Source organism: Modicisalibacter coralii, assembly GCF_004117855.1.
GTDB lineage: Bacteria > Pseudomonadota > Gammaproteobacteria > Pseudomonadales > Halomonadaceae > Modicisalibacter > Modicisalibacter coralii.
The window spans coordinates 1-57,671 of the sequence record NZ_QWBW01000023.1 but is presented as its reverse complement, the minus strand read 5'-3'; the positions used below and the strand labels follow the sequence as shown (position 1 = coordinate 57,671).

Annotated in this window: 45 protein-coding genes and 3 tRNA genes (1 of these 48 running past the window's edge); 38 read left to right on the top strand and 10 right to left on the bottom strand. The window is 66.6% G+C overall.

What is annotated here, in order from left to right:
- Nucleotides 1–753, bottom strand: the 5' portion of a protein-coding gene (locus tag D0901_RS13545) for an aminotransferase (protein WP_129140836.1). Its footprint begins 645 nt before the window's first position; 753 of the gene's 1,398 nt are visible here — the first part of the coding sequence; the start codon lies at nt 751–753; the stop codon falls past the left edge of the window.
- Between the two features lie 165 nt (nt 754–918).
- On the opposite strand from D0901_RS13545, the gene D0901_RS13540 reads away from it, so the two are divergent.
- The 6 genes from D0901_RS13540 (at nt 919) to D0901_RS13515 (ending at nt 9,244) form a co-directional block, all read left to right on the top strand.
- Nucleotides 919–2,157: a M20 family metallo-hydrolase gene (locus D0901_RS13540; RefSeq protein WP_129140856.1), complete on the top strand. Its 1,239-nt coding sequence runs from the start codon at nt 919–921 to the stop codon at nt 2,155–2,157.
- Between the two features lie 178 nt (nt 2,158–2,335).
- The gene (locus D0901_RS13535; protein WP_129140835.1) at nt 2,336–3,832 is read left to right on the top strand and encodes an aldehyde dehydrogenase; all 1,497 of its coding nucleotides are present in this window, start codon (nt 2,336–2,338) and stop codon (nt 3,830–3,832) included.
- A gap of 348 nt (nt 3,833–4,180) precedes the next feature.
- Nucleotides 4,181–5,479: a DUF3100 domain-containing protein gene (locus tag D0901_RS13530; RefSeq protein WP_129140834.1), complete on the top strand. Its 1,299-nt coding sequence runs from the start codon at nt 4,181–4,183 to the stop codon at nt 5,477–5,479.
- Between the two features lie 30 nt (nt 5,480–5,509).
- Nucleotides 5,510–6,664, top strand: coding sequence for a M20 aminoacylase family protein (locus tag D0901_RS13525; RefSeq protein WP_129140833.1), 1,155 nt, complete (start codon nt 5,510–5,512; stop codon nt 6,662–6,664).
- Nucleotides 6,665–6,794: 130 nt separating this feature from the next.
- Nucleotides 6,795–7,697, top strand: coding sequence for an NAD(P)-dependent oxidoreductase (locus D0901_RS13520; protein ID WP_129140832.1), 903 nt, complete (start codon nt 6,795–6,797; stop codon nt 7,695–7,697).
- On the top strand, nt 7,694–9,244 hold the full coding sequence (locus D0901_RS13515) for an aldehyde dehydrogenase family protein (RefSeq protein WP_129140831.1): 1,551 nt from the start codon (nt 7,694–7,696) through the stop codon (nt 9,242–9,244). The genes D0901_RS13520 and D0901_RS13515 overlap by 4 nt, the downstream gene beginning before the upstream one ends.
- Nucleotides 9,245–9,291: 47 nt before the next feature.
- On the opposite strand, the gene D0901_RS13510 is transcribed toward D0901_RS13515, so the two are convergent.
- Nucleotides 9,292–10,236 (bottom strand): LysR family transcriptional regulator, encoded by a 945-nt coding sequence (locus D0901_RS13510; RefSeq protein ID WP_129140830.1) that lies wholly within the window; start codon nt 10,234–10,236, stop codon nt 9,292–9,294.
- A 129-nt stretch (nt 10,237–10,365) separates the two neighbouring features.
- On the bottom strand, nt 10,366–11,190 hold the full coding sequence (locus D0901_RS13505) for a helix-turn-helix transcriptional regulator (protein ID WP_129140829.1): 825 nt from the start codon (nt 11,188–11,190) through the stop codon (nt 10,366–10,368).
- A 125-nt stretch (nt 11,191–11,315) separates the two neighbouring features.
- Here D0901_RS13505 and D0901_RS13500 point away from each other — a divergent pair, with 125 nt between their 5' ends.
- The 6 genes from D0901_RS13500 (at nt 11,316) to D0901_RS13475 (ending at nt 19,936) form a co-directional block, all read left to right on the top strand.
- Nucleotides 11,316–11,942, top strand: a complete 627-nt coding sequence (locus D0901_RS13500; RefSeq protein WP_129140828.1) for a YbhB/YbcL family Raf kinase inhibitor-like protein — start codon at nt 11,316–11,318, stop codon at nt 11,940–11,942.
- A gap of 95 nt (nt 11,943–12,037) precedes the next feature.
- Nucleotides 12,038–13,693, top strand: a complete 1,656-nt coding sequence (locus D0901_RS13495) for a VRR-NUC domain-containing protein (protein ID WP_129140827.1) — start codon at nt 12,038–12,040, stop codon at nt 13,691–13,693.
- Complete coding sequence (locus D0901_RS13490; protein ID WP_129140826.1) at nt 13,690–15,996, top strand: ATP-dependent DNA helicase; 2,307 nt, start codon at nt 13,690–13,692, stop codon at nt 15,994–15,996. The genes D0901_RS13495 and D0901_RS13490 overlap by 4 nt, the downstream gene beginning before the upstream one ends.
- A gap of 82 nt (nt 15,997–16,078) precedes the next feature.
- Nucleotides 16,079–17,011: a cobyrinic acid a,c-diamide synthase gene (locus tag D0901_RS13485; protein ID WP_129140825.1), complete on the top strand. Its 933-nt coding sequence runs from the start codon at nt 16,079–16,081 to the stop codon at nt 17,009–17,011.
- Between the two features lie 197 nt (nt 17,012–17,208).
- The gene (locus D0901_RS13480) at nt 17,209–18,378 is read left to right on the top strand and encodes a toxic anion resistance protein (RefSeq protein ID WP_129140824.1); all 1,170 of its coding nucleotides are present in this window, start codon (nt 17,209–17,211) and stop codon (nt 18,376–18,378) included.
- A 286-nt stretch (nt 18,379–18,664) separates the two neighbouring features.
- Nucleotides 18,665–19,936: a malic enzyme-like NAD(P)-binding protein gene (locus tag D0901_RS13475; RefSeq protein WP_129140823.1), complete on the top strand. Its 1,272-nt coding sequence runs from the start codon at nt 18,665–18,667 to the stop codon at nt 19,934–19,936.
- 75 nt (nt 19,937–20,011) lie between these two features.
- Here D0901_RS13475 and D0901_RS13470 read toward each other — a convergent pair whose 3' ends face one another.
- Together D0901_RS13470 and D0901_RS13465 are read right to left on the bottom strand one after the other, a co-directional pair.
- Nucleotides 20,012–20,791: a DUF481 domain-containing protein gene (locus D0901_RS13470; RefSeq protein WP_129140822.1), complete on the bottom strand. Its 780-nt coding sequence runs from the start codon at nt 20,789–20,791 to the stop codon at nt 20,012–20,014.
- A gap of 109 nt (nt 20,792–20,900) precedes the next feature.
- A complete protein-coding gene (locus D0901_RS13465; RefSeq protein ID WP_129140821.1) occupies nt 20,901–23,429 on the bottom strand; it encodes a penicillin-binding protein 1A in 2,529 nt (842 codons plus the stop codon).
- Between the two features lie 239 nt (nt 23,430–23,668).
- On the opposite strand from D0901_RS13465, the gene pilM reads away from it, so the two are divergent.
- From pilM to eno, 13 genes are all read left to right on the top strand, one after another.
- Complete coding sequence (gene pilM / locus D0901_RS13460) at nt 23,669–24,742, top strand: type IV pilus assembly protein PilM (RefSeq protein WP_129140820.1); 1,074 nt, start codon at nt 23,669–23,671, stop codon at nt 24,740–24,742.
- Nucleotides 24,739–25,326 (top strand): PilN domain-containing protein, encoded by a 588-nt coding sequence (locus D0901_RS13455; protein ID WP_129140819.1) that lies wholly within the window; start codon nt 24,739–24,741, stop codon nt 25,324–25,326. The genes pilM and D0901_RS13455 overlap by 4 nt, the downstream gene beginning before the upstream one ends.
- Nucleotides 25,323–25,946 carry a type IV pilus inner membrane component PilO gene (locus tag D0901_RS13450; RefSeq protein ID WP_129140818.1) on the top strand — a complete coding sequence of 208 codons (624 nt, stop codon included), beginning with the start codon at nt 25,323–25,325 and terminating at the stop codon, nt 25,944–25,946. Before D0901_RS13455 ends, D0901_RS13450 begins: the two co-directional genes overlap by 4 nt.
- Entirely contained in the window at nt 25,943–26,500 is a 558-nt protein-coding gene (locus tag D0901_RS13445; protein ID WP_129140817.1) for a pilus assembly protein PilP, read from the top strand. Before D0901_RS13450 ends, D0901_RS13445 begins: the two co-directional genes overlap by 4 nt.
- 137 nt (nt 26,501–26,637) lie before the next feature.
- The gene (locus D0901_RS13440) at nt 26,638–28,704 is read left to right on the top strand and encodes a type IV pilus secretin PilQ (protein WP_129140816.1); all 2,067 of its coding nucleotides are present in this window, start codon (nt 26,638–26,640) and stop codon (nt 28,702–28,704) included.
- Nucleotides 28,704–29,246: a shikimate kinase AroK gene (gene aroK / locus D0901_RS13435; RefSeq protein WP_129140815.1), complete on the top strand. Its 543-nt coding sequence runs from the start codon at nt 28,704–28,706 to the stop codon at nt 29,244–29,246. Before D0901_RS13440 ends, aroK begins: the two co-directional genes overlap by 1 nt.
- A gap of 4 nt (nt 29,247–29,250) precedes the next feature.
- Complete coding sequence (gene aroB, locus D0901_RS13430) at nt 29,251–30,360, top strand: 3-dehydroquinate synthase (protein ID WP_129140814.1); 1,110 nt, start codon at nt 29,251–29,253, stop codon at nt 30,358–30,360.
- Nucleotides 30,361–30,769: 409 nt separating this feature from the next.
- A complete protein-coding gene (gene gltB / locus D0901_RS13425; protein ID WP_129140813.1) occupies nt 30,770–35,221 on the top strand; it encodes a glutamate synthase large subunit in 4,452 nt (1,483 codons plus the stop codon).
- A gap of 17 nt (nt 35,222–35,238) precedes the next feature.
- The gene (locus D0901_RS13420; RefSeq protein WP_129140812.1) at nt 35,239–36,657 is read left to right on the top strand and encodes an FAD-dependent oxidoreductase; all 1,419 of its coding nucleotides are present in this window, start codon (nt 35,239–35,241) and stop codon (nt 36,655–36,657) included.
- A 144-nt stretch (nt 36,658–36,801) separates the two neighbouring features.
- Complete coding sequence (locus D0901_RS13415) at nt 36,802–37,365, top strand: cupin domain-containing protein (protein WP_129140811.1); 564 nt, start codon at nt 36,802–36,804, stop codon at nt 37,363–37,365.
- Between the two features lie 136 nt (nt 37,366–37,501).
- Nucleotides 37,502–39,157 carry a CTP synthase gene (locus D0901_RS13410; RefSeq protein WP_129140810.1) on the top strand — a complete coding sequence of 552 codons (1,656 nt, stop codon included), beginning with the start codon at nt 37,502–37,504 and terminating at the stop codon, nt 39,155–39,157.
- 17 nt (nt 39,158–39,174) lie between these two features.
- Nucleotides 39,175–40,020 carry a 3-deoxy-8-phosphooctulonate synthase gene (kdsA, locus tag D0901_RS13405; protein WP_129140809.1) on the top strand — a complete coding sequence of 282 codons (846 nt, stop codon included), beginning with the start codon at nt 39,175–39,177 and terminating at the stop codon, nt 40,018–40,020.
- 145 nt (nt 40,021–40,165) lie between these two features.
- Nucleotides 40,166–41,461, top strand: a complete 1,296-nt coding sequence (eno, locus tag D0901_RS13400; protein ID WP_129140808.1) for a phosphopyruvate hydratase — start codon at nt 40,166–40,168, stop codon at nt 41,459–41,461.
- Nucleotides 41,462–42,032: 571 nt separating this feature from the next.
- Here the strand turns inward: eno and fdxA are convergent.
- Nucleotides 42,033–42,356, bottom strand: a complete 324-nt coding sequence (gene fdxA / locus D0901_RS13395) for a ferredoxin FdxA (protein ID WP_129140807.1) — start codon at nt 42,354–42,356, stop codon at nt 42,033–42,035.
- Between the two features lie 194 nt (nt 42,357–42,550).
- Complete coding sequence (mutS, locus tag D0901_RS13390; RefSeq protein WP_129140806.1) at nt 42,551–45,145, bottom strand: DNA mismatch repair protein MutS; 2,595 nt, start codon at nt 45,143–45,145, stop codon at nt 42,551–42,553.
- A gap of 161 nt (nt 45,146–45,306) precedes the next feature.
- Between mutS and D0901_RS13385 the strand changes: the two genes are divergently transcribed.
- The 9 genes from D0901_RS13385 to D0901_RS13345 all read left to right on the top strand — a co-directional run bounded on the left by D0901_RS13385 (nt 45,307) and on the right by D0901_RS13345 (nt 52,789).
- Entirely contained in the window at nt 45,307–45,840 is a 534-nt protein-coding gene (locus tag D0901_RS13385) for a CinA family protein (RefSeq protein ID WP_233440429.1), read from the top strand.
- 148 nt (nt 45,841–45,988) lie between these two features.
- The gene (gene recA, locus D0901_RS13380) at nt 45,989–47,056 is read left to right on the top strand and encodes a recombinase RecA (protein ID WP_129140804.1); all 1,068 of its coding nucleotides are present in this window, start codon (nt 45,989–45,991) and stop codon (nt 47,054–47,056) included.
- 9 nt (nt 47,057–47,065) lie between these two features.
- Nucleotides 47,066–47,530 (top strand): regulatory protein RecX, encoded by a 465-nt coding sequence (locus D0901_RS13375; protein WP_203234873.1) that lies wholly within the window; start codon nt 47,066–47,068, stop codon nt 47,528–47,530.
- Between the two features lie 261 nt (nt 47,531–47,791).
- Nucleotides 47,792–50,401, top strand: coding sequence for an alanine--tRNA ligase (gene alaS / locus D0901_RS13370; RefSeq protein ID WP_129140802.1), 2,610 nt, complete (start codon nt 47,792–47,794; stop codon nt 50,399–50,401).
- 119 nt (nt 50,402–50,520) lie between these two features.
- Nucleotides 50,521–51,771 carry an aspartate kinase gene (locus D0901_RS13365; protein WP_129140801.1) on the top strand — a complete coding sequence of 417 codons (1,251 nt, stop codon included), beginning with the start codon at nt 50,521–50,523 and terminating at the stop codon, nt 51,769–51,771.
- Nucleotides 51,772–51,984: 213 nt separating this feature from the next.
- A complete protein-coding gene (csrA, locus tag D0901_RS13360) occupies nt 51,985–52,179 on the top strand; it encodes a carbon storage regulator CsrA (protein ID WP_129140800.1) in 195 nt (64 codons plus the stop codon).
- Between the two features lie 180 nt (nt 52,180–52,359).
- Nucleotides 52,360–52,452, top strand: a tRNA-Ser gene (locus D0901_RS13355).
- A 56-nt stretch (nt 52,453–52,508) separates the two neighbouring features.
- Nucleotides 52,509–52,585: transfer RNA gene (locus D0901_RS13350), tRNA-Arg, on the top strand.
- Nucleotides 52,586–52,712: 127 nt separating this feature from the next.
- Nucleotides 52,713–52,789: transfer RNA gene (locus D0901_RS13345), tRNA-Arg, on the top strand.
- Between the two features lie 194 nt (nt 52,790–52,983).
- On the opposite strand, the gene D0901_RS13340 is transcribed toward D0901_RS13345, so the two are convergent.
- The 3 genes from D0901_RS13340 to lexA all read right to left on the bottom strand — a co-directional run bounded on the left by D0901_RS13340 (nt 52,984) and on the right by lexA (nt 55,157).
- Nucleotides 52,984–53,937, bottom strand: a complete 954-nt coding sequence (locus D0901_RS13340) for a tRNA dihydrouridine synthase (protein WP_129140855.1) — start codon at nt 53,935–53,937, stop codon at nt 52,984–52,986.
- A gap of 117 nt (nt 53,938–54,054) precedes the next feature.
- Nucleotides 54,055–54,684, bottom strand: a complete 630-nt coding sequence (locus D0901_RS13335) for an IMPACT family protein (RefSeq protein ID WP_129140799.1) — start codon at nt 54,682–54,684, stop codon at nt 54,055–54,057.
- The gene (lexA, locus tag D0901_RS13330) at nt 54,684–55,157 is read right to left on the bottom strand and encodes a transcriptional repressor LexA (protein ID WP_129140798.1); all 474 of its coding nucleotides are present in this window, start codon (nt 55,155–55,157) and stop codon (nt 54,684–54,686) included. The genes D0901_RS13335 and lexA overlap by 1 nt, the downstream gene beginning before the upstream one ends.
- A gap of 215 nt (nt 55,158–55,372) precedes the next feature.
- Between lexA and ccmA the strand changes: the two genes are divergently transcribed.
- From ccmA to ccmD, 4 genes are all read left to right on the top strand, one after another.
- Nucleotides 55,373–55,975 (top strand): cytochrome c biogenesis heme-transporting ATPase CcmA, encoded by a 603-nt coding sequence (ccmA, locus tag D0901_RS13325; protein ID WP_425256177.1) that lies wholly within the window; start codon nt 55,373–55,375, stop codon nt 55,973–55,975.
- Between the two features lies 1 nt (nt 55,976).
- Nucleotides 55,977–56,675 (top strand): heme exporter protein CcmB, encoded by a 699-nt coding sequence (gene ccmB, locus D0901_RS13320; protein ID WP_129140796.1) that lies wholly within the window; start codon nt 55,977–55,979, stop codon nt 56,673–56,675.
- 11 nt (nt 56,676–56,686) lie between these two features.
- Nucleotides 56,687–57,424, top strand: a complete 738-nt coding sequence (locus D0901_RS13315) for a heme ABC transporter permease (protein ID WP_129140795.1) — start codon at nt 56,687–56,689, stop codon at nt 57,422–57,424.
- Between the two features lie 131 nt (nt 57,425–57,555).
- A partial coding sequence (gene ccmD, locus D0901_RS13310; RefSeq protein WP_129140794.1) for a heme exporter protein CcmD occupies nt 57,556–57,671 on the top strand: 116 nt, incomplete at its 3' end.

The following is a 57,671-nucleotide window of genomic DNA, read 5'->3' as shown; positions in this document are numbered from 1 at the left end:
CACCGCCTGCATGCGCGCATGGTAACCGCGCGGTGCGACCAGGACGCCGCCGGCGCCCATGATCGGCTCGGCGATGAAGGCGGCGATGTTGTCGGCACCGATCTCGGCGACGGTATCCTCGAACTCCTGGACCAGATGATCGCAGTACTCGGCTTCGCTCATCCCCTCGGGGCGGCGGTAGCAGTTGGCCTCGCTGAGATGCGTGACCAGGTGGTCGAGGGTGTCGAAGTCCCAGTTGTTGCTGGCGATGCCGGTCAGGGTGGCGGCCATGTAGGTGGTGCCATGGTAGGCGTTGTTGCGCGACAGGATGCGCTTCTTGGTCGGCTTGCCGAGGCGGTTGAAGTAGTAGTGCACCAGGCGGATGGTGGCGTCGTTGGCCGCCGAGCCGCCGCAGCTGTAGAAGACGTGGTTGAGGTGCGCGGGCGCCAGCTCGGCGAGCTTGGCGGCCAGTTCCGCCGCCGGCGCGTTGGAAAGGTTGTTGAAGGTCGAGAAGTAGGCCATGCGGGTGGCTTGCTCGGCCATTGCTTCGCCGATCTCGGCCCGGCCGTGGCCGACGTTGACGCACCATAGCCCGGCGATACCGTCGATGAAGCGATTGCCGTGGGCGTCCTGGACGTGGATGCCCTCGCTTTCGGTGATCAGGTCACACCCCTGCTCCTTGAACACGCTGAAGTCGGTGAAGGGGTGAATGAAATGGTCCTTGTCCTTCTGCCACAGCTCGCGGGCGCTGGCGCTATCGAGGGTATTGCTCATGGCGGGGCCTCTTGTTGTCGGTGATGGGCTGATGTCACAGCCGGATCACCCGCGAGACTAGCGACTTCCATCAGGCCGGCGACATATCCCGATTGGGGTATATCGGGGATCCTCGCCCCCGCCTATCGTCGATGGACACGCCAACAACAACGCGAGGACGACATGATGCGAGTCGCCATCGATACCCAGCGACTCTGGGAGTCGCTGATGGCCATGGCCGAGATCGGCCCCACCGAGAACGGCGGCAATTGTCGGCTGGCGCTGACCGACGAAGACGCCGCCGGGCGCCGGAAACTGCTCGACTGGTGCGAGGCGCTGGGTTGCCGCTGGCGCGTCGACCGGGTCGGCAACCTGTTCATCCGCCGTGAGGGGCGCCGTGCCGATCTCGATCCCGTCGCCATCGGCAGCCATCTCGACACCCAGCCCAAGGGTGGGCGCTTCGACGGCATCCTCGGCGTGCTGGCCGGGCTCGAGGTGTTCCGCGCCCTCGACGAGCGCGGCATCGTCACCCAGCGGCCGCTGGAGCTGGTGGTGTGGACCAACGAGGAGGGCAGCCGCTTCGCGCCGGCGATGGTCGCCTCGGGGACCTACGCCGGCGAGTTCAGCGTCGAATCGACCCTGGCCCGTACCGACCGTGACGGCGTGACCTTCGGCGAGGCGCTGGAAGCGAGCGGCTTCGCCGGCGACATGCCGGTGGGCCAGCCGCGTCTCGATAGCTTCTTCGAGTTGCACATCGAGCAGGGCCCGGTGCTCGAGGCGGCGAACGAGAGCATCGGCGTGGTCGCCGGCGTGCAGGGCATGCGCTGGTACGATGTCACCTTCATGGGGCAGGCCGCTCACGCCGGGCCCACGCCGATGGCCCTGCGTCACGACGCCCTGGCCGCCGCCGCGCGGCTGATCGACCGCCTGCAGAGCCATGCCCTGAACGACGCCAGCGGCCACACCCGGGTGACCTGTGGCTGCCTCGAGATCCCCCAGAGTTCGCGCAACGTGATTCCCGGCGAGGTGCATCTGACCGTCGACCTGCGCCATGTCGACGAGACCGAACTCGACGCCCTCGAGCAGCGCTTCGTGCAGGAGCTGGCGGCCTGCGGCGAGAGCTTCGGGGTGGCCGTCGGCCATGAGCGCCTCTGGAAGTCGCCGGTGGTCCATTTCGATGCCGACTGCGTCGAGGCCGTCGAGACGGCGACCCGCGAGCGCGGCTTCGCGTACCGGCGCATGCTCAGCGGCGCCGGCCACGACTCGGTCTACGTCTCGCGTGTCGCGCCCACGGCGATGATCTTCGTGCCCTGCCGCGACGGCATCAGTCACAACGAGGCCGAGTACGCCACTCCCGAGCACTGCGGCCGGGGCTGTCAGGTACTGGCCGACGCCATTCTGCAACGCGCCGGTGTAGCGAGTTAAGGCGCCCTTTCACTAGGCCTGTCCGTCGGCAAGCCTTCGCGAGGGCGCTGTAAACCCGTCCCTGGGCGCTACTTTTGCCCTCCTTGGCAAAAGACCCTCGCTTCGGTTTGCCCCCGGCGCCCGTTATCGCTGGGTAACGGGTGAAAGCAGACAGATTCCCGAGCGGGAGAAACGACCGATGAGTAACGAACTGACCCACGCCGACTGGCAGCGCCTGGCCGGCGACCTGACCTTCGAGACCCGCGCCTTCGTCGACGACGCCTTCGTCGCGGCGGTGAGCGGCGAGACCTTCGCCACCGTCAACCCGGCCACCGGCGAGACCCTCGCCGAGGTGGCCAGTTGTGACGCCGCCGACGCCGAGGTGGCGGTGGCCCATGCGCGGCGTGCCTTCGCCGAGGGTGGCTGGTCGCGGCGCGCCCCGGGTGAGCGCAAGGCGGTGCTGCTGCGCCTGGCCGCGCTGATGGAGCAGCACAAGAACGAACTGGCGCTGCTCGACACCCTCGACATGGGCAAGCCGATCGCCAGCTCGCTGGGTGACATGGCCGGCGCCATCGGCTGCCTGCGCCACCACGCCGAGTCGATCGACAAGCTCTACGGCGAGGTCGCGCCCACCGGCGAGGACGCCCTCGGCCTGGTCCTGCGCGAGCCGCTCGGGGTGGTCGCCTCGATCGTGCCGTGGAACTTCCCGCTGATGATGACCGCCTGGAAGATCGCCCCGGCGCTGGCCGCCGGCAACAGCGTGATCCTCAAGCCCTCCGAGAAGTCGCCGCTCTCCGCGTTGCGCCTCGCCCAGCTGGCCAAGGAGGCCGGCCTGCCGCGGGGCGTCTTCCAGGTGCTGCCCGGCTTCGGCCACACCGTGGGCAAGGCCCTGGCGCTGTCCATGGACGTCGACTGCCTGGCCTTCACCGGCTCCACCGCGGTGGGCAAGCAACTGATGCAGTACGCCGGCCAGTCGAAYCTGAAGCGGGTGTATCTSGAGTGCGGCGGCAAGAGTCCCAATCTGGTCTTCGCCGACTGCAAGGACCTCGACGCCGTGGCCCGTCACGCCGCCGAGGCGATCTTCCACAACCAGGGCGAGGTGTGCATCGCCGGCTCCCGKCTGCTGGTCGAGAATTCGATCCGCGAGGCCGTCGTCGACAAGCTGCTCGCCGCCGCCGAGAGCATGCAGCCCGGCGACCCGCTCGACCCGGCGAGCTTCATGGGCGCCATGGTCGACCGCACCCAGTATGAGCGGGTGCGCGACTACATCCGCCGCGGCGTCGAGGAGGGCGCGACCCTGCGTACCGGCAGCGACCCGGCCGCCGAGGGGCCGGGGCTGTTCATCGCGCCGACGGTGTTCGACGGCGTCACTCCGCAGATGGCGATCGGCCGCGAGGAGATCTTCGGCCCGGTGCTGGCGGTGTTCGGCTTCGACAGCGAGGAAGAGGCCGTGCGGCTGGCCAACGACAGCGAGTACGGCCTGGCGGCCGGGGTCTGGAGCCAGGACATCGACCGCATCATGCGGGTGTCGCGGCGCCTCGAGTCGGGGCAGGTGTTCGTCAACAACTGGGCGGGGATGGATCAGACGGTGCCGTTCGGCGGCGTCAAGCAGTCGGGCAACGGCCGCGACAAGTCGCATCACTCGCTGGAGGAGTATTCCGAGCTCAAGACGGTGTGGCTGTCGCTGGTGCCCTGAGTCAACACCGTATCGTCATGCCCTGCCATGTCGCTTGCCGGCCCCGATGGGCCGGTTTTTTGTGGCCGGGGCCAGCGGGCCGGCTCTACGGTGGAGCGACGATGTGTATCGGCAGCAGTTGCGTGAGTATCAAGGCCATCTGCGTGGCGGGGACATGAGCGCTCCACTCCGTGTGACGACACCGACTGCGAAATGGGCTGTGAAGCTGCTAGCTGAGAGCTAAACAATAGAACGCAAATTTTCTTTTATTAGAACACTCCCTCCTTCAATACTCGGAGGGTCGGTGATGGTTCTGCCTATCCAGGCCTTGAGCTGTCGTGGCCGTAATTACAACAACAGGACACCTACATGAAACTCTCCATGCTCCTCGACTGGCGCTTGCACGGCATCGTGGCTGTTGCAGCCCTGATCTCAGAAGCCATCGGGATCATCAAGATCCCCCTCGGGCCCGGCACCCTGCTGCTGCTGCCACTGTTCTATGCCTTCATCATTGGGCTTTTGCTCAATCCCCATCTCTTCTCGGCCATGTCCCGTCTAGTGCCGGTGAAGCTGAGCGAAGCAGCGGCTCCCATCATCCTGCTATCGATCATGCCGTTCATCGCGCGCTTCGGCTCGACGATCGGGCCGGCCATCGAACAGATCATCAATGCTGGACCGGCCCTGATCCTGCAGGAACTGGGCAATCTCGGCACCATGCTGCTGGCCATGCCGTTTGCCGTGCTCGTCTTGAAAATGGGCAGGGAAGCCATTGGCGCGACCTATTCCATCGCGCGTGAGCCCAATATCGCCATCATCTCCGACAAGTACGGACTCAAGGGGCCCGAAGGCGTCGGGGTCATGGGTGTCTATGTCGTGGGAACCATGTTCGGGACGTTGTGGTTCGCGCTGATGGCGGGTTACCTGACCACCCTGGATATCTTTGACCCGCGTGCACTGGCGATGGCCTGCGGCGTCGGTAGTGGCAGCATGGTGGCGGCCTGCTCGGGAGCGATTGCCGGGGCCTTGCCGGCGCTGCGTGAAGAGCTGCTGGCTTTTGCGGGGGCGAGTAACCTGCTGACCTATGCCACCGGGCTGTATATCTCGCTGTTCATTGCCTTGCCGTTGGCCGAGCGTATCTTCAAATGGTGCTCAGGGCGCCGAGTGGTCCATTCCGTGGGCGCCAAGGTTACCGAGGCGCCGGATTTCGCAGCCACGGTCAGTGAAGAGGAACGTCCCGAGCGTCATCTTGGCCAGACCGCCATCGTCATGGCGGTGGTCTGTGCAGTTGCCTGGATCAGCAATACCATCAATGGTGGCTCTCTTGGGGAGGCGTTGCCGGGCATGCTGATCCTGTATGTCATGACCATGCTGGGTCTGGTCATTACTCGCTTCGCCCCGTTTTATCTGCCAGGCGTCGCCTGGGTGTCCTTGGTCAGCATTGCCGTAACCTTGCCTTGGTTCCCGGGTAATGCCTGGATCGTCGCACAACTCCAGGCCGTCAATTTCCTTGCCATCGTGACACCGGTGCTGGCTTATGCGGGTCTGGCGCTTTCCCCGCGTGAATTCACCATGTTTCGGCAGGTCGGCTGGAAGCTGATCATTGTCTCGCTACTGGTATTCACCGGCACCTTCCTCGGATCGGCCGTCGTGGCCCAGGCGCTGCTTTAAATGGACAGGACTGCAATCAGGGAAAATGCCATGTCGATGATTAACCCAGACAGGCTGCGCGAATGGCGTCATGAATTTCATCGCCAGCCGGAAACCGCCTTCGAGGAGCATCACACCAGCGCGCGGATTGCCGATATTCTCGAGAGCCTGGGAATCGAAAAGATCACCGGGCTGGGCGGTGGCACAGGCATCGTGGCTTGGATCGATGGTCGTCGTGGTGGCGACCGGGCCATCGGGCTCCGAGCCGATATCGACGCGCTGGACGTGACCGAAGCCAACACCTTTGCACATGCGTCCCGGAAACCGGGAAAGATGCACGCCTGTGGCCATGATGGTCACACCACCATGCTGCTGGGGGCAGCCTGTGGGCTGGCTGAGAATCCCGATTTCGCCGGTCGGGTCTATTTCATCTTCCAGCCGGCAGAAGAGAATGAGGGCGGTGGACGTCTCATGGTCGAGGAAGGGCTCTTCGAGCGCTTCCCGATGGAGGCGGTCTACGGGGTGCATAACTGGCCGGGGATGGCGGTGGGGGAAGCCGCTGTTCACGATACCGCAGTCATGGCGGCGTTCGATGTGTTCAACGTGAAGCTCTCGGGTAACGGGTGCCATGCCGCCATGCCTCATCTGGGCACGGATGTTGTGCTGGCGGCCTGCCAACTGGTCAACCAACTCCAGGGCATCATCAGCCGAGAGACACCGGCACATCAGACCGCCGTCATGAGCGTGACCCAGTTCCATGCCGGGGATGCCTTCAATGTCATGCCCGAAGCGGTAGAGCTGTGTGGCACTGTGCGCTGTTTCGACGCGGATTTGCGGGATTACCTCGAGACCCGTTTTCGCCAGGCAATTGAGGCCATGGCCTCCTTCCACGGACTGGACGCGAGTGTCGACTACCAGTCGCGTTACCCGGCGACCTTCAACACACCTGAACACGCCAATCGCTGTGCCGACGTGCTGGACGCGATGCCGGACATCCGGCAGGTATACCGTGACCTGCCGCCCTCCATGGCATCGGAAGACTTCGCTTTCATGTTGCAAAAGCGGCCTGGCGCCTACATCTGGCTGGGGAACGGCCAGGGCAGTGCGGCGCTGCACAGCCCGCATTACGACTTCAACGATGCGTTGACGCCGATTGGTGCAGCGTACTGGACCGCCTTGGTCAGGACGCTTCTTGGCGGGGTCTGACCGGAACAGACCACTTCTACTCCCCTTCAACCGGTATATCGCCATGTCTTTCAGGACATGGCCCAGTGCCCCTTTGCCTGTACGCCGGCGTTGGAGGCCCTAAACAGACAAGCACAAACCAGGAGTTGTCATGAAGATTGTAGTGATCGGCTTGGGACACATGGGTGGCAATATGGCGCTGACCCTGCAGACAGCCGGGTTCACGGTCGAGGGCATGGATATCGCCGAAACCACACGAGAGAGCATGGCCTCGCGGGGCTTATCGGTGCTTGACATGGAGGCGTTGCCAGTCGCCGATGTCTATCTGTTGTCACTGCCCACGTCGGCGCATGTCAGGGACGTGATCGAGTCCTCGCCGGGGCTTCTACAGCGAGCGCCGAAGGGCAGTGTGATTATCGATACCTCGACCAGCGATCCGGCGGTGACCCGCGAGTTGGCCCAAAAGGTGCTCGAAGCCGGCCATGAGTGGCTCGATGCCCCGGTAAGCGGGGGGGCCGCGGGTGCTGCCTCGGGGAGCCTCGGCATGCTGCTGGGAGGGGAAGCCTCGACCATAGCGCGCGTCGAGCCAGTGCTCAAGGCGCTGTCGGCTCGCTACACCCATGTAGGAGCTGCAGGAAGTGGGCATGTCGTCAAGCTGGCCAACAATTATCTCTGTGCTGCGCATCTATTGACTACGGCCGAAGCCGTCGCGTTGGCCAAGCGGGCCGGAGTGGAACCGCAGGCCTGCCTGGCGGGGTTGAATAGTGGCTCCGGGCGTAGCGCCGTGAGTGAAGTCAATTTCCCCAAGTGGATTCTTTCCGAGGCCTTTGATTCTGGTTTCACCACCGGGCTGATGCGCAAGGATCTTCGCCTGGCACGCGATGCCGCCAGCGACATGGGGCTGTCTTTGGAGCTTCTGAAAGGGGTCGTTGAGCGTTGGCATGCCGAGGAGGATGGCTTGCCCGATAGCGCCGACTTCAACCGGATCGCCGACGCGATCTTGGAGCTCGCTCAAGCGGGTAGCTCCCCCTCAAGCCAGGAGATGGAGAAATGAATCCCCTCAATAACCAGGCCGTTGAACGTCTCACTGAACTGCTGATCACGTTGGACATGCAGGCTGAGCTGCCATTGAGTAACTGGGTGGCCGGCGAGTTGCTGCCGGGTCAAGGTGAATATATCGAACTGCTCAATCCGGTAACCGGGCTGCCACTGGTTCGGTATCGTGATGCCGGTAGCACCTTGGTGGAGCGTGCCGTGGAAGCGGCGGCACGTGGCCAGCAGGAATGGATATTGCTGACGGCCAGTGAGCGAGGCCGACGAATGACAGCGGCCGCCTGGGCATTGCGCGGTCACGAGGAGACCCTGGCACAGCTGGAAAGCGTGGTGGCGGGCAAGCCCATTCGCGATTGTCGCGGTGAGGTGAACAAGGTCCGTGAGATGTTTGAATACTACGCCGGCTGGTGCGACAAGCAGCATGGCGAGGTAGTACCGGTACCAACGTCGCATCTCAACTATGTGCGCCCGGTCCCCTACGGTGTCGTTGGCCAGATTACACCGTGGAATGCGCCCATGTTCACCTGTGCCTGGCAGTTGGCGCCGGCGATTGCCGCAGGCAATGGAGTCGTTCTCAAGCCCTCGGAGATGACCCCTTTCTCATCGGTGGTGATCGCCGTGCTCCTTGAGCGTAGTGGGTTGCCCACGGGATTGATCAATATCGTCAACGGCATCGGGCCCACCACGGGCGCTGTACTGACCGGTCATCGAGGGATCAGTAAGCTGGTCTTTGTCGGGTCCCCGGAAAGTGGCCGACGCATCGCTCAGGCCGGTGCCGAGCGCCTGGTGCCGAGTGTTCTGGAACTGGGGGGGAAATCGGCCAATATCGTGTTTGCGGATGCCAGACTCGACGACGCCGTGGCCGGTGCTCAGGCGGCCATTTTTGCTGCAGCGGGGCAGAGCTGTGTCGCCGGATCCCGTCTACTGGTACAACGCGAGGTGTTCGAGGTGGTCTGCGAACGGCTGGCACGCGCAGCGAGGGATATCACCGTGGGGTTGCCCAGCGACGAGGCTACCCAGATGGGCCCGCTACAGAACGCCAGGCAGTATCAGCACGTCAGCTCGATGATCGAAAAGGCACAGCAAGACGGCGCTCGGGTGCTGTGCGGGGGAAAACGGCCGGAGGGACTGCCGCAAGAGGCCGAGGGCTATTTCCTGGCACCCACCGTGCTGGCCGATGTCTCGGAGACCATGGCTATCGCTCAGGAAGAGGTTTTCGGCCCTGTGGTGGTCGTCATGCCGTTCGATACGGAAGAGGATGCCGTGCGCCTGGCCAATGCCACGCGTTTCGGGCTGGCCGGCGCGGTGTGGACCCAGGATCCTGCGCGAGCTCATCGGGTGGCGGCTCAACTGCGTGCAGGCACGGTGTGGATCAACAGCTACAAGGCCATCAACGTCATGTCGCCGTTCGGTGGCTTTGGTGACAGTGGCTTCGGACGCTCCAGTGGGATCGAAGGTCTCAGGGAGTATACCGTGGCCCAGAGCGTGTGGGTGGAGACAGCGACCTCTGCCAGCGTGGCTATGGGTTACGGCAACGGCGTCGGCTGATGGACCGGAGCTTGTCGCCGGATACGCCCGGCGTCAGGCCGTGCCGGCTAGCGAGGGGCGGCCGGGTCGCTAGCGGTGCCGGCGCGTGACTTGAAAGCGCGCATCCAGCGCTCCAGGTGGCGCAGCAACTGCAGACCCGCCCTGGGCATGCGTCGCCCGATCCGCGTGATGATATGGGCATGGGCTTGCCGAAAGCGCTCGCAATCCACGTCCCGGGCGACGAGCAGACTGTCCTCCAGTTCACGCGCCGCTGCGAAGGCAGGTAATAGCGTGAGCGTCAGCTCGGAACGGGCCGCATGCAGAAGCACGGAAAGCGAATTGGTCTGCATGACGACATGCGGCCGCAGGCCCGCCTCTCGAAAACCGTCGTCGACCAGTTGCCGGACTCCATGCCCGGTGCGCCACAAGGCCAAAGGATGATCACTGAGCGCGGAGAGTGATAATTCTTCCTCGGCGCTGGCCAGGGGATGCATCGGCGACATCAGCGCCATGAGCGGCTGACGGCTGGAATGCCAGAAACGCAATTGAGGATGGACGCGTTCGTGATACATCAGTCCGATATGCGCCTCGTCCTCGACAACCGCTTCAATGATCTCGCTGGTGCTCCCCGTATTCACATCGAGACGTACCCCACGATATCGTTCGGTAAAGGTCCGTAGGGGCGTATCGAGCAGGTCCCCGACGAAGCCTTCACCCACGGTCAGCGACAGGTGGCCGGTTTCCAGGCGCTGGTAGGCGTCGAGCTCTTCACTGAATGTGTCGTCGAGCGCCGAGCGTTTGCGGCAGTATTCCAGCAGCATCTCTCCGACTGCCGTCGGCACCACCCCATTGCGCGAGCGCTCCAGTAGAGGCGCGCCAAGAGCGGTCTCGATCAGCGCAAGCTGACGACTAACGGCAGACGGTGCAATATTCAGGCGCGCTGCGGCTTGGCGAACGGAACCCGCTTCGATCGTCACCTGAAAGTAAACTAGCCGCTGGTGGGGAATGTCCATTTAGAACTCATTTTCACGCTCCCATAGATGAGATGATGGGAGAAGCGGGCGTCCTTTGCCATGGTTGGAACGTACTCCCTTCCATTCCGGTATCTCCCCATTCATGGCGAGCAGATAGCAATAGCTTTGCTAATTCTGCTGACGTCGCGACACCAGTGCCACGTGATCGAGGAACAGCCGGAACAGCTGCGACTGGCTCGAGACGTCGAGGCGCTGGTAGAGGTGCTTGCGGTGGACCTTGACGGTGCCGTCGCTGATACCCAGTTCGCGGGCCGCCGACTTGGTCGAGTGACCGGCCAGCAGCAGCCGGACGATCTCCTGCTCGCGGGCGGTGAGCTGGCCCTGGCCGAAGCTGGCGAAGGCGGCCTCCACCGGTGCCTGGGCGTCCAGTCGTTCCTGGAACTGGCCGGCCTGCCAGTGCCAGTACTCGCCGAGCAACGTCTCGACGACCGGGGCGATGTGGCGCAATGCCAGCAGGCCGCGCCGGGTCAGGGGCGTGGCGTCGTGGCGAAAACCCAGCGACACCACCATCACCACGTCCTCGGCGACCCGGGCGAACAGCCCCACCTCGTCGCCCAGGCCCAGCGCGCGATAATAGCGGTGGTAATAGTCGCTGGCCTCGAAACGGTCCGGGGCGAGTTCGCGCAGGCGGTGCGCGCCGCCGTCGAGGCCGCGACGCACGGCGGTGAAGATGGGATCGAGCAGGTAGGCCTCGCTCAGGTATCGCTCGATGTCCTGCTCGCGACGCTCCGGCGGGTAGTCGTCGTGGATCAGCAGTGGCCGGTGGTGCCCCTTGTAGGTGTTGATCAGGATCGAGTCGAAGCCGATGTGCTCACGCAGACTGTGTTCCAGCAGGGCGGGAAAGCCGCTGCCCGAGGCATCGCGGATCAACCGGGCCAGGCTTTGATGCCAGGCTTGGCTGGCGGTCTGGGCGAGCAGGTCTGTGACGTTCATGGCGGGTGCGCTTTCTCGGCAGCGGAACCGCGAGCGTACCACCGTCGCGGCCGGGAAACCTGGCCCACATCCCGACGGCTACGCTAGGCTGATACGTGATTATCCATCGATCCATGGAGGTGATGATGAAACTGACCGTCAAGGGTATCGAGGAAGGACAGCCGATCCCCCGGACATTCGCCTTCGGCGTGCCCGGCGACGGGGAGCCGATGACGCTGGGGCCCAACCACAATCCGGCACTCCACTGGACGGAGATTCCCCAGGGCACCCAGAGCTTTGCGGTGGTCGTCTGCGACCCCGACGTGCCCGGCGACGCGACCGATGCCAATCAGGAGGGCAAGACCCTTCCCGAGAGCCTGTCGCGGGTGGACTTCTACCACTGGGTGCTGGTCAACGTGCCCGCCGGCACCCATCGCATCGACGAGGGCGAGGCCGCCAACGGCGTCACGCCCCGGGGCAAGCCGCCCGGCAAGAGTTCGCTGGGACTGGAAGGGGTCAACAGTTTCACCGGCTTCCTCGCCGGCGACCCGGACATGGAAGGCACCTACGGGGGCTACGATGGACCCTGCCCGCCATGGAACGACGAGTTGATCCACCGTTATCGCTTCACCGTCTATGCGCTGGACGTCGAGGCGCTGGATCTCAAGGGCGAGTTCACCGGCGACGAGGCGCTGGGCGCCATGCAGGGGCATATCCTCGGCCAGGCCACGGTCACCGGCACCTATACCCTGAACCCCGATCTGCAGCCCTGAACGAAGGCCTTTTCAGGCACCAGGCGGGCCGGCGATTGTCGCCGGCCCGCGCGCTCTGTACCATGGATGCCCATCCAGTACCCTCCGGGTGATCCATGGCCCGCCCCACGCTCGACGACCCACTCTATTACCTGCACAACTTCCGTTTCGTGCTGCGTTGGCTCGAGACGCGCTATGCCGATCTGCTCGCGGACGACGAGCGCGCCTTCATCGAGGGTTTCGCCGCGCTGCCCGAGGCGTCGCAGGCGCTGCTGGTGCGCATGACGATGCGCAAGGGGGCGCTGTTCCGGGCCTCACGGTTGCGCTATGCGGAGATCGGCGACACGCCCGGCGCCGCCGCGCCGCTGATCGAGCGGGGCTTCGTCGAGGCGGGTCCGCCGTTGTCGCTCGAAGCGCTGTTCGGGCTCCTGACCAAGGCCGAGCTCGCGCGTCTGTTCGGCGAGCGGCTCACCGCGCTCGGCCTGCGTCAGGCGCGCAAGGATGCCTGGCTCGCGGCACTCGGCGAGGCGTTCGCCGAGCCGCGCACGCCCCCTGAGTGGGGGCTGGATGACGAACCGGTCTACGCGCTGCATGTCGAGGCCCTGGGCGAGCGGTTGCGGTTGATGTTCTTCGGTAATCTGCGCCAGGACTGGTCGGAGTTCGTGCTCGCCGATCTGGGCGTGGCCCGCTACGAGCCGGTGGACTTCTCGCCGGCCTCGCGGGCCTTCCAGCAGCGTGACGAGATCGACACCTACCTGCACCTGCAGCGCTGCCGCGAGCGGCTCGATGCCGAGGAGGCGCCCAGTGAGATCCGCGCCGACGTACCGGACGCGGCGCTGGCCAACCCCTGGCTCGAGGCGCGCCGCGCCCGGCTGCTCTATCGCCTCGCCCAACAGGCCGAGCGTCGCCATGAACTGACCGTGGCCGAGACCCTTTATGCCGAGTCCGCCCATCCCGGCGCACGCGGGCGGCGGCTGCGCATGCTCGAGCGGCTCGAACGCTTCGAGGCGGCGCTGGCCCTGGCCCGCGGGATCCATGAGGCGCCCGAGAGCGAGGCCGAACGCCAGCAGGTACGCCGCGTCCTGCCGCGGCTGCATCGCCGGCTGGGCCTGGCCCGCCTGCCGGCCTCGGCCTCATCGCCGGTGGAGCGCCTCGACCTGACGCTGCCGGCGGGGCCGGGCCGGGTCGAGTTCGCCGTGCGGCGTCACCTCGCCACCCCCGAGGGGCCGGTGCATTATGTCGAGAACACCCTGATCGGCGGACTGTTCGGCCTGCTCTGCTGGGAGGCGATATTCGCGCCGTTGCCCGGGGCCTTCTTCCACCCCTTCCAGAGCGGCCCCGCCGATCTCGGCCGCGCGGACTTCAGAGAGCGTCGGGCGGCGCTGTTCGACGCCTGCCTGGCCCGGCTCGACGACGGCACCTATCGGCAGACGATCCGTCGTCATCATCGCGACAAGGCGGGCCGGCTCTCGCCCTTCGTCGATTGGGCGGTACTCGATGACACCCTGCTCAAGCAGGCGCTGACCTGCCTGCCGCCGGCACACCTGCGGCTGTGCTTCGAGCGGCTGCTCGACGACGTCACCGCCAATCGCGCCGGGTTGCCGGACCTGATCCAGTTGTGGCCCGATGCGGGCCGCTATCGGATGATCGAGGTCAAGGGGCCGGGCGATCGGCTGCAGGACAACCAGCGGCGCTGGCTGGACTTCTTCCATCGCCATGAGATGCCGGTGGCGGTGTGTCACGTGCGCTGGGCCGAGGCGGGCGAGGCATGAACTACCGTGTGGCGGTGCGGGCCTTGTGCGAGTTCACCGCCCGTGGCGGCGATCTCGACCGGCGCTTCACGCCCTCGCCGAGCGCCCAGGAGGGTATCGCCGGGCATGCCACGGTGACGGCTCGCCGCGGCGCCGGCTACGAGCGCGAGGTACCGCTCGTCGGCGTCCATGGGGCCCTCGAGGTGCGCGGTCGGGCGGACGGTTACGACCCGGCGACAAACCAGCTCGAGGAGATCAAGACCCACCGTGGCGACCTGACCCGGATGCCCGACAATCACCGACAGTTGCACTGGGCGCAGGTCAAGGTCTACGGCGCGCTGCTGTGCAGCGAGCGGGGGCTGGAATCGCTGACCCTGGCACTGGTCTATTTCGATATCGCCACCCAGCGCGAGACGCGGCTGTGCGAGACCGTCGACGCCGAGACGCTGTGGGGCTTCTTCGAGACCCAGTGTCAGCGCTTCATGGCCTGGGCCGAGCAGGAACTGGCCCACCGCCGGCGGCGCGACGCGCTCCTCGAGGCGCTCGTCTTTCCGCATGCCGACTTTCGCCCCGGCCAGCGCGACCTCGCCGAAAGCGTCTACAAGGCGGCGGGGACCGGCAGTGGCCTGCTGCTTCAGGCGCCCACCGGCATCGGCAAGACCCTGGGCACGCTGTTTCCGATGCTCAAGGCGTTGCCGCGCCAGCGCCTCGACCGGCTGTTCTTCCTCGCCGCCAAGACCCCCGGTCGGCGGCTGGCGCTGGACGCCCTGGCGACACTAGGCGGTGAGGCAGACGAGGCCGACGTGATGGCACTGCGGGTGCTCGAACTCACTGCCCGCGACAAGGCCTGCGAGCACCCCGACAAGGCCTGTCACGGCGAGTCCTGCCCGTTGGCCAGCGGCTTCTACGATCGCCTGCCGGCGGCGCGCGACGCGGCGGTGGCTCGCGGCCGGCTGGATCGGGCCGCGCTGCGCGAGGTGGCCTCGACGCACGGAATCTGCCCCTATTACCTGGGCCAGGAGATGGCCCGCTGGTGCGACGTGGTCGTCGGCGACTACAACTACTTCTTCGACCTGCATGCCATGCTCTACGCGCTGACCCGCGATCAGGAGTGGCGCGTGGCGCTGCTCGTCGACGAGGCGCACAACCTGGTCGACCGCGGGCGCGGCATGTACAGCGGCGAGCTCGACCGGGGCGCACTGAAGGCGCTCAAGCGCCGGGTGCCCACCGAGTTGCGCCGACCGCTCGACGCGCTCGACCGCCAGTGGCGAACCCTGCACGAGGAACTCGGCGACACGCCCGGCGCTGGCGACGCCGCGGACTATCGCGTGCTGGCCGAGCCGCCGACGAAGTGGCTCGCCGCGCTGCAGCGCTGCACGGCGGCAATCGGCGAGTATTACGCCGAGCGCCCTCCCGAGACCCAGCCGGCGGAGAGCGACGCCGATCTGCAGCGCTTTCACCTGGATGCCCTGCACCTGTCGCGGTTGAGCGAGTCGTTCGGCGATCATTCGCTGTTCGACCTGTCGCTGCGCGACGGGCGGCGCGGCAGCCGGCTCTCGCGGTTGTGCTGTCGCAACGTCTCGCCGGCGCCGTTTCTCGCCGAGCGCTTCGCCACGGCACACGCCACGGTGCTGTTCTCGGCGACGCTGAGTCCGGCCGGCTACTATCGCGACCTGCTCGGCCTGCCGGCGCAGACGCCGTGGCGGGAGTCGCCGTCACCGTTCTCGGCGACTCAGCTCGCGGTGCATCGCGCGCGACACATCTCGACGCGCTACGCCGACCGGCCGGCCTCGCTGGCGCCGATCAGCGCGCTGATGGCCGAGCAGTACCGGGCGCGGCCGGGCAACTATCTGGCCTTCTTCAGCAGTTACGCCTATCTGGAGCAGGTCGCCGCGCGTTTCGCCGAGCAGCACCCCGACATCCCCGTGTGGTGCCAGCAGCGGCGCATGGACGAGGCCGCCCGCCAGGCGTTTCTCGATCGCTTCGTCGAAGACGGCCGGGGGGTCGGTTTTGCCGTGCTGGGCGGGGTGTTCGGCGAGGGCGTCGATCTGCCCGGCACGCGGCTGATCGGCGCCTTCGTCGCCACCCTGGGGCTGCCCCAGGTCAACCCGGTCACCGAACAGTTGCGCCGGCGGCTGGAGGGGCTGTTCGGCCAGGGCTACGATTACGCCTACCTCTATCCCGGCTTGCAGAAGGTGGTGCAGGCCGCCGGTCGGGTGATCCGCACGGCCGAGGACCGCGGCGTGGTGCATCTGATCGACGACCGGTTCACCCGCTCCGATGTGGCGCGGTTGTTGCCGCAGTGGTGGTCGCGCGTGGAATGACGCCCGTGGTGACGGGGTTTATCGCCAGGCCGGCCTTACTCTACAATCGGGTTTCCTTCCTTGATCGGCGGGTCCGTGTCGCATGCTGGGATTCTTGCAAGGACTGGCCTATGGGCTGTTCGTCACCTGTCTGCCCTGGTTTCTGATCGGCATGGTGAATCCGCGCCTGGCGTTGGCCGAGCCTCATCCCAACCGCCTGCAGGTGATCATTCGCTACTGGCTGCTGGTGCCGTTCGTGGCTTTCGTGCTGTGGCTGACCTCGCTGTGGGGCGGCTTCGGCCCGTCGCTGGGCGGCTGGCTGGCCGGGCTGGCGGCGATCGCCGTGGAACTGCCGCTGGAGCGGGGCTTCCGGGGCTGGCTGGCGCGGCGCCGGGCGCGGCGCCAGGCCGCCCGTCAGGCCGCGGGTCGCCGCGCCGAGCAGGCCCGCGAGGCCCGTGAGAAGGGCGCGCTGACCCTCGATCCCGCGCATCCGCCCGCCGATGCCGACGACCTGGTGCTGGCGATCGCCGATGCCAAGCGCCAGTTGATGGACGCCGCCCGGGAGGACATCGCGGTCCAGGCGGACCGTCTCTACAGTCGCTATCACCACGTGATGGCGGTGCTGGGGGCGCGATTTTCCCCGGAAGAGCTGGCCTTCCAGCGTGCCCACTCGCTGGTTGGCGAGGTCTGTCTGGGCGCGGTCGACACGCTCAATACCATGGCCACTCAGGCGCGCGGCGTCGCCGAAGTCGACAGCGATTTCGTCAAGCGCCGCCTGGCGCGCGAGGGCGAGTCGTTGTCGGTGGCCGAGCGCCTGGCGCTGAAGCGACGCCTGGAACTCGTCGAGCAGACCGAGCGCCACCTGCGTGAACTCTCGGCGCGCAACGAATCCGCGCTGACCGCCCTCGACGATGCCGCGGTGGCCCTGACGCGGGTCGAGACGCATCGTCCGCAGGCCTCGGTCGCCGCCGATCAGGCGCTGGCCGAGCTGCGCCGTTTCGTCGATGGGGCGGGGCGATACAGCCGGACTCCCTGAGCGGGCCGGCCGCGGGCTCTGCACCCGCCACGACGGCGTTGAAATCGCTCGGGTGAGGCCGACGTAAAAGGCGCGTTGACGCTGTCGTAGACTCGAGTGCGAGTCCAATGCGCCTTTCCGTTCAATGTCGCCCTGGCTTGCCTGCGTTCGACTGTGTTGCAAGCGCCCTCTTGGATCCGCATGGGAAGGAGCCGCCGATGACCGAAGACCGCCATTCTTCCGAGCGCCCGCTGGCGCTACCGCCGGTGGAAGAGATCGCCGAACGGCTCGATTCCGCGCACGACGGCGACGCCGCGAGCGACGACGATCTGGCCGCGCAGGCCGATGCCTTCGTCGAGGCGCTGTTCGCCGGCCGGAACGGCGCGGCAGACCCGCGTCAGACGGTCGACGAGATGGGCCTCGACCTGCAGCGTGAATCGGCGCGCCAGAGCGAGATGCTCAAGACGCCGTTGCGCCGGCTCGCCCACCAGGGCGACGAGGGCGGGCCGGTGGCCAAGTCGCTGATGCAGCTGCGCGAGCGCATGAGCGCGCTCGATCCGCAGCACCAGTCGCTGGAAAACGGCGGGCTGGATCGCATCCTGGCACGACTGCCGGGCGTGGGCAGCCGGCTGCAGCGTTACTTCCAGAAGTTCGAGAACGCCCAGCAGGCGCTCGATGCGATCATTCACGACCTGGAGTCCGGTCGCGACATGTTGCGTCGCGACAACCTGACCCTGGCCGACGATCAGGCCTCGCTGCGCGACACCCTCGATCGGCTGGCGCGGCAGGTCGCGCTGGGACGGCTGATCGACGAACGGCTGGAACGGCGGATCGTCGGGCTCCCCGAGGCGGATGCCCAGCGCGCCTTCATCGAGGAGGAGCTGCTCTTTCCGCTGCGTCAGCGGATCGTCGATCTCCAGCAGCAGCAGGCGGTGAGCCAGCAGGGCGTGCTGGCGCTCGAGGTAGTGATCCGCAACAACCGCGAGCTGATGCGCGGGGTCGACCGGGCGATCAACGTCACCGTCGCCGCGCTCAACGTGGCGGTCACCGTGGCCATGGCGCTGGCCAACCAGCGTCTGGTGCTGGACCGGGTCGAGGCGCTCAACAGCTCGACCTCGGCGATGATCAAGGGCACCGCCAAGGCACTGCGTAGCCAGGGCGTGGAGATCCAGAATCGCGCCGCCGAGGCGACGCTGGATCGCGAGACCCTGGAGGAAGCGTTCAGCGAGGTGATGGCCGCGCTCGACGATGTCGCCCGTTATCGTCGCGAGGCGCTGCCCCGGCTCGACGAGCAGATCGACCGTCTGGATGCCCTGGCGAGCCGTGGCGGCGAGGCCATCGAGCGTCTCGAGCGCGGCAATCGCGACCAGCCCGGTGAGAGCCTGTGATAGCGGGTGAAAAGCATCGATGAGGCTCCCGATCGGGGGCCGTTTTTTTGGCAGGACAAGGGGCGTTTCTTGTGCATTGCAGCGCGAAACGGTCGTCAAAAATCCGCTCACGATAAGCTTTGTATTATGCAAGAAGGCGCAGCCATAATGCCTTTCGAATAACTGGAAACGTTTTCAAACTGCCGGATAAAATCCTTTTTTGACAAAGACTTGGCGCAAGTTGTGAGGCCGGATTTTTTTCTATATTCTTGCCGGAACATCCCTCACGATCGACCGGATACCGAGCATGAGCGACGCCAAGAAACAAGCGGCACTGGATTATCATTCCCAACCCATTCCCGGCAAGCTGTCCATCGAGATCACCAAGCCGACCGAGTCGGCCAAGCATCTCGCGCTGGCCTACAGTCCGGGTGTGGCGGAGCCGTGCCGCGAGATCGCCAGGGACCCCGAGAATGCCTATCTCTACACCGGCAAGGGCAACCTGGTGGCGGTGATCTCCGATGGCAGCGCGATCCTCGGCCTGGGCAATCTGGGGCCGCTGGCCAGCAAGCCGGTCATGGAAGGCAAGGGCGTGCTGTTCAAGCGTTTCGCCGGCATCAATTCGGTGGACATCGAGGTCAATGCCGAGAGCCCGCAGGCGTTCATCGACACCGTGGCGCGCATCGCCGATACCTGGGGCGGCATCAACCTCGAGGACATCAAGGCGCCGGAGTGCTTCGAGATCGAGCGCGCGCTGGTCGAGCAGTGCAACATTCCGGTCTTTCACGACGACCAGCACGGCACCGCGATCGTCACCGCAGCGGGCATGCTCAACGCGCTGGCCATCGCCGGCAAGCCGATCGAGGAGGCGCGCATCGTCTGTCTGGGCGCGGGTTCGGCGGCGATCGCCTGCATGAAGCTGCTGGTGTCCTGCGGGGCGCGGGCCGAGAACATCTTCATGCTCGACCGCAAGGGGGTGATTCACAGCGGGCGCGACGATCTCAACCAGTACAAGGCGATGTTCGCCACCGAGACGCCGCTGCGGACCCTCGACGAGGCGATCGAGGGGGCCGATGTCTTCGTGGGGCTGTCCGGCCCCAATCTGCTCTCGCCGGAGCAACTGAGCCGGATGGCCGAGAGCCCGGTGGTCTTCGCCTGCTCCAATCCCGACCCGGAGATTCATCCTGACGTCGCCCGCGAGACCCGTGACGACGTGATCATGGCCACCGGGCGTTCCGACTTCCCCAACCAGGTCAACAATGTGCTGGGCTTCCCGTTCATCTTCCGCGGAGCGCTGGACGTGCGTGCGACCTGCATCAACGAGGCCATGAAGGTCGCCGCGGTCCATGCCATCAAGGACCTGGCCCGCGAACCGGTGCCGCAGGTGGTGCTCGACGCCTATGAGGTCGAGTCGTTGACGTTCGGGCGCGGTTACATCATCCCCACGCCGCTGGATCCCCGGTTGCTCGGCGAGGTCTCCTCGGCGGTGGCCCAGGCGGCGATCGATTCCGGCGTGGCGCGGCGCTCCTATCCGTCCCACTATCCGCTCACCAGCGTCGACGAGGTCTACGGCGGCTGAGCCGTTGCTGTCTTTGCGTCATGCACCCAGCCGGCCGCGTGCCGGCTGGGTGCGTTTCGGGGGCCGCTCGGCGGACTACCAGCGATAGAGCAGCGAGGCGGCGGTGGTCAGGTCGGTGTCGGACTCGGTGCCTTCCGGGGGGTTGGAGTTGTTCTTGATCTCGTGGGACAGGCGCAGCGCCAGGTGGGCATTGAGTTGGGCGGTGATCGCCGAGAACGAGCGGGTGGTGACGTTGGTGTCGGTGCCTTCGACGGAGAGCTCCTGTTCGAAACTCGATCCCTCGTTGAACTGCCACTGGTAGTCGAGCGCGCCGTAGCCCACCGCCAGATCGTCGTCGCTGCCGCTTTCCAGCTCGTCGTGACGGTAGCCGGGGCCGGCCTCGAGCGACAGGGTATGCGTCGGCCCCGCGAGGAGCTGGCGGCCGTAACCGATGATGGTGGTGAACTGGTAGTCGTAGCCGCTGAAGCGGTCCTTTTCCCAGCGCGTGAAACCGAACAGGTAGTGCGGCCCCTCGAGCTCGTAGCGCTCGCGCCCGGCGACCAGGTACTGCTCGGCACTGGCCGAGTCGTCCTCCTTGACCTGGCGGGTCTCGCCGCGCAGCGTGTGGGTCCACTTGTCGTCGGTGATCCAGGTCAGTCTTCCCTTGGCGATCAAGGTTTCGCTGTCGGTGTTGCCGGCCAGATGGGTGTATCCCAGTTCCGCCTGGCCACTGAACTCGGGGGCATCGTCACCGGGCTGGGGCGGCGCATAGAACAGCGAGTCCTGCGCCGGCGACGGCGGACTCAGCGTCAGTCCCAGCAGCGCCAGGGCGGCGCATCGGCGCGAGGCCGTACGAGGCCATGTCAGCCGCGACATGTCGGGCTCCTGTGAATGTCTGATGGCGAACGACGTCGGGCGATGCCGGGGTACGGACGGCCCCGGCGCCGGACGTCACGGACGAGCCGGGTCGGGCCCGGCTCACCCTTCAAAAGATCGCTTCGTAAGTCCCCGTGCCCTGCGAGCCGCTGCTGTTCTCCAGCTGCTGGTCGATGCGCCGCGGTTCGTAGTCGGGCAGATGGTCCTTGCGGAATATTTCCTGGATACCGCCGGGCTGGTCGTCGTGCAGGCGTCGGCCGGTATCCGGGTCGATACGCGCGGTGACGATGTCGTCCGGACGCTCCGGCAAGGTTTCCGGCGTGCCCTCGAGCGCCGGACGCATGAACATCTTCCAGATCGGCAGGGCAGCCTGGGCGCCATACTCGCCGGTACTCGAGTTGTCGTCCTTGCCGACCCAGACGGTCGTCACCAGGTGCATGTTGAAGCCCGAGAACCAGGCGTCGCGCTGATCGTTGGTGGTGCCGGTCTTGCCGACGATGTCGCTGCGGTTGAGGTCGAGGGCGCCGCGACCGGTGCCTCGTTCGATCACGTCGCGCATGATGTCGCGCAGGATGTAGAGCGCATCGGCGTCGACCACTCGCGGGGCGACCGGGTAGGTCTTGCCGTCGATCTGCGTCTCGCTGACGCCCTCGGCGCAATCGCGGCAGGCGACCTGCGGGGTGTTCTCGAGGATCGGCTGCTCCTGATCGTTCTTGTCGACGCGCTGGATGTACCAGGGCGAGACCTTGAAACCGCCGTTGGCGAGAATCGCATAGGCGTTGGCGACCTCGAGCGGGGTCAGCGAGGCACTGCCCAGGGCCAGTGACAGGCCCTGGGGCAGTCGACTCTTGTCGAAGCCGAAGTTCTCCAGGAAGGTCAGGGCGTTTTCCAGGCCCAGCGACTGCAGGATGCGGATGGTCACCAGGTTGCGCGACTGATACAGCCCCACGCGCAGCCGGGTCGGGCCCTTGAACTCGCCTTCGGCGTTCTCCGGGCGCCAGTCACCGCCGACGTCGGCCATGACCACCGGGGCGTCGTTGACCACGGTGGCGGCCGTCATGTCGCCCTTCTCGAGGGCGGCGAGATAGACGAAGGGCTTGAAGTTCGAGCCCACCTGGCGCTGTGCCTGCACGGCGCGGTTGAACTTGCTGGCGGCGAAGCTGAAACCGCCCTGCAGGGCACGAATGGCGCCGGTCTGCGGGTCGAGCACGACGATCGCCGCCTCGGCGCCGGGCTGCTGCGCCAGTCGCCAGCCGTTGTCGTCGCCGTCCTTCATGATCCGCACCAGAGAGCCGCGCTGGGCGATCGCCTGGGCGTTCTTGGGCACCTCGCCGCGCCACTGGGGACTGTGGTATTCGCGGGCCCATTTCAGGCCGTCCCAGTCGAGGGTCACGACCTTGGCATCCTTGGTCAGCACGCGCATCCGGCGCCCTTCGCTGTCGATGACGATGGCCGGCTGCAGGGGGCCAAGCACCGGCGTGCGCTGCAGGACCTTGAGCCAGTTGCTGACGTCGCCGTCGACGCCCTCGACCTCGGCCTGGCTGCTCTGGGCCGCCTGGCGGGCGGTCTCGATGACCTCGGGGGACTCGGACAGCTCCTCCTCGAGACCTTCCTTCTGGGTCTGGTCCTGGGCCTCGACCAGGCTCGGCGGAATTTCCGTCTGTTCGGCACCGCGCCAGCCGTGGCGACGGTCGTATTCGAGCAGGCCCTGGATCAACGCCTGACGGGCGTCGCCCTGCAATTGGCTGTCGAGGGTGGTGGTGATCCGGTAGCCGCCGGTGTAGGCGTCGTCGCCGAAGCGATTGACGGCGAACTGACGGGCCATCTCTGCCACGTAGGGCGCCTCGACCTCGGCCTGGGTGGTGTGCTGGTGGGCGCTCAGCGGCTCCTTGACGGCCTTCTGGTAGGCGGCCTGGTCGATGAAGCCCAGCTCGCGCATGCGATAGAGGATCCAGTTGCGCCGGATCAGTGAGCGCTCCGGGTTGGCCAGCGGGTTGAGCGCCGAGGGGGCCTTGGGCAGCCCGGCGATCATCGCCTTCTCGGCCAGGGTCAGTTCGTCCAGTGACTTGTCGTAGTAGGTCTCGGCGGCCGCGGCGATGCCGTAGGCGCGGTTGCCCAGATAGATCTTGTTGACGTAGAGCTCGAAGATCTGGTCCTTGGAGAGGATCTGCTCCATCTGCAGCGACAGCAGGATCTCGCGGATCTTGCGGGTGAAGGTGCGGTCCAGCGTCAGCAGGTAGTTGCGTGCGACCTGCATGGTGATGGTGCTGCCACCGGACTGGATGTTGCCGCCGTGGGCGACCAGCTCGATCGCGGCGCGAGCGAGGCCCTTGGGATCGACCCCGGGGTGCTCGAAGAAATGCGCATCCTCGGCGGCCAGGAAGGCCTGCACCATGTCATGGGGAATCGCATCGTAGTCGACCGGGGTACGGCGCTCCTCGCCGAACTCGCCGATCAGCTTGTCGTCGCGGGTGACGATGCGCAGCGGGGTCTGCAGCTCATAGCCCTGCAGCTGATGAACGTCGGGCAGGCCCGGGGCGAAGTACAGGGCGGCGCCGATCACGGCCAGCAGGGTGGCCGCGCCCAGGGACAGGATGAACCACAAGGCCGAGGTCAACAGGCGTCTGAGAAGCTTCATGAAAGGGTGATATCCATGGTGAACGGGTGGCGGTCGGGCCGCGAAGAGCGAGGCAATCCATTGAAGAGCGCATTATAAGAACCCGGCCGGGCTTGAACCAGCGTTGAAGCCCGCAACCGGCAGAGTGTGTATAAAGCCGAAGACATCAGGTAGTCTCACCCGCATGGGCGATGGGCCTGATGCGTTGGCATGACAATCATAACAATTGCCGCCTCGTCGCCGTCTCTTTACGCAGGGGTATGCCATTGTTGGGTCTGGGCCAGTCCGCCAAGGGACTGATCGGTATCGACATCACCTCGGCCACGGTCAAGTTGATCGAATTGAAGCCGACGGGGGCGCATTTTCGCGTCGACAGCTATGCGGTGCGGCCGTTGCGCGAAGGCGCGGTCGTCGAGCGTCGCGTCCGCCAGATGGGCGACGTCGTCGAGGCCATCAAGCGCGCCGTCGACCACGCTCAGCCGCATTCCCGGCGGGTCGCTGTGGCGGTGCCCGCCAGCGCTGCGATCACCAAGACCCTGACCCTGCCCGCCTCGCTGAGCGACGACGAGATCGAGGCACGCATCCAACTCGATTCCGACAAGCATATCCCGTTTCCGTTCAACGAGGTCGCCTTCGATTTTCAGCGCCTGGGGTTGAATGCCCGCTTCGGCGATCAGCAGGACGTGCTGCTGGTCGCCTGTCGACAGCAGGACGTCAGCCAGTTGACCCAGGCGGTCATGCAGGCAGGGCTCGAGCCGGCGGCGGTGGACGTCGAAACCTTCGCCATGGAGCGTGCCTTCGGCGAACTGCGCCATCAATTGCCCTCGCTGGCCGATGACCCCGACAAGAGCGTGGCGCTGGTCGACATCGGTGCCAACATGAACGCCTTTCACGTGCTGCGCGGCGGGCGCATCGTCTACAGCCGCGATACCGTGTTCGGCGGTCGTCAGCTGACCGAGGAGATCCGCAATCGCTACGGGCTGAGCTTCGAGGAGGCCGGCCTGGCCAAGAAACGCGGCGGCCTGCCGGAGGAGTACCAGGCCGACGTGCTGACCCCGTTCATCGACACCCTGATCCAGCAGATCGGGCGCTCGCTGCAGCTGTATTACACGGCGGGGCGCAACCCTCAGGTCAGCCGGCTGATCCTCGCCGGTGGCTCGAGCGTGATCCCCGGGCTGCGCGAAAGACTGGCCGAGGACAGCGGTCTGGCCATCGAGATCGCCAACCCCTTCGTGCGCATGGCAATCAGTTCACGTATCGACATCCACACCCTGGCCGGCGATGCGCCGGCGATGCTCACGGCCTGCGGCCTGGCGATGAGGGGGCGAGGATGACCATCGAGATCAACCTGCTGCCCTGGCGCGAGGCGCGCCGTGAACGGCGCCACCGGCGATTCAAGCAGGTCGTCGTGCTGGCGGCGCTGCTCGGCGTCGGCAGCGCCTGGGGGGTGGCCAGCTTCTACCAGCAGCGTCTCGATACCCAGCAGCAGCGCAACCGCTACGTGCAGACCCAGACCCAGCAGCTCGACCGCGACATCGCCACGCTGCGCGACTTCCGCACCACCCGCGAGCAGATGCTGACCCAGATCCAGTTGATCCGCGAGCTGCAGTTCAGCCGTCCGCAGACGGTTCGTGTGTTCAACCAGCTGACCCGCAGTCTCCAGGACGGGGTCTACTACACCAAGCTCTCCCGCGAGGGAGACGTGCTGCGCCTGACCGGCAAGGCCGAGGCTAATCGTCAGGTCTCCGACCAGATGCGTGCCCTGGCCGCGATGCCGGTGTTCGGCGTGCCGACGCTCTCGGCCGTGGAGGCCGGTGACGACGGCCAGCGGCGCTTCGATCTCACCGTGCGCGAAGTGAACACCAGCCCGCCGCCGGACGTCGGCGAAGGGGCGAAGGACAAGGGGGCGACGCCATGAATCTCAAGGCGGAATGGCGGCGCCTGCGCGACATCGACTGGCGCGAGCTGGATCTGCGCGAGGCCGGCAACTGGCCGCTGTCGCTGCAGGTCATCAGCCATCTGGTGGTGGGCGTGGCGCTGTTCTGGCTGGTCTATCACTTTGCCGCCGCGCCCAAGCTGGAACGTCTGGCCCAGGCCCGCGCCGAGGAGAAGACGCTGCTCGAGCAGTATCAGAGCAAGGCCTATCAGACCGCCAACCTGCCGGCGATGCGGCGCCAGATGGATACCCTCGAGTCGCGCATGGCCACGCTGCTCGAGATGCTGCCGACCGGTGCCGAAGTGCCGTCGCTGCTCGACAACATCAGCGACACCGCACTGGCCAATCAACTGACCATCGATTTCATCCGTCTCAAGGACCCGGTGGTCAAGGCGTACTATATCGAGCAGCCCTTCGACATCCAGGTGGAGGGTGACTACCACCGGATCGCCGCCTTCCTGTCGGGGGTCGCCGGGCTGCCGCGTATCGTCACCCTGCATGACTTCACCCTGACGCCGGTGGACGATCAGGACACGCTCAAGCTGTCGATGCTCGCCAAGACCTACAATCACCGTGCGGATGCCCCGCAGGAGGCGCCATGACCCGGCGTCTCCTCGTGGGTCTGGCGGTCGTGGCGGCCTTGCTCGCCGGTTGTGGTGATCCGCACCTGGAGGCGCTCGACCAGCGGCTGGCGTCGCTGCGCGAGCGGCCCAGTGGCGAGCTGCCGAATCTCCCCGAGACCCCCGACTACCAGCCGGTGACCTATGACCAGGCCGGCTCGCGCAGCCCGTTCATGCCCGAACGACCGCAGGCGCAGACCCAGGCGGACGAGGGCGACGATCTGGCGCCGGACCTGTCGCGCCCCCGCGAGGCGCTGGAACGCTACCCCCTGGATGCCCTGAATCTGGTCGGCACGCTGACCATCGATGGACGCCATTCGGCACTGATCCGCGACCCCCGGGGCGAGGTGCACGCCGTCCGGGTCGGCGCTCATGCGGGTACCGACTTCGGCAGGATCGTGCAGATCACCAACGATGCGGTGACGCTCGTGGAGATCGTCTCCAACGGTCAGGGCGGCTGGGTGGAGCGCCGGCGTTCGCTGTCGCTGAGCGCGGGTGACAAGGACGGGGCTGGCAACACGGCCGGCGGGCAATAGGCGCGGTTTGCGGGCGCTAAACGGGCCTTTGACGCCGTGACGACGGCGTATCGTCGAGGCAGCGGAGCGTGCGGTCTGCCGCCGGCGCAGCTGCCCGAAGACAAGACCCGAAGACAAGAGAACGACAGGGGAAGCACATGAGGGCAATCATTCGCACGCTGCTGGCGGTGTCGCTGCTGGCGCTGGCCGCGCCGGCCCTGGCGATGTCGACGCTGACCGGCCTCGACTTCGAGCAACGCAGCGATGGCCAGCTCGAGGTGTCGCTGCACTTCTCGGGCGGCCTGCCCGAGGTGCGCGGCTACCGGATCGATGCCCCGCCACGCCTGGCGATCGACCTGATGAACACCGCCAGCAGTCTCGACAAGCGGCGCTTCGAACTGGGCGTGGCCGGTATCGATCACATCGTCGCGCTCGATGCCGGCACGCGGACCCGGCTGGTCTTCAACCTCGACCGTGCCTTGCCTTATGCCACCCGCGAGCAGGGCGACACCCTGGTGCTGAGCCTGGGCGACGGGGTCTCGAAGGCGAGTGCCGGTCCACGTCAGGCGTCGGCATCCGCCGAGGCGACCTCGCCGGCGCCTACCGGCGGGCCGACCATCGACGACATCGACTTTCGCCGGGGCGAGGATGGTGCCGGCCGCCTGGTGGTGACCTTCGACCGCGAGGGCGTTGCCGCCCGGGTCAGCGAGCGGGGCGGTAGGATCGTCGCTGAACTCGATGATGTCGGCCTGCCCGCCGAATGGAACCAGACCCTCGATGTCAGCGATTTCGGCACGCCGATGCAGCGCGTCGTGCCTCAGCCCTCTCGCCAGGGGGCGCGTCTGGCGATCACCACCCGCGGTGAGTACGCCATGCTCTCGACCCAGAGCGGTCGGCAACTGGTGATCGAGGCCAAGCCGGTGAGCCAGGCCGAGCAGCGTGTGCAGCAGAAGGAACGGTTCCCCTACACCGGCAAGCGCATCACGCTCAATTTCCAGGACATCCAGGTCCGCGAGGTGTTGTCGATCATCGGTGAATACACCGGCCTCAACGTGGTCGCCAGCGACAGCGTGCAGGGCAGCGTGACCCTCAACCTGCAGGACGTGCCCTGGGACCAGGCGCTGGACCTGGTGCTCAAGAGCCATGGCCTGGCCAGTCGGCGTTCGGGCAACGTACTGATCGTCGCCCCGGCCGACGAGCTGGCGGCGATGGAGCGTCAGGAGCTCCAGGCCAAGCAGCAGCAGCAGGAACTGGCGCCGCTGACCACCCAGTACATCCAGGTGCGCTACGCCAAGGCCTCGCAGCTCGCCACGCTGCTGCGTGGTGGCGACGGCCTGGGGCTGCTCTCCGAGCGGGGGCGGGTCAGCGTCGACGAACGCACCAACACCCTGATCCTCCAGGAGACGGCGGAGCAGATCGAACAGATCCGCCAGGCCATCGATCAACTCGACATTCCGGTCCGCCAGGTGCAGATCGAGGCGCGTATCGTCATCGCCCGCGACACCGCGGCCCGCGAGCTGGGCGTCAACTGGGGGCTGTCCTCGCCCGAGGGCAGTCGCTTCAATCTCAGCGGTGCCGCCGACGGCGATCCCACGACGGTGCCCACCACCAGCAACGACCCGGCGTCCTACGGCGGCGGCCTGGCGGTCGACCTGGGCAACGACACCAATCCCAGTACCGCCTTCAGCTTCGGTTACCTGTCCGGCGACATCCTGCTCGATCTGGAGCTGCGCGCGCTGGAGAGCGAAGGCAAGAGCCAGACCATTTCCCAGCCCAAGGTGATCACCGCCAACCAGCAGGCGGCGGTGATCAAGCAGGGCCAGGAGATCCCCTATCAGGAGTCGACCTCGAGCGGGGCGACCAACGTCGAGTTCAAGGAGGCGGTGCTGTCGCTGGAGGTGACGCCGCAGATCACCCCCGATGACCGCATCATCATGGATCTCAACATCAACAACGACGACGTCTCCAACACCCGCTACGACGGCGCGCCGGCGATCGATACCAACCAGATCAGGACCCAGGTGCTGGTCAACAACGGCGAGACGGTGGTGCTGGGCGGGATTCTCACCACCGAACAGCTGCGCAATCTCTACAAGACCCCCTTCCTCGGCGACCTGCCGGTTCTCGGGCACCTTTTTCGCTATACCGAACAGAGCAATGAAAAGGTAGAATTGCTGATCTTCATCACTCCGAAGATCATCGAGGACAATCTGGCGATTCGCTGATGCAGGGTTTTCCCAATCTCTATCTGGTCGGCCCGATGGGGGCCGGCAAAAGCACCATCGGCCGCCTCCTGGCGGCCGAGTTGCAGCGCGACTTCTTCGACAGCGACCATGAAATTCAGGCTCGCTGCGGCGCAGACATTCCCTGGATCTTCGACATCGAGGGCGAGGCGGGCTTTCGCGAGCGCGAAGTGCAGATGATCGACGAACTGACCGGCCTGTCGGAGATCGTGCTGGCCACCGGCGGCGGTGCGGTGATGAACGAGACCAACCGCCGCGCCCTGCGCGAGCGTGGCACGGTGATCTACCTGTACACCACGGTCGACCAGCAGTTGAAGCGCACCGCCAAGGATCGCAACCGGCCGTTGCTGCGCAACAAGGACCCGCGTGCGGTGCTCACCGGGCTGTTCGAGTTACGTGACCCGCTCTATCGCGCCACCGCCGACCTGGTCGTCAAGACCGATCGGCGTGGCCCGCGCTCGGTGGTCAATGAAGTCCTGCGGCGCATCGAGCGCCTCGTCGATCCTCTGCAAACCAAGGTGTGAACCCATGAGCGCTGATGATGCCGTCCAGCCCCGGACCCTGACCGTCGATCTCGGCGAGCGCAGCTACCCGATCCACATCGGTCCCGGGCTGCTCGGCGCGTCGCGCTGGCTGCGCCCCTACCTGGCGGGCCGGCAGGTGATGATCGTCACCAACGAGACGGTGGCGCCACATTATCTGGCGGCCCTGAAGCGCGGTCTCGACGACGACCTGACGGTGCGCGAGGTGATCCTGCCCGACGGCGAGGCGACCAAGACCCTGGCCAGCGTGGAGCGCATCTGGGATGCGCTGCTCGCGGAAGGCTTCAATCGGCGCTGCACGCTCATCGCCCTGGGGGGCGGCGTGATCGGTGACATGACCGGTTACGCCGCGGCCTGCTACCAGCGTGGCGTGGCCTTCGTCCAGGTGCCGACCACGCTGCTCGCCCAGGTCGACTCCTCGGTGGGCGGCAAGACCGGGGTCAATCATCCGCGCGGCAAGAACATGATCGGTGCCTTCTGGCAGCCGCGGGCGGTGCTGATCGATACCGCGACCCTGGCGAGCCTGCCCGGGCGCGAGCTGTCGGCGGGGCTCGCCGAGGTGATCAAGTACGGGCTGATCCGCGATCGTGACTTCCTCGCCTGGCTGGAGGCGCACATGGCGGCGCTGCGCGGGCTCGACGACACGGCGCTGAGCGAGGCGATCCGCCGCAGTTGCGAGATCAAGGCCGAGGTGGTCGCCGAGGACGAGACCGAGCAGGGGGTGCGTGCCCACCTCAACCTGGGCCACACCTTCGGTCATGCCATCGAGGCGCATCAGGGCTACGGGGCCTGGCTGCACGGCGAGGCGGTGGGGACCGGCATGGCCATGGCCACGGCGCTGTCTCAGCGGCTCGGCTGGCTCGATGCGCAGGCCGTCTCGCGTGTCGAAGCCCTGCTGCGTGCCGCCGGGCTGCCGGTGGCCGCACCGGCCGGCATGGATGCCGAGGCCTTCATCGCACGCATGCGCCTCGACAAGAAGAATCTCGACGAGCGCATTCGTCTGGTCCTGCTGCGTTCGCTGGGCGAGGCCTGCCTGCATGACGAGCTGCCCGCGGCCGAACTCGAGGCCTTCATCGCAGCCTTTCCCCGCCACTGATCGATCCGCCGGTCACACCGCGAAAGCCCGCTCACCGAGCGGGTTTTTTGTGCTTCGAAACGCGATGTCGCTACCAGGATTCGCATGGCTCATGCAGGATTGGCATGGGCGTGGTGTCGACAATGACGCTCCGCGACAAGCCAGGGGCGCTTTCCGGAAGGGCTAGTCTAAGCCTTTGAGCAGCTTGGTTTTTTACCGAGAGGTGGCGCTAAGGGTGCGTTTTTCGGGGAGTTTTTTCGGGCGTTGAAAGGGCATGAGAATTGCGCTGGCGGGCAAGACTGGCTATTCTGGACGGCCTTTTCACGTCAGAGAGCGGCCAAAATGGCGCCGCTAAAATAATAAGCAACCGACCAATATACCGCGCTTTCTGTCTGGACACAAGTACCCTGGATTTCTGTGAGGCACGCCCATGATGAGAGGTCTCCACCAGCCTGGCGAGTTCCGCGATAACTGTGGCTTCGGCCTGATCGCCCACATGCAAGGTCAGGCCAGCCACGATCTGCTGAAAACCGCCATCGAGTCGCTGACCTGCATGACCCACCGTGGCGGCATCGCCGCCGACGGCAAGACCGGCGACGGCTGCGGCCTGCTGTTCAAGATGCCGGTCGATTTCATGCGCGTCCTGGCACGCGATTCGCTGGGTGTCGAACTCGGCGCGCGCTTCGCCGTGGGTTGTGTCTTCCTGCCCGACGACGATGCCCGCGAGGCGCGTGCCCGCGAGATTCTGGAAGGTGAGCTCGCGGCCCGTCACGTCAAGGTGCGTGGCTGGCGCGACGTGCCGGTCAACCCCGAGGTCTGCGGCCCGATGGCGCTCGACTGCCTGCCGCGGATCCGCCAGATCTTCGTCGAGCCCAGCGACGATCGGCTCGACCAGGCGTTCAACGTCGATCTGTTCATGGCCCGGCGGCTGGCCGAGGAGAAGCTGCGCGACGAGGAGGACTTCTACGTCTGCTCGCTGTCGTCCAGGGTGGTCTCCTACAAAGGCCTGATGATGCCCGTCGACCTGCCGACCTTCTATCATGACCTCGGCGACGAGCGCCTGGAGACGTCGATCTGCGTCTTCCACCAGCGCTTCTCCACCAATACCGCACCGCGCTGGCCGCTGGCCCAGCCGTTTCGCTTCCTCGCCCACAACGGCGAGATCAATACCATCGAGGCCAACCGCGGCTGGGCCAACTCGCGCAAGGAAAACTTCGTCAGCGAGCTGCTGCCCGACATCACCGAACTCGACGAGATCGTCAACACCGTGGGCTCCGACTCCTCGAGCATGGACAACATGCTCGAGGTGCTGATGACCGGCGGCATGGACCTCTACAACGCCATCCGCATGATGGTGCCGCCGGCTTGGCAGAACGTCGAGACCATGGACGGCGAACTGCGCGCCTTCTACGAATACAACTCCATGCACATGGAACCCTGGGACGGCCCGGCCGGCCTGGTGATGACAGATGGCCGCCACGCGGTGTGCATGCTCGATCGCAACGGCCTGCGTCCGGCGCGCTGGGTGATAACCGACAACGGTTACATCACGCTGTCTTCCGAGATCGGCGTGCACGACTACGCCCCCGAAGACGTGGTCGCCAAGGGCCGCGTGGGCCCGGGCCAGATTCTCGGGGTCGATACCGAGACCGGCGAGGTGCTGCATACCAGCGACGTCGACGACCGTCTGAAGTCGGCCTACCCCTACAAGCGCTGGCTCAAGGACCATGCCCATTACCTGGAGTCCGCGCTCACCGAGCTGGCGCGTTTCCAGCCCTTCGATCACGATGCCCTGAACGTCTACCAGAAGATGTTCCAGGTCACCTTCGAGGAGCGCGATCAGCTGCTGCGGCCGCTCGCCGAGGGCGGCCAGGAAGCGGTCGGGTCGATGGGCGACGATACGCCGATGGCGGTGCTGTCGCGCCAGAATCGGCTGCTCACCGACTTCTTCCGCCAGAAGTTCGCCCAGGTCACCAATCCGCCGATCGACCCGCTGCGCGAGGCGATCGTGATGTCGCTGGAGACCTGCATCGGTGCCGAGCTCAATGTCTTCGAGGCGACCCCGGAGCACGCCCACCGGATCATCCTGACCACGCCGGTCCTCTCGCCGCGCAAGTTCACCGCGCTGCTCACCCAGGAGGATCCGGCGTTCCGCTGCCATACGCTGCGGCTGGCCTACGATCCCGAGCAGTCGACGCTCAAGCAGGCGCTTTTGACGCTGTGCGAGCAGGCCGAGCAGGCCGCCCGCGATGGCGCGGTGATGCTGGTACTCTCCGACGCCGAGCTGGAGAAGGGCAAGCTGCCGATCCAGGCGGTGCTCGCGGTGGGGGCGATCCACCATCATCTGGGCCGTCTGGCGCTGCGCCCCCGCGTCAACCTGGTGGTCGAGACCGGCTATGCCCGCGACGCCCATCAGATGGCGGTGCTGTTCGGGGTCGGCGCGACCGCGGTCTACCCCTACCTGGCCTATCAGGTGATGGCCGACATGCACCGCAGCGGGGAACTCACCGGCAATCCGGCGGATACCCGCGAGAACTACCGCAAGGGCTTGCAGAAGGGGCTCTACAAGATCCTCTCCAAGATGGGGATCTCGACGCTGGCCTCGTATCGCGGCTCGCAGCTGTTCGAGGCGGTGGGGCTCTCCTCGGAGATCATGGATCTGTGCTTCCCGGGCATGATGTCGCGTGTCCAGGGCACCGGTTTCGCCGAGCTGCAGCTCCAGCAGGAACTGCTGGCCCGCGATGCCTGGATTCCGCGCAAGGGCATCCGCCAGGGCGGGCTGGTCAAGTACGTGCACAATCACGAGTACCACGCCTACAACCCGGACATCGTCAAGGCGCTGCAGGAGGCGGTCCAGCAGGGCGACTATGCCAAGTGGAAGAAATTCGCCCAACTGGTCAACGAGCGCCCGGTGGCGACCATCCGCGACCTGCTCGCGCTCAAGGCGGCCCCCGAGCCCCTGCCGCTCGACGACGTCGAGCCGGTCGAGGAACTGCTGCCGCGTTTCGACAGCGCCGGCATGAGTCTCGGCGCGCTGTCGCCGGAGGCCCACGAGGCGCTGGCCCAGGCCATGAACGAGACCGGCGGGCGCTCCAACTCCGGCGAGGGCGGCGAGGATCCCGCGCGTTACGGCACCATCCGCTCGTCGAAGATCAAGCAGATCGCCTCCGGGCGCTTCGGCGTGACCCCGGCCTATCTGGTCAATGCCGAGGTGCTGCAGATCAAGGTCGCCCAGGGCGCCAAGCCCGGCGAGGGCGGCCAGCTGCCGGGCGGCAAGGTCAACGAGATGATCGGGCGGCTGCGCTACGCGGTGCCCGGGGTGACGCTGATCTCGCCGCCGCCGCATCACGATATCTACTCGATCGAGGATCTGGCGCAACTGATCTTCGACCTCAAGCAGGTCAACCCGGATGCCCAGGTGTCGGTCAAGCTGGTCTCCGAGCCGGGCATCGGCACCATCGCCACCGGCGTGGCCAAGGCCTATGCCGACCTGATCACCGTCTCCGGCTATGACGGCGGCACCGCGGCCAGCCCGCTGACCTCGATCAAGCACGCCGGCTCGCCCTGGGAGCTGGGGCTGCCCGAGGTCCACCAGGCGCTGCGCATCAACGGCCTGCGCGACAAGATCCGGCTGCAGACCGACGGCGGGCTCAAGACCGGTCTCGACGTGGTCAAGGCGGCGATCCTGGGGGCCGAGAGCTTCGGTTTCGGCACCGCGCCGATGGTCGCGCTGGGCTGCAAGTACCTGCGCATCTGCCATCTCAACAACTGCGCGACCGGCGTCGCCACCCAGCACCAGTACCTGCGCGACGAACACTTCCGCGGGACCGTCGACATGGTCAAGCACTACTTCCGCTTCATCGCCGAGGAAGTGCGTGAGCTGATGGCCATGCTGGGCGTGGCCAGGCTCACCGACCTGATCGGGCGTACCGATCTGCTCGAGATCCTCGAGGGCGAGACCGCCGCGCAGCGCAAGCTCGATCTGACGCCGCTGCTGACCAACGACTTCGTGCCGGCCGAGGCGCCGCAGTTCTGTCAGGTCAGCCGCAACGTGCCCCACGACCCCGGTGCCAAGAACCAGGAGGTGCTGGAGACGCTGCTTCCGGCGATCGAGGCCAGGAGCGGCGGCGAGTTCGAGTTCCGCATCACCAACTGCGACCGCAGCGTCGGTGCCCGCGCCTCCGGCGAGATCGCCAAGCGCTATGGCGAGGCCGGCCTGGAGGATGCACCGATCGTCGCCCGCTTCACCGGCGTGGCGGGGCAGAGCTTCGGGGTGTGGAACGCCCGCGGCCTGCATCTCTATCTGGAAGGCGATGCCAACGACTACGTCGGCAAGGGCATGAACGGCGGCAAGGTGGTGATCGTCCCGCCCCGGGCCAGCCGCTTCAAGTCCCACGAGACGGCGATCATCGGTAATACCTGCCTGTACGGTGCCACTGGCGGCAAGCTGTTCGCCGCCGGGACCGCCGGCGAGCGCTTCGCGGTGCGCAACTCCGGCGTGCATGCCGTCGTCGAGGGCGCCGGCGATCATTGCTGCGAGTACATGACCGGCGGCCTGGTCGCCGTGCTCGGCAAGACCGGCGTCAACTTCGGCGCAGGGATGACCGGCGGTTTCGCCTACGTGATCGACGAGGACCGTACCTTCGTCGACCGCTACAACCATGAACTGGTGGAGATCCACCGTATCAACACCGAGGCCATGGAGGCCTACCGGCGCCACCTGCGCGAGGTGATCGAGGAATACGTCGCCGAGACCGGCTCCGCACGCGGCCGCGAGATTCTCGAGGACTTTTCCGAGTTCATCCGTCATTTCTGGCTGGTCAAGCCCAAGGCGGCAAGCCTCAACGGCCTGCTCGCCGAATCCCGCCGGCGGCCCGAGTAAGCAGAGGAGAGACGACCATGGCAAACCGTCTGAACAACGACTTCCAGTTCATCGATGTCGGCCGTCAGGATCCGCAGAAGAAGGATGCGCGCAAGCGGGCCAGGCAATTCGCCGAGATCTACGAGCCCTACAAGCCCGGCGAGGCGGCCAGCCAGGCGCATCGCTGCCTGCACTGCGGCAACCCGTACTGCGAGTGGAAGTGCCCGGTCCACAACTACATCCCCAACTGGCTGAAGCTGGTCAGCGAGGGCAGCATCCTCGAGGCCGCCGAGCTCTCGCACCAGACCAATACCCTGCCCGAGGTGTGCGGCCGGGTGTGCCCCCAGGACCGTCTGTGCGAGGGTGACTGTACCCTCAACGACGGCTTCGGTGCGGTGACTATCGGTTCGGTGGAGAAATACATCACCGACACCGCCTTCGCCATGGGCTGGCGCCCCGACATGTCCAAGGTGACCTGGACCAACAAGCGCGTCGCGGTGATTGGTGCCGGCCCGGCCGGCCTGGGCTGCGCCGACATCCTGGTGCGCAACGGCGTCAAGCCGGTGGTCTACGATCGCTACCCGGAGATCGGCGGCCTGCTGACCTTTGGCATTCCCGAGTTCAAGCTCGAGAAGCACGTCATGGAGCGCCGCCGCGCGGTGTTCGAGGAGATGGGCGTCGAGTTCCGTCTCGGCACCGAGATCGGCAAGGACGTCGCCATTGACGACCTGCTCGAGCAGTATGACGCTGTGTTCATGGGCATGGGCACCTACAAGTATATGCAGGGCGGCTTCCCCGGCGAGGACCTGCCCGGGGTCTACAAGGCGCTCGACTACCTGGTGGCCAACGTCAACCACTGTCTGGGCTTCGAGAAGGACCCCGCCGACTATGTGTCGATGGAGGGCCAGCGTGTGGTGGTGCTGGGCGGCGGCGATACCGCCATGGACTGCAACCGCACGGCGATTCGCCAGGGTGCGACCGGGGTGACCTGCGCCTACCGCCGCGACGAGGAGAATATGCCCGGCTCCAAGCGCGAGGTGGCTAATGCCCGCGAGGAGGGCGTGGAATTCCTGTTCAACCGCCAGCCGGTGGCGGTGATCGGTGAGGAACGCGTCGAGGGCGTCAAGCTGGTGCGCACGCGCCTCGGCGAACCCGACGAGAACGGCCGCCAGCGTCCCGAGGTGGTGCCCGGCTCCGAGGAGGTGCTGGCGGCGGACGCGGTGATCATCGCCTTCGGCTTCCAGCCCAGCGACATCGCCTGGTTCGACGAGCAGGGGATCAAGGTCGACGAGCGTGGCCGGGTGACCGCGCCCGAGCATGGCCCGTTCGCCTTCCAGACCAGCAACGAGAAGGTCTTCGCCGGCGGTGATATGGTGCGCGGTTCCGACCTGGTGGTCACCGCAATCCACGAAGGTCGCCAGGCCGCCGAGGGGATCCTCGACTACCTCGGCGTGTGATCCTTCGGCACGCTTCGTGTGGTATCTGACGCCCCGTTTCGACGGGGCGTCGGCGGTTGGTGACGCTTCACGTCGCAACCGATTTGGGCTTTGTCGTCGAGCCGGCTAAACTGGCGCGAACGACGACGACAGGATGTCATAGCCATGGACGACGGGATGGAAATCCTGGGGCTGGGCGCGGCGGGGAGTGTCGCGCCTGAACGCTTCCACTTCCAGGACGACGGCAAGATTCCCAATAGCCGCTTGGCGACGCTAGCTTTTCGTGCCCGCTTCGGCGCTCAGCCTCAGGAGCTCAACCGCGAGCGACTGGCCGCTGCCTTCGGCGAGCGCTTTACCGCCTACGGCTGGCGTCCCAGCTGGCGCGGCGGGGTGTTCGACTATCACCATTATCATTCCACCGCGCACGAGGCCTTCGGTGTGCTCTCCGGCTGGGGACGACTGCGCCTGGGCGGCGAGGCGGGGCGCGACGTCGAACTGTATCGCGGCGACGTACTGGTGTTGCCCGCCGGCACGGGTCACTGCCACCTGGCCTCCAGCGAGGACTTCCTGCTGCTGGCCGCCTATCCCGAAGACCAGCCGACGCTCGATCTGATCGGCGCCGATCCGGCTCGGCATGACGAGGCGCTGGCGCGTATCGCCGAGGTGTCTCAGCCTGCGCACGACCCGCTGGGTGGCGAGATGGCGCGTTGGTGGTCCGAGCCGGTATGAGGCGGAGTGCTGGCGTTGGCCACAGGCCGTGACGACGACGGGGCAAATTGAGCGGCGGGGACGGATCTGCTATTCTGGCGTCCCATCCGGGCCCGTTCCCTCCAGGCCAATCTGATCACGTTTCAACAGGTTCTCCATGACACGATATATCTTCGTGACCGGCGGCGTTGTGTCCTCTCTCGGCAAGGGCATCGCGTCGGCCTCGCTGGCGGCGATTCTCGAGGCGCGCGGCCTCAAGGTCACCATCCTCAAGCTGGATCCGTACATCAATGTCGATCCGGGCACCATGAGTCCGTTCCAGCACGGCGAGGTATTCGTCACCGAAGACGGCGCGGAGACCGATCTCGACCTGGGTCACTACGAGCGCTTCATCCGCACCAAGATGACCCAGGGCAACAACTTCACCACCGGGCGCGTCTATGAACACGTACTGCGCAAGGAACGCCGCGGTGACTACCTGGGCGGCACGGTACAGGTGATTCCTCACATCACCGACGAGATCAAGCGCCGGGTGATCGAGGGGGGCAAGAATTACGACGTGGCGCTGGTGGAGATCGGCGGCACGGTGGGCGACATCGAGTCGCTGCCGTTCCTCGAGTCGATCCGCCAGCTGCGCAGCGAAGTGGGGGCCAACCGCGCGCTGTTCATGCACCTCACGCTGGTGCCCTACATCAAGACCGCCGGCGAGACCAAGACCAAGCCGACCCAGCACAGCGTCAAGGAGCTGCGCTCGATCGGCATCCAGCCCGACATTCTGATCTGCCGCAGCGAGGTCGAGCTCGAGGAGGCCGAGCGGCGCAAGATCGCGCTGTTCACCAACGTCGAGGAGCGCGCCGTCGTGCCGCTGCAGGATGCCGACACCATCTATCGTATCCCGCTGATGCTTCACGAGCACGGTCTCGACGAGATCGTCTGCGACAAGCTGCGCCTCGAGGCCGAGCCCGCCGATCTCGGCGAGTGGGTTCACGTCCTCGATGCCAAGCTCAACCCGCTCAAGTCGGTCAACATCGCCATGGTCGGCAAGTACATGGAGCTGCTCGATGCCTACAAGTCGCTCAACGAGGCGCTGATCCACGCCGGCATCCAGACCCGGGTCAAGGTCAACATCGACTACGTCGACTCCGAGGACATCGAGCGCCACGGCACCGAGCGCCTCGCCGGCAAGGACGCGATCCTGGTGCCCGGCGGTTTCGGCGAGCGCGGCGTCGAGGGCAAGATCGCCACCGCCCGCTATGCCCGCGAGAACGGCATTCCGTATCTCGGCATCTGCTTAGGGATGCAGGTCGCGGTGATCGAGTTCGCGCGCAGCCAGGCCGGCTGGGACGACGCCAACTCCACCGAGTTCACCCGCGACACCCGGCATCCGGTGGTCGGCCTGATCACCGAATGGATCAACGCCGAGGGCAAGATCGAGCTGCGCGACGAGGCCTCGGATCTCGGCGGCACCATGCGCCTGGGCGGCCAGGTCTGTCATCTCAAGCCGGGCACCCGGGCCCGCGAGGTCTACGGCATGGAGGCGATCACCGAACGCCACCGCCACCGCTTCGAGGTCAACAACCAGTTCGTCGAGCAGCTCGAGGAGGCCGGTCTGGTGGTCTCCGGCAAGAGCGTCGACAATTCCCTGGTGGAGATGATCGAGTTGTCCGACCACCCCTGGTTCGTGGCCTGTCAGTTCCATCCGGAGTTCACCTCCACGCCGCGCGACGGCCACCCGCTGTTCACCGGTTTCGTCAACGCCGCGCTGGAGCAGAAGGCGGCGCGTGCCCGTGCCCACGCGAGCGTGCAGAGCTGAACGCCACAGGAGGGGTAATGACGCAGAAGACACTCGAATTCGCCGGCCTCAGGGCCGGCAATTCATTGCCGCTGATGCTGTTCGGCGGCATGAATGTGCTGGAATCCCGCGAGCTGGCCCTCGAGGTTGCCGAGGCCTACGTCGAGGTGACGCGCCGACTGGGCATCCCCTATGTCTTCAAGGCCAGCTTCGACAAGGCCAACCGCAGCTCGATCCACTCCTTCCGAGGGCCCGGGCTGGAGAAGGGCCTCGAGTGGCTGGCCGAGATCAAGGCGCGCTTCGACGTGCCGATCATCACCGACGTCCACGAGCCGTGGCAGGCCGGGCCGGCGGCCGAGGTCGCCGACGTCATCCAACTGCCGGCCTTCCTGGCTCGCCAGACCGATCTGGTGGTGGCGATGGCCGAAACCGGCGCGGTGATCAACATCAAGAAGCCGCAGTTCCTGGCCCCGCACGAGATGCGCCACATCATCAACAAGTGCATCGAGGCCGGCAACGAGCGGCTGATTCTCTGCGAACGCGGCTCGAGCTTCGGCTACAACAACCTGGTGGTCGACATGCTGGGCTTCGGCGACATGAAGGAGACCGGCTATCCGGTGTTCTTCGACGTTACCCATTCGCTGCAGCGCCCCGGCGGGCGTGCTGACAGCGCCGGCGGGCGCCGCCAGCAGGTCGCCGAGCTGGCCCGGGCGGGGGTCGCCGTGGGCCTGGCCGGGCTGTTCCTCGAGGCTCATCCCGATCCCGACAACGCCAAGTGCGATGGACCCTGCGCGCTGCCGCTCGATCGGCTCGAGCCTTTCCTCGCCCAGATCAAGGCGCTCGACGATCTGATCAAGGGGTTCGCGCCGCTAAGGATTTCCTGAGGGAGGTATTGCAGCCGTGTCGTGCGGCCGCGGGGTCGAAGGCCCCGCCGGCGATGCCTGCAGCCTTTCCTGTCCCGCCACCGGCGGGGCGCCAACGCGGAGCCGTGAGTACGCTATTCTCAACGCTGACAAAGGATGATTCACGATGAGCAAGATTGTCGATATTCAGGCCCTCGAGGTCCTCGATTCCCGGGGCAACCCGACGGTCCAGGCTGAGGTGATCCTCGACGATGGTGCCCGCGGCGTGGCCTGTGCCCCGAGCGGCGCTTCCACCGGCTCCCGCGAAGCGCTGGAACTGCGCGACGGCGACAAGTCCCGTTACCTGGGCAAGGGTGTGCTCAAGGCGGTCGAGGCGGTCAACGGCAAGATCCGCGACGCGCTCGTCGGCCTGGAAGCGAGCGACCAGCGCGCCCTGGACAATGCCATGCTCGCGCTCGACGGCACCGACAACAAGGCGAATCTGGGCGCCAATGCCATCCTCGCCGTGTCGCTGGCCGCCGCCAAGGCCGCCGCGACCAGCCAGCAGCAGCCGCTCTATGCCTACATCGCCGGGCTCTACGGCCAGCCGGGGCAGTACAGCATGCCGGTGCCGATGATGAACATCCTCAACGGCGGCGAGCATGCCGACAACAACGTCGACATCCAGGAGTTCATGATCCAGCCGGTGGGCGCGCCCAACTTCCGCGAGGCGCTGCGCATGGGCGCCGAGATCTTCCATGCCCTGAAGAAGGTGCTCGCCGGTCGTGGCCTGTCCACCTCGGTGGGCGACGAGGGCGGCTTCGCGCCCGACCTGGCGTCCAACGCCGAGGCGTTGGCGGTGATCAAGCAGGCGGTCGAGGACGCCGGTTACACCCTGGGCAAGGACGTCACCCTGGCACTCGACTGCGCCTCCAGCGAGTTCTACGAGAATGGCCAGTACAACCTGGCGGGCGAGGGCAAGTCCTACGACGCCGCCGGCTTCGCCGACTATCTCGCCGGGCTGTGCGACGACTACCCGATCGTCTCCATCGAGGACGGCATGGACGAGTCCGACTGGGACGGCTGGAAGGCGTTGACCGACAAGCTCGGCGACAAGGTGCAACTGGTCGGCGACGACCTGTTCGTCACCAACACGCGCATCCTCAAGCGCGGCATCGACGAGTCCATCGGCAACTCGATCCTGATCAAGTTCAACCAGATCGGTTCGCTCTCCGAGACCCTGGATGCCATCAAGATGGCCCAGGACGCCGGCTTCACCGCGGTGATCTCGCATCGCAGCGGCGAGACCGAGGACACCACCATCGCCGACCTGGCGGTGGCCACCTCCGCCGGCCAGATCAAGACCGGCTCGCTGTGCCGCTCCGATCGTGTCGCCAAGTACAACCGCCTGCTGATGATCGAGCACCAGCTGGGCGAGCAGGCTCGCTACCCCGGTCTCAAGGCCATCAAGGGCCAGGGCTGAGCCCTGCCTTCCGCCGCCGGGCCTCGGTGCCCGGCGGTTCCCCTGCCTCTATCCTTTCGTAATGGCGTGCGCCCCTGCGAGCGACTGGCTTGGTCACGTGTCAGTAAAAGCGTAGCGACACGTAAGCAATTTCCTACAAAGCGTGTCCGTCGGTTCCGTTTCATGGCTTCGTGTTGCCTTGGGTGTTCCCATTAACATATTGTTATAAAAAGACTTTTACGGTTGGTTGTCGAAAGGCGGGGCATTCCAGGTGCGAGACACCCATTGGGCCCCTTCCCGCAGTGCGCCAAAATGGCACCTCGGAATGGGAAGCGACTTGGCTCGCTAACGGCAGGATGCCACGGGATGCAGCATGACGATCCGTCCCGCCTCGCAGGAGGCGACGCGGGGCAGGGAGAGGGTCGAGGGAAGCGGGCAGAGGGCGTTGCCCAGCATGGAACGGTTTGGAGCAGGCGGCCTTCGGGCCGCCTTTTTTGTGGCTTGCACACTGATCGGCTGCGGCTAACAATGGCGTCGCAGGCGCATCCGACACATCGGCGCGCGCGGATCCTCGTCCGGCGCGCCGTCGCGTTCAGCGCTCGAGCAATTCCTTCTTGCCGGGCTTGCCGTCCCACTCCTCGGCGTCGGCCGGCGGATCCTTCTTCTCGGTAATGTTGGGCCACACCTCGGCGAGTTCGGCATTGAGCTCGAGGAACTCCTCCTGGCCCTCGGGCATCTCGTCTTCGGAATAGATCGCCTCGGCCGGGCATTCCGGCTCGCACAGTGCGCAGTCGATGCACTCGTCGGGATGGATCACCAGAAAGTTGGGGCCTTCATAGAAGCAGTCGACCGGACAGACCTCGACGCAGTCGGTGTATTTGCACTTGATGCAGTTTTCGGTGACGACGAATGTCATGGCATCTCCCTCGAAGCTTGGCAGGTCCGACGCGACCGATTCGTCGGGCCTTGTCGGTCATAACTGGTTATAAGTGGTGAGGTAACTATAAACCTCTATTCTAAATCGGGGCTCATTCTAGTCTCGCCCCGCGCAGAGCGGCAAGCTGCCTCATCGAACGTTTGGGCATGATCTCATACCAGCTGCTCGTCAGCTCACAGGCGCGCCCGCCAGCGGTAGAGCAACTCCAGCGCCTGACGCGGGGTGAGCTCGTCCAGCGCCAGATCACCGAGTTCCTCGACGAGCGGATGGCTCGCGGTGGCGAAAAGGTCGGGCTGGCGGGGCGCGGCGTTCTCGGAGGGCGTGGTGGCCGCCGGGCGTGAGTGCCCCTGGTCGATCTCGTGCTGCTCGAGTCCGGCCAGCTTCTCGCGGGCGCGTGCCACCACCGCCGGCGGCACGCCGGCGAGCTGGGCGACCTGCAGGCCATAGCTCTGGCTGGCGGGCCCTTCCTCGACGCGATGCATGAAGACGATGCCCTCGCCGTGTTCGGCGGCGGTCAGGTGAACGTTGGCCACGCCGTCGAACTGCTCGGCCAGCGCGGTCATCTCGAAGTAGTGGGTGGCGAACAACGTCAACGCGCGCAGGTTGGCGAGGTGCTCGGCGCTCGCCCAGGCCAGCGACAGGCCATCGAAGGTACTGGTGCCGCGGCCGATCTCGTCCATCAGCACCAGGCTCTCGGCGGTGGCGTTGTTGAGGATGCTGGCGGTCTCGGTCATCTCGACCATGAACGTCGAACGCCCGCCGGCCAGGTCGTCGCTGGAGCCGATGCGCGTGAAGATGCGATCCAGCGGACCGATCTCGGCGGCGTCGGCGGGCACGAAGCTGCCGCTGTGGGCCAGCAGGGCGATCAGCGCTGCCTGACGCATGTAGGTCGATTTGCCACCCATGTTGGGCCCGGTGATTACCAGCATGTGGCGCTCGCGGTCGAGGTGCAGGTCGTTGGGCACGAAGGGCGCCTCAGAGACGTGCTCGACCACCGGGTGGCGGCCGCCATGGATCGTCAGGCCGGGCGTCTCGGCGAGCCGCGGGCGCGCCAGGTCGAGCGCCAGGGCGCGTTCGGCGAAGGCTGCCAGCACGTCGAGGGCGGCCAGTGCGCGGCCGCTGGCCTGCAGGGCCTCGAGGTCCGCGCCGAGGGTGTCGATCAGGCTTTCGTAGAGCAGCTTCTCGCGGGCCAGCGCCCGCGACTTGGCGGACAGGGCCTTGTCCTCGAACTCCTTGAGCTCGGGGATGATGAAGCGTTCGGCGTTCTTCAGCGTCTGGCGGCGGATGTAGTCCGTCGGCGCCTCGCGGGCCTGGGCGCGGGGGATCTCGATGTAGTAGCCGTGGACGCGGTTGTAGCCGACCTTGAGGCCGGTGAGCCCGGTGCGCTCGCGCTCGCGGGTCTCCAGCTCGACCAGGAAGTCGCCGGCATGCTCGGCCAGGCCGCGGAACTCGTCGAGTTCGGTGTCGAAGCGCTCGGCGATGACGCCACCGTCGCGGATCACCACCGGCGGGCTCTCGACCAGTGCGCGGGTCAGGGTGTCGGCGAGCTCCGGATAGGGGCGGATGTGACGCTTGAGCCCGTCCAGCGCGGTGCCCTCGTCGAGCGTGGCGAGCGTGTCCCGCAGTTCGGGCAGGGCGTTGAGCGCCTCGCGCAGCCGGGCCAGGTCGCGAGGCCGGGCGCTGCGCAGTGCGACGCGGGCGAGAATGCGCTCGACGTCGCCGATCCGCTTGAGCGTCTCGCGCAGGTCAAGGTAGGCATCGCCGTCGAGCAGCAACTGCACCGCGCCCTGGCGGGCGGCGACCTGGTCACGATCGCGCAGCGGGCGGTTGAGCCAGCGCTTGAGCAGCCGCGAGCCCATCGCCGTGGCGGTGGTGTCGAGCACGCTGGCCAGGGTGTTCTCGGTGCCGCCGCCGAGGTTGGTGTCGATCTCCAGGTTGCGGCGACTGGCGGCGTCGATCACCACCGAGTCGTCGCGGCTCTCGACGCCCAGCGCGGTGACGTGCGGCAGGCGCGAGCGCTGGGTATCGCGGGCGTAGTCGACCAGCACTCCGGCGGCGGTGATCGCGCACTCCAGGTGCGCGCAGCCGAAACCGCGCAGGTCGGCGACGCCGAACTGGTCGCACAACAGGCGGGTGGCCGATTCGAGATCGAACAGCCAGGCGCTCTGACGCTTGAGACCGGCGCGCTCGGCGAGCGTCGGCGGCAGCTCGAGACCGTCGGCGACCAGCAATTCCGCTGGCGACAGGCGCTGGATCTCAGCGAGCATGTCGGCCTCGCCGTCGACCTCGAGCACGCTGAAGCGGCCGCTGGAGAGCTCCAGCCAGGCCAGCCCCCAACGCTCGCCCTGCGGGTGCAGGGCGAGCAGCAGATTGTCGCGCCGAGCATCGAGCAGCGCCTCGTCGTGCAGCGTGCCGGGGGTGACGATACGCACCACCTTGCGCTCCACAGGGCCCTTGCTGGTCGCCGGGTCGCCCATCTGCTCGCAGATCGCCACCGATTCGCCGGCCTTGACCAGCCGCGCGAGATAGCCCTCGGCGCTGTGGTAGGGCACCCCGGCCATGGGAATCGGTGCTCCCGCCGACTGGCCGCGGGCGGTGAGCGTGATATCGAGCAGTTGCGCGGCACGCTTGGCGTCGTCGTAGAACAGCTCGTAGAAATCGCCCATGCGATAGAAGAGCAGCACGTCCGGATGGTCGCGCTTGATCTTCAGGTACTGGGCCATCATGGGCGTGTGAGTCTGCGACTTGCTGGCAACCGCATCTGACATGGCGTCTGGCATCTTCCGTCTGACTGGGGCTCCGCCGGAGCCGAGGTTGGCCGATCATTCTAGCGCAGTCCCGCGAAGGCATGACAGGGCGACGACGCCGGTTAAACCCTCGGCGGTCGGGTCTGCTAAGCTGTCGCCGTCAACCGCCAAGGAGCCTTTCGGTGAGCCACGACGATTCCCTGAGCCGTCTCGATCTCGCGACCCTCGGCGAACGCCTCAAGCGTGCCTGCCTGGCGCGCGGCGCCACGGTCACCACCGCGGAGTCCTGCACCGGTGGTGGGGTGGCCAGTGCGATCACCGACATCGCCGGCAGTTCCGCCTGTTTCGAAACCGGCTACGTGACCTATTCCAACGCCGCCAAGACGCGCCTGCTGGGGGTGCCGGCGGCCTCGATCGAGCGTCACGGCGCGGTCAGCCGCGAGACCGTCGAGGCGATGGTCGTCGGGGCCTGCCGGGAGAGCGGCGCCACGCTGGGGGTAGCCATCAGTGGCGTCGCCGGGCCCGACGGCGGCACGCCCGACAAGCCGGTGGGCACGGTCTGGTTCGCCTGGGGCGACGCCGCCGGGGCGGACAGCGAATGCCACCACCTCGCCGGCGATCGCCGGGCCGTCCGCGAGCAGGCGGTACGCGTAGCGCTGGCCGGCCTGATCGACCGGCTGGAAGCGGCTGTCGAAGGGCCGGCCTCGCGTAATTAAAGACCGGGCGAGGGATAGGCGCGCGACGATTTTTTCGCCATAATACTGTTCAACCATACAGTAAGCGAGCCAGACCAGTCGAGGCGGGCCAATGGGGCCGAATGCCGTCGCGCTGGAGCGGCTTTCACGCGTTTTCAGGAGGCCTTTCATGGCACAGGACGAGAATCGTTCCAAGGCGCTCAACGCGGCGCTGTCGCAGATCGAGCGGCAATTCGGCAAGGGCACGGTGATGCGCCTGGGCGATACCCCGCGGGTCACCATGCCCTCGGTGTCCACCGGCTCGCTGGGCCTGGACATCGCACTGGGCATCGGCGGCCTGCCGCTGGGCCGGGTGGTCGAGATCTTCGGCCCCGAGTCCTCGGGCAAGACCACGCTGACGCTGTCGGTGATCGCCCAGGCCCAGAAGCAGGGCAAGACCTGTGCCTTCATCGATGCCGAGCACGCCCTCGACCCGAGCTACGCCGAGAAGCTCGGCGTCAATCTCGACGATCTGCTGGTCTCGCAGCCGGACACCGGCGAGCAGGCGCTGGAGATCTGCGACATGCTGGTGCGTTCCGGCGGGGTCGACGTGATCATCATCGACTCGGTGGCGGCACTGACGCCGCGCGCCGAGATCGAGGGCGAGATGGGCGATTCCCACGTCGGCCTCCAGGCGCGGCTGATGTCCCAGGCGCTGCGCAAGATCACCGGCAACATCAAGAACGCCAACTGCATGGTGGTGTTCATCAACCAGATCCGCATGAAAATCGGCGTGATGTTCGGCAGCCCCGAGACCACCACCGGCGGCAACGCGCTGAAGTTCTATTCCAGCGTGCGTCTGGACATTCGCCGCACCGGCTCGGTCAAGCAGGGCGACGAGGTGACCGGCAACGAGACCCGCGTCAAGGTGGTCAAGAACAAGGTCTCGCCGCCGTTCCGCCAGGCCGAGTTCCAGATCCTCTACGGCAAGGGCATCTACCACGCCGGCGAGGTGGTCGATCTGGGCGTGCAGTGCAAGCTGGTCGACAAGGCCGGCGCCTGGTACAGCTACCAGGGCAACAAGATCGGCCAGGGCAAGGCCAACGCCGCCCAGTACCTCGAGGACAACCCGGCGGTGATGGAGGAGATCGAGAGCCAGATCCGCGCCCAGCTGCTCAGCACGCCGGAGCCCAAGGCCAAGGAGGGCGAGGCCGAGCCCGCCGAGGCGCCCGCCGAGGACGACAACGATCTGCTGTAAGCGTTGGCCATGACCGCTGATTCATCGTCCACGCCGCGCGACGACGCCATTCGCCTGCTGGCGCGTCGCGAATACGCCGCGGCCGAATTGCGCAGCCGCCTGACCGCCAAGGGCCACGACCCGGCAACGGTCGAGGCGGCCATCGCCCGGCTCGCCGAGGAGGGGCTGCAGTCGGATGCGCGCTTCGTCGAGCATTTCGTGCGCAGCCGTGTCCAGCGCGGCCAGGGGCCGGTCAAGGTCCGTGCGGAACTCGGCCAGCGCGGCGTGGCTGACGAACTGATCGGCGAAGCCCTTCGCGACGCCGAGTGCGACTGGTACGCCCTGGCCTGCGAGGTGCTGGCCAAGCGCTTTGCCGGCCCCGGCGACGCGCCGCGCGAACGGGCCCGCCGGCAGCGTTTCCTGGCTCAGCGGGGCTTCGATGCCGAGCAGACCCGCCACGCCCTCGAACACGCCTGGCACGGCACCGACGACTGAGCGCCCGGACGGCATCGCCGTCGTCCGCCCACCCGTTTTTCCGACGTCCTGCGCGCCGCCTCCCGGCGTGCCTCGACGCCGCCCCTTCTTTAGTCCCCCGCTGAACGCGTTATACTAGTGCGCCTTGCGACGGCTCAGGACGGCCTGTTTCCGTCATTTTCCGCCACGCTTCGCGCACGTTTCGTGCCATCGCGTCGGGCGAGCATGGCCGAGCGCAGTCCGTTTTCGGAAAAGCCTAAAGCCCATTGCCATGGACTCATTATGAAAAGCGCAGACATCCGACAGGCCTTTCTGACCTTCTTCGAGGAGCAGGGGCACACCATCGTGCCGTCGAGTTCGCTGGTCCCCGACAACGACCCGACCCTGCTGTTCACCAATGCCGGCATGGTGCCGTTCAAGGACGTCTTCCTGGGCCGCGACCCGCGCCCCTACGTGCGCGCCACCTCGGCCCAGCGCTGCGTGCGCGCCGGCGGCAAGCACAACGACCTCGACAACGTCGGCTACACCGCGCGCCACCACACCTTCTTCGAGATGCTCGGCAACTTCAGTTTCGGCGACTACTTCAAGCGCGACGCGATCCGTTTCGCCTGGACCTTCCTCACCGAGCGCCTGGGCCTGCCGGCCGACAAGCTGTGGGTCACCGTCCACGTCAGCGACGACGAGGCCGAGAAGATCTGGAAGGAGGAGATCGGTGTCGACCCCGAGCGCTTCTCCAGGCTCGACGAGGACAACTTCTGGCAGATGGGCGACACCGGGCCCTGCGGGCCGTCGTCGGAGATCTTCTTCGATCACGGCCCCGAGGTCGCCGGTGGCCCGCCGGGCAGCCCCGACGAGGACGGCGATCGCTACATCGAGATCTGGAATCTGGTGTTCATGCAGTTCGATCGCGACGCCGCGGGCAACCTGAATCCGCTGCCCAAGCCGTCGATCGACACCGGCATGGGGCTGGAGCGCGTCGCCGCGGTCCTCCAGGGCGTGCACTCCAACTACCAGATCGATCTGTTCCAGAACCTGCTCGAGGCGGCCGCCGGCATCATCGGCCACGCCGATACCGCGACGCCGTCGCTGCGGGTGATCGCCGACCATATCCGTTCCTGCGCCTTCCTGATCGCCGACGGTGTGCTGCCCTCCAACGAGGGGCGCGGCTACGTGCTGCGCCGGATCATCCGCCGCGCGGTGCGCCACGGCCACAAGCTGGGCGCCCGCGAGCCGTTCTTCCACAAGCTGGTGGCGGCGCTCGACGGCGAGATGGGCGAGGCCTACCCGGAGCTGCGCAAGGCGCGCGAGCAGATCGAGAAGGTCCTGCTCAAGGAGGAGGAGCAGTTCGCGCGCACCCTGGACCACGGCATGGGCCTGCTCGAGGCGGCGCTGGCCGAGCTGAACGGCGAGGTGCTCGCCGGCGAGACGGTGTTCAAGCTCTACGACACCTACGGCTTTCCGTTCGACCTGACTGCCGATATCTGTCGCGAGCGTGGCGTGATCCTCGACGAGGTGGGCTTCCAGCGCGAACTCGAGGCCCAGCGCGAGCGCGCCCGGGCGGCCAGCCAGTTCGGTGCCGACTACAGCGCGGCGGTCGACGTCGAGGGCGAGACCACCTTCACCGGCTACGAGCGCCTCGAGGACGAGTCCCGGGTCACCGCTATCGTCGACGGCGAGGGCAACGCCCTGGCGGCGCTCGAGGCCGGCCAGAGCGGGGTGGTGGTGCTCGACCGCACGCCGTTCTACGGCGAATCCGGCGGTCAGGTGGGTGACACCGGCTATCTCGAGGCCGACGGCGTGCGCTTCGAGGTCAGCGACACCCAGAAGCAGGCCGGGCACCACCTGCATCACGGCGTGGTGATCGAGGGCACGCTCGAGGTCGGCGCCCAGGTCGTGCCGCGGGTCGACGCCTCGCTGCGTGCCGCGACCATGCGCAACCACTCGGCCACCCACCTGCTCCACGAGGCGCTGCGGCGGGTGCTCGGCGAGCATGTCCAGCAGAAGGGCTCGCTGGTCACCGCCGAGCGTTTGCGCTTCGATTTCAGCCATTTCGAGGCGATCGGCGCGGAACAGCTCGACGAGATCGAGGCGATCGTCAACCGCGAGATTCTCGCCAACGCCGCGACCCGCATCGAGCACATGACTCTCGACGAGGCCAAGGCCAGGGGCGCGGCGGCGCTGTTCGAGGCCAAGTACGGCGAGGACGTCCGCGTGCTGACCATCGGCGCCGACGATTTCTCGGTCGAACTGTGCGGCGGCACCCACGTGGCGCGCAGCGGCGACATCGGCGCCTTCCACATCCTCGCCGAGACCGGCGTGGCCGCCGGTGTACGGCGTATCGAGGCGGTCACCGGCGAGGGCGCGCTGGCCTACTTCCGCGACCAGGAGGCGCGCCTCGTGCGGATCGGCGAGCGGCTCAAGGCCAAGCCCGAGCAGGTCGAATCGCGTGTCGAATCGCTGCTCGAGCGCAACCGCACGCTGGAAAGGGAGCTCGAGCGGCTCAAGGCCAAGCTGGCCAGCGCGGCGAGCAGCGACATGCTCGACGAGACCCACGAGGTCGCCGGGGTCCGGGTGCTGGCCAAGCAGCTCGAAGGCGTGTCCGGCAAGGAACTGCGCACCCTGATGGACCAGCTCAAGAACAAGCTGGGCTCCGGGATCCTGGTGCTCGGCGTGGCCGACGAGGCGGCCGGCAAGGTGAGCCTGATCGCCGGCGTCACCGACGATCTCACCGCGCGGGTCCGGGCCGGGGAGCTGGTCAACCACGTCGCCGGTCAGGTCGGCGGCAAGGGGGGCGGTCGCGCCGACATGGCGCAGGCCGGCGGCAGCCAGCCGACGGCGCTCCCCGAGGCCCTGGCCAGCGTTCCCGGCTGGGTCGAACGACAACTGGGCTAGACTCTTCGCAAGGGCCGTGCGGCATGATGCCTGCGGCCCTTTCTCGTGACCGGCTGGTGACCGGCCGGTCGGCGGTGGACTAGCTCGACATTCATGAACCCAACACCAATAGGCAACCCATGGCGCTATACGTACAGAAATTCGGCGGCACCTCGGTGGGCTCGGTGGAGCGCATCAAGGCCGTTGCCGAGAAAGTGAAGCGGTTCCGTGACGAAGGCCATCAGATCGTGGTCGTGGTCTCGGCGATGAGCGGCGAGACCAACCGGCTGATCGAGCTGGCCGGCCAGATCAACGACGAGCCCACCCCGCGCGAGATGGACATGCTGGTCTCCACCGGCGAGCAGGTGACCATCTCGCTGCTGGCGATGGCCCTGCACAAGCTCGGTGTCGCGGCGACCTCGTATACCGGTGCCCAGGTCGGTATCCAGACCGACAGCGCCCATACCAAGGCGCGTATCCAGCGCATCGACACCGAGGACGTGCGCCAGGACCTCGACGATGGTCAGGTGGCCGTGGTGGCCGGTTTCCAGGGCGTCGACGAGGAGGGCAACATCACCACCCTCGGTCGCGGCGGTTCCGACACCACCGGGGTGGCCCTGGCGGCGGCACTCAAGGCCGACGAATGCCAGATCTACACCGATGTCGATGGCGTCTACACCACCGATCCGCGAGTCTGCTCGCGCGCTCAGCGCCTCGAGAAGATCACCGTCGAGGAGATGCTCGAGCTGGCCAGCCTGGGCTCCAAGGTGCTGCAGATTCGTGCCGTCGAGTTCGCCGGCAAGTACAACGTCCCGCTGCGCGTGCTGTCGAGCTTCGAAGAGGGCCCGGGCACGCTGATCGTCGCAGATTCAGATGAAGAAGAGGATTCCATGGAAGAACCGCTGATTTCCGGCATCGCCTTCACGGCCAACGAAGCCAAGCTCACCCTGCTCAACACGCCCGACGTGCCGGGGGTTGCCTCGCGCATTCTGGGGCCGATCGCCGACGCCAACATCGAAGTCGACATGATCGTCCAGAACGTCGCGCCGACCGGCAACTACACCGACTTCACCTTCACGGTGAACAAGAGCGACTTCAAGCAGACCCAGCGTATCCTCGAGAACGACATCATTCCGTCGCTGGGCGAAGGCGAACTGCGTGCCGACGACAACATCGCCAAGGTCTCGCTGGTGGGCGTGGGCATGCGTTCGCACGCCGGTGTGGCGTCCAAGATGTTCCGGGTGCTCGCCGACGAGAACATCAACATCCGCATGGTTTCCACCTCGGAAATCAAGATCTCCGTGGTGATCGACGAGAAACAGATGGAACTGGCGGTGCGTGCCTTGCACAAGGCGTTCGGGCTGGACAAGGATAGCGTGGAGAGCGAATGAGGCCCACGGAACCGAACAGGGGTTCTACGCTAGGGGTGTAAGGATACGCCATGGTCCATGGCAGGGCTTTCATTCAACGTGACTATGCGGTCTCATGAGTTGCGGTGAGTTGGCCTGATAGAAGCGTATGGCGCATAATCACGGCCGCGCTTCTTCTATGGACCATAGCTGTTGCGCGCACCCCGTTGGAAGAAGTCTGAAAGGAGATCAGCCATGCTCATCCTGACCCGTCGAGTCGGCGAGACCTTAATGATCGGAGACGAGATAACCGTCACCGTGCTCGGTGTGAAGGGGAATCAGGTCCGGATTGGTGTCAATGCACCGAAGGATGTCTCCGTGCATCGTGAAGAGATCTACCAGCGCATACAGCGCGAAAGGTCCGATGACAGCAGTGAATCGGGAACGTGAAGGCCGCGGGGGAATGGCGTGAATCGCGAGGATTGATCGGCGTGACCCCGCAACGTTCGTGAAGAAGCGGCACCAGGGAGCGTTTAACCGCTGAAGCGAAGCCGGCTCGACGGCAGAATTTTTTCGCCAAGGGTGGACAGGAACCAACAGAAACGGTAACCTACGCGCCGTGTTGATGAGGGAGAGATGGCCGAGTGGCTGAAGGCGCTCCCCTGCTAAGGGAGTATAGGGTTTATAGCCCTATCGAGGGTTCGAATCCCTCTCTCTCCGCCATTCAAGCGCATTGAGTCTTGGATGAAGGACATCGACGCGGTGAAGAGGCAAGTCAAGCGCCCGTAGCTCAGCTGGATAGAGTACCTGACTACGAATCAGGTGGTCGGAGGTTCGAATCCTCCCGGGCGCGCCATCTTCCCTTCGCTCGGTAGTCAGGCATGTCGCTTGCCACTGCCCGGAAACGCCAAGGCGTTTCACCCATTTGGTCGAACTCGCCCGTCATCTTAGTCGACGTCAGCGACTCTGCCGAATCATGACAAGCGCCCGTAGCTCAGCTGGATAGAGTACCTGACTACGAATCAGGTGGTCGGAGGTTCGAATCCTCCCGGGCGCGCCAGATTTCCAGTCCGCCCTCCCCTTCGGGGAGGGCGGATTTCTTGGTCGTATCGTATTTTTTCCTTGACAGCTCATGGGGAGACCGGCATCGCGAGCCGGGTATCCCGTGGCGGTCGTTCGAGGCGCGTCGCCCATCGACGCGCCTTTTTTTTGCCTGATTGTTGCCTGACGTTTGTGCGACCGACGAAGGCGCTGTCAGCCGGCCTGCCTGGCGGCGTCGAGCGACGGCGCGTCGAGCCCCTCGAGGAACGCCGTCAGCCTTGTCTCGCGGCGCAGGGTCGCGAAGCGTGAAGCCGCCTCCCCGTTCTGCCCGCGCATGATGTTGAGCCACTGCTTGAGCAGCGAGACCACGACCTTGTCCGGCAGGCCCTGGCGCTGGCGTTCGGCGTAGCGGGTGAGGATCTCGGCACGCTCGGCCCAAGGCGTCGCCGGCAGCACGGCGCCGGTGCGCTGCCAGTGGCGGATGCGCCGCGCCAGCAACGGATCGGCGAGCACCGCGCGGCCCAGCATCACGTCCTCGCAGCCGGACAGGCTGCGGGCCTTCCAGTAGTCGGCCAGGGTCCAGATGTCGCCGTTGGCGATCACCGGGATCGACAGCCGGGCGCGGATGCGGGCGATCCACTCCCAGTGGGCCGGCGGGCGATAGCCTTCGTTGCGGGTCCGCGCGTGAACGACCAGGTGACGGGCACCGCCGGCCTCGGCGGCCTCGCTGCAGGCCAGCGCCAGACGCCGGTCGGCGAAGCCCAGGCGGATCTTGGCGGTCACCGGGATGGCACCCTCGACGGCGCCGGCCACCGCGGCCACGGCACGCTCGACACGCCGCGGGTCGCGCAGCAGGCTGGCACCGCCGTCGTGGCGATTGACCGTCTTGGCCGGGCAACCGAAGTTGAGGTCCAGGCTCGTGGCGCCCAGCGCCAGGGCCTGACGCGCGTTGGCGGCCAGCGCCTCGGGGTCGGAGCCCAGCAGTTGCAGGTGGACCGGCACGCCGCTCGGCGTGACGGCGGCGTCGCGGAGCTCGGGGCAGTGCTTGTAGAAGACCCGGGGCGGCAGGCGCGTGTCGACGACGCGCACGAACTCGGTCACCGTCCAGTCGAGTCCCTCGTGGCGGGTCAGCAACTCGCGCGTGACGGCGTCGATGACGCCCTCCATGGGGGCCAGGCCGATACGGCCCGGATAACGTAGTGACTGCACGATGCGACCTCGTCCGACGACAATGCGCCGGCATTCTAGCAGGTCGTCCCGGGCTTGCTGAGCGGTGCGGGGCGTTCAGCCCTCGACGGGGTCGGCGAGGCGCCGCAGGCGCCCCTTGAGCCGCGCCTCGAGGGCGCTCAGGTCGGCATCGGCATCGCTCGGCCAGCCCACGCCGAGCACCACGCCGTCGGGGCCGTAGTCCACGCTGTCGATCGGCACGTCGCGTTCGGCCAGCCAGGCGCGCGCCTCGGCCTCGCCGGCGAAGTCGAGGGCCAGGCGCAGCGTGCGCCGCGGCGTGAAGGTGAAGCACGGCAGCGTTTCCAGCGCCTTCTGCACGGCCTGGGAGTAGGCGCGCACCAGTCCGCCGGTGCCCAGCTTGGTGCCGCCGAAGTAACGCGTCACCACGCAGCCCACCTGGCCGATGCCGCTGCCGTCGAGGACCTGGAACATCGGCCGCCCGGCGGTGCCGCCGGGTTCGCCGTCGTCGGAGAAGCCGATCGCCGTCTGCTCGCCTGGCGGGCCGGCGACGAAGGCGCTGCAGTGGTGGCTGGCGTCGGGATAGCGCTGTCGTGCCGCGGCGAGCAGCGCCTCGAAGGCGGCGACGTCGGGGGCGTGTCGGACCCAGGCGATGAAGCGACTGCGTTCGATCTCGATCTCGGCGACGTGCGTCTCGCCGTCTGGCAGGTCGGGAATCGGATAGCTCATCAGGCGGCGATGTCGGTCTGGCGCATCACGCCCATGACCAGCCCCAGCACCTGGATGTCGTCGTTCTTCAAGAAGATCGGCGGCATGGTCGCGTTGGCCGGCTGCAGGCGCACCCCGTTCTTCTCGATGTAGAGCTTCTTGAGGGTGACTTCCTGGTCGTTGATCATCACCACCGCCGTTTCGCCGTTCTCGGCGCTTTCCTGACGCTCGATGATGATGATGTCGCCATCGTGGATGTTGCTGTCGATCATCGAATTGCCGCGCACGCGCAGGGCATAGGTGTTGCGGCGGACCATGCGCGAGGGGATCGAGACGCTGCTCTGGTCGGGGCAGGCCTCGATCGGCAGGCCGGCGGCCACCTGCCCGAGCAGGGGCACCTCGACCAGGTCGGTGGCGTCGACCTCTTCCCAGGCGGCATCGTTGAGCGGCAGGTTGGGCAGGCGTTGCAGGTAGTGCGGCAGACTGGCGTGCATGACCGTCTCCATCGGCTGCGACAGGGCGGCGGGACGCACCCGCCTCGGGCATCATAGCAAGCGCGGCGAAGCGGGCAAATGCGCGGGTATCGTGGCGGCCAACGCTCTGCCGACGGCGCCGGGGCGCGCTGGTCGCTGGGGGGCTTTGCGTGTACAGTGCCGGGCGGACGGGTGAAGGAGAGGGCGTCGTGACATTCCGCCTCGAGGGCCGCGGGCTGGCCTGTGAACGCGACGATCGCTGGCTGTTCCGGGGGCTCGACCTGAGCGTGGGCCCCGGGGAGATCGTGCGTGTCGAGGGGCCCAACGGCAGCGGCAAGACGACGCTGCTCAAGATCCTCGCCGGTCAGCTGGCGCCCCAGGCGGGCGAACTCGCCTGGGGCGAGCGCCCGCTGCGTCGGGTGCGCACCGAATACCTCGCCAACCTCCTCTATCTGGGTCACGCGCCGGGCGTCAAGACGGCGTTGACCGCGCTGGAGAACCTGGCCTGGTACCAGGCGCTGCACGGCGAGCGCGGCGACACGGCGAGTCGCCTGACGGCGCTCGCGGCGTTGGGCCTGCGCGGCTTCGAGGACGTGCCGGCGGCCCAGCTCTCCGCCGGCCAGCAGCGGCGCATCGCCTTGAGCCGGCTGGAACTCACGCCGCGGCCGCTGTGGATCCTCGACGAACCCTTCACCGCCATCGACCGCGAGGGCGTGGCGGCGCTCGAGGCCCGCCTGTGGGCGCATGCCGCGGCGGGCGGCGGGGTGATCCTGACCACCCATCACGCCCTGCCCGGGCATGGCACGCTGAGGCGCGTGAGCCTCGGCGAGGCGGCCTGAGATGCGGCTCGTCGAACCCCGTGGCGGCCTGGTTGTCGCACTAGTGGCGACGGTCAGGCGCGAGCTGACGCTGTCCCTGCGCCGCCGCGGCGAGATCATCAATCCACTGGTGTTCTTCGCCCTGGTGATCACGCTCTTCCCGTTGGGCATCTCGCCGGACCCCGAACGGCTCGCGGCGATCGCCCCGGGGCTGTTGTGGGTGGCGGCGCTGCTCGCCACCCAGCTCTCGCTGGATGCGCTGTTTCGCGGCGATCACGACGACGGCAGCCTGGAGCAGCTGCTGCTGGCGCCCCAGCCGCTGCCCGCCCTGGTGCTGGCCAAGGTCGCCGTGCACTGGCTGCTCACCGGGGCGCCGCTGGCACTGATGGCACCGCTGCTGGGGCTGTTCCTGTCGCTGCCGGCGGGCAGCTATGGCGTGCTGGCGATCTCGCTGGCGCTGGGCAGCGCCAGTCTGAGCCTGATCGGGGCGATCGGCGCGGCGCTCACGGTGGGGCTCGCGCGGGGCGGGGTACTGCTGTCGTTGCTGGTCCTGCCGCTGTACATTCCGGTGTTGATCTTCGGCGCCGGCGCGGTGCAGGTGGCGATCCTCGGCGGCGACGTCGCGCCCTGGCTGGCTTTGCTCGGCGCCCTGCTGGCCCTGGCGCTGATGCTCGCGCCCTGGGCGATCGCCGCGGCACTGCGGATCAGTCTCAACGGTTGAGGTAGCCGACCATGTGGTCCTTCGTTCACAAGCTGGTCTCGCCCCGCACCTTCTATGCCATCGGCGGCCGGCTGCAGCCCGCGCTGTGGGTGGCGGCGCTGACGCTGCTGGGCACGGGCAGCGTCTGGGCGTTGCTCTTCGCGCCGGCCGACTACCAGCAGGGCGACAGCTTCCGGATTCTCTACGTGCATGTGCCGGCGGCGATTCTCGCCCAGTCGTGCTTTTTGCTGATGGCCGTCGCCGGGCTGGTATTCCTGGTCTGGAAGATCAAGCTGGCCGACATGGTGGCGGCGGTGACCGCCCCCTTCGGGGCGACGATGACCTTCGTCGCACTGTTCTCCGGTTCGGTGTGGGGCGTGCCCACCTGGGGCACCTGGTGGGTGTGGGATGCGCGCCTGACCTCGATGCTGATCCAGCTGTTCCTGTATGTCGGCGTGATCGCCCTGCGCGGGGCTTTCGCCAGCCGCGACAGCGGTGCCCGCGCCGCCTCGGTACTGACCCTGGTCGGGGTGGTCAACATCCCGATCATCAAGTATTCGGTGGAGTGGTGGAACACCCTGCACCAGCCGGCGACCTTCACGCTCACCGAGCGCCCGGCCATGCCCGCCGAGATGTGGCTGCCGCTGGCGGTGATGCTGCTGGGGTTCTACGCCTTCTTCGCGGCGCTGCTGGTGATGCGCACCCGCAACGAGATCCTGCGCCGCGAGTCCGCCAAGCGCTGGGTGCGCGAGCTGGCCGGCGAGGGGTGAAACGGCCAAGGGTGTATACATTTGATCGGCATAACCTGTATACAGTTGGATAATCCAATCTTGCAGTCCGAGGTCGCCATGCCGTCGGCGACGCGGCAAGTCACGGCGTGCCCGGCGCCGGTGGAGGAACGATGGCCTTCGACTCGTTGCACGCCTTTTTGATGATGGGCGGCTACGCATCGTACGTCTGGCCGGCCTGGGGCGTGACCGCGCTGTTGCTGGTGGGCAGCGTGTGGCATGCGCGGCT

Bases quoted from the DNA above. Each gene is read 5' to 3' on its own strand.
- recA (WP_129140804.1), top strand. From the start codon at position 45,989: ATGGCACAGGACGAGAATCGTTCCAAGGCGCTCAACGCGGCGCTGTCG.
- D0901_RS13520 (WP_129140832.1), top strand. From the start codon at position 6,795: ATGAAGATTGTAGTGATCGGCTTGGGACACATGGGTGGCAATATGGCG.
- D0901_RS13420 (WP_129140812.1), top strand. From the start codon at position 35,239: ATGGCAAACCGTCTGAACAACGACTTCCAGTTCATCGATGTCGGCCGT.
- csrA (WP_129140800.1), top strand. From the start codon at position 51,985: ATGCTCATCCTGACCCGTCGAGTCGGCGAGACCTTAATGATCGGAGAC.
- mutS (WP_129140806.1), bottom strand. From the start codon at position 45,145: ATGTCAGATGCGGTTGCCAGCAAGTCGCAGACTCACACGCCCATGATG.
- D0901_RS13365 (WP_129140801.1), top strand. From the start codon at position 50,521: ATGGCGCTATACGTACAGAAATTCGGCGGCACCTCGGTGGGCTCGGTG.
- D0901_RS13375 (WP_203234873.1), top strand. From the start codon at position 47,066: ATGACCGCTGATTCATCGTCCACGCCGCGCGACGACGCCATTCGCCTG.
- D0901_RS13485 (WP_129140825.1), top strand. From the start codon at position 16,079: ATGCTGGGATTCTTGCAAGGACTGGCCTATGGGCTGTTCGTCACCTGT.
- D0901_RS13480 (WP_129140824.1), top strand. From the start codon at position 17,209: ATGACCGAAGACCGCCATTCTTCCGAGCGCCCGCTGGCGCTACCGCCG.
- gltB (WP_129140813.1), top strand. From the start codon at position 30,770: ATGATGAGAGGTCTCCACCAGCCTGGCGAGTTCCGCGATAACTGTGGC.
- ccmB (WP_129140796.1), top strand. From the start codon at position 55,977: ATGCGGCTCGTCGAACCCCGTGGCGGCCTGGTTGTCGCACTAGTGGCG.
- D0901_RS13505 (WP_129140829.1), bottom strand. From the start codon at position 11,190: ATGAACGTCACAGACCTGCTCGCCCAGACCGCCAGCCAAGCCTGGCAT.
- D0901_RS13410 (WP_129140810.1), top strand. From the start codon at position 37,502: ATGACACGATATATCTTCGTGACCGGCGGCGTTGTGTCCTCTCTCGGC.
- alaS (WP_129140802.1), top strand. From the start codon at position 47,792: ATGAAAAGCGCAGACATCCGACAGGCCTTTCTGACCTTCTTCGAGGAG.
- D0901_RS13335 (WP_129140799.1), bottom strand. From the start codon at position 54,684: ATGAGCTATCCGATTCCCGACCTGCCAGACGGCGAGACGCACGTCGCC.
- aroB (WP_129140814.1), top strand. From the start codon at position 29,251: ATGAGCGCTGATGATGCCGTCCAGCCCCGGACCCTGACCGTCGATCTC.
- fdxA (WP_129140807.1), bottom strand. From the start codon at position 42,356: ATGACATTCGTCGTCACCGAAAACTGCATCAAGTGCAAATACACCGAC.
- D0901_RS13465 (WP_129140821.1), bottom strand. From the start codon at position 23,429: ATGAAGCTTCTCAGACGCCTGTTGACCTCGGCCTTGTGGTTCATCCTG.
- D0901_RS13490 (WP_129140826.1), top strand. From the start codon at position 13,690: ATGAACTACCGTGTGGCGGTGCGGGCCTTGTGCGAGTTCACCGCCCGT.
- eno (WP_129140808.1), top strand. From the start codon at position 40,166: ATGAGCAAGATTGTCGATATTCAGGCCCTCGAGGTCCTCGATTCCCGG.
- D0901_RS13540 (WP_129140856.1), top strand. From the start codon at position 919: ATGCGAGTCGCCATCGATACCCAGCGACTCTGGGAGTCGCTGATGGCC.
- aroK (WP_129140815.1), top strand. From the start codon at position 28,704: ATGCAGGGTTTTCCCAATCTCTATCTGGTCGGCCCGATGGGGGCCGGC.
- D0901_RS13475 (WP_129140823.1), top strand. From the start codon at position 18,665: ATGAGCGACGCCAAGAAACAAGCGGCACTGGATTATCATTCCCAACCC.
- D0901_RS13510 (WP_129140830.1), bottom strand. From the start codon at position 10,236: ATGGACATTCCCCACCAGCGGCTAGTTTACTTTCAGGTGACGATCGAA.
- D0901_RS13315 (WP_129140795.1), top strand. From the start codon at position 56,687: ATGTGGTCCTTCGTTCACAAGCTGGTCTCGCCCCGCACCTTCTATGCC.
- D0901_RS13455 (WP_129140819.1), top strand. From the start codon at position 24,739: ATGACCATCGAGATCAACCTGCTGCCCTGGCGCGAGGCGCGCCGTGAA.
- lexA (WP_129140798.1), bottom strand. From the start codon at position 55,157: ATGCACGCCAGTCTGCCGCACTACCTGCAACGCCTGCCCAACCTGCCG.
- D0901_RS13525 (WP_129140833.1), top strand. From the start codon at position 5,510: ATGTCGATGATTAACCCAGACAGGCTGCGCGAATGGCGTCATGAATTT.
- D0901_RS13495 (WP_129140827.1), top strand. From the start codon at position 12,038: ATGGCCCGCCCCACGCTCGACGACCCACTCTATTACCTGCACAACTTC.
- D0901_RS13415 (WP_129140811.1), top strand. From the start codon at position 36,802: ATGGACGACGGGATGGAAATCCTGGGGCTGGGCGCGGCGGGGAGTGTC.
- D0901_RS13470 (WP_129140822.1), bottom strand. From the start codon at position 20,791: ATGTCGCGGCTGACATGGCCTCGTACGGCCTCGCGCCGATGCGCCGCC.
- D0901_RS13530 (WP_129140834.1), top strand. From the start codon at position 4,181: ATGAAACTCTCCATGCTCCTCGACTGGCGCTTGCACGGCATCGTGGCT.
- D0901_RS13450 (WP_129140818.1), top strand. From the start codon at position 25,323: ATGAATCTCAAGGCGGAATGGCGGCGCCTGCGCGACATCGACTGGCGC.
- kdsA (WP_129140809.1), top strand. From the start codon at position 39,175: ATGACGCAGAAGACACTCGAATTCGCCGGCCTCAGGGCCGGCAATTCA.
- pilM (WP_129140820.1), top strand. From the start codon at position 23,669: ATGCCATTGTTGGGTCTGGGCCAGTCCGCCAAGGGACTGATCGGTATC.
- D0901_RS13515 (WP_129140831.1), top strand. From the start codon at position 7,694: ATGAATCCCCTCAATAACCAGGCCGTTGAACGTCTCACTGAACTGCTG.
- D0901_RS13500 (WP_129140828.1), top strand. From the start codon at position 11,316: ATGAAACTGACCGTCAAGGGTATCGAGGAAGGACAGCCGATCCCCCGG.
- D0901_RS13340 (WP_129140855.1), bottom strand. From the start codon at position 53,937: ATGGAGGGCGTCATCGACGCCGTCACGCGCGAGTTGCTGACCCGCCAC.
- D0901_RS13445 (WP_129140817.1), top strand. From the start codon at position 25,943: ATGACCCGGCGTCTCCTCGTGGGTCTGGCGGTCGTGGCGGCCTTGCTC.
- D0901_RS13440 (WP_129140816.1), top strand. From the start codon at position 26,638: ATGAGGGCAATCATTCGCACGCTGCTGGCGGTGTCGCTGCTGGCGCTG.